Below are 56,924 nucleotides of genomic sequence, written 5' to 3'. Positions count from 1 at the left end.
GTGCTGATCGCCGCCCGCGAGCGCGAACTGTTCGAGGTGCGGACCGTCGCCGAGGCGGCCCAGCGGGCACTGCTGCGCCCACCGCCCGAACGGATCGGGCCGCTGCGGATCGCCGTCCGGTACGTGGCCGCGGCCGCCGAGGCGAGGATCGGCGGGGACCTGTACGACGTGGTGGACACGCCGTTCGGGATCCGGATCCTGCTCGGGGACGTCCAGGGCCACGGCCTGCCCGCCGTCGAGACCGCGGCGGACGTCCTCGGCGCCTTCCGCACCGCCGCGCGCACCGAACCGGACCTCGCCAGGCTCGCCGAGCACCTGGACGCCGCGCTGGCCGGGCGCCCCGCCGACGGGCGGTTCGTGACCGCCGTGCTGCTCGGCGTGGACCGGGGGGACAACGCGGCCCTGCTGGTCAACTGCGGCCACCCGCACCCGCTGCTGCGCCGTGCCGACCGGGTCACCGAGCTCGTCCCCTCCCGGCACACCCCGCCGCTGGGCCTGCTCGGCCTGCTCGGCGACGGCCGCTACACCGCCGAGCCGGTCGACCCGTGGCCCGGCGACCTGCTGCTGCTGTACACCGACGGGGTCTCCGAGGCCCGCGACGCGGCGGGCGAGTTCTACCCCCTCCCCGACCGCTTCGCCGCACTCCCGGCCGGGACGCCGGAGGACCTGATGGACGCCCTGCTGCCCGACCTCGCCTCCTGGGTCGCCCCGGGCGGCCTCGCCGACGACGCGGCCGCGCTCGCCGTCCGCTGGGACCGGTGAGCGGCGCGCACGGTGACCGGCACACGGTCACCGGCGACCGGCGAGCAGCGACCGGCCCGCAGCCGACCGCCCGCCGTTCCGGGGCGGTTGTCAGTGGGGCGTGCGAGGGTGGTCCCGCGGTCGGTACCGACCGGGCGCACGGGCTTTCGTCGAGGGGACGGTGCGATGGGCGGCAGGGCGAGCGGGGCCTTCGAGGTGACGGCGTTCGAGCCGGAGGAGACGGACGCGCAGCCGGGCGCGACGCTCGGCCGGGTCCGGATCACCAAGGAGTTCACGGGCGGGCTGACCGGGGCGGGCGTGGTGCGGATGCTGTCGGTCCTGGACGGCGCGGGCGGCCCGGCCGCCTATGTGGCGGTGGAGCGGTTCACGGGCGCGCTGGACGGGCGGCAGGGGTCGTTCGTGCTGCAGCACTCGGCGCCGGGGAGCCACGGCGAGCGGTTGGCGATCCGGGTGGTCGCGGGCACCGGCACGGGCGAGCTGGCGGGAATCACCGGGGTGTTCGAGCTGGAGGTGGACGAGGAGGGCCGGCACACGTACGTCCTGGAGTACGAACTGGGCTGAGGCGCGGCGCCTGTGCGGCTCCTCCGACTCCTGTCACGATGATGCGATCAATACACGATCGACGTCGGAGGGTGACGGATGGCCGGGGTGCCCACAGGGATCACGGACGGGGCGCGGGGGATCGACGGCGTCGTCCGGCGGCTGCGTGCGATCGCGGCCGAACTCCCGCCCACCGACGGGGTGGCGGTGTTCAACCGGATGTACCTGACGGTCACCGAGGGCGTCGGGGCCGGGCTGGACGGGTTCGCCGACCCGACCGCTGTCGCCGAGCTGGACGTGCTCTTCGCCGGGCGCTACCTGCTGGCGGTGGACGCGGTCGCGGCGGGGCGGCGGCCACCGGCCTGCTGGCGGCCGCTGTTCGAGCTGCGCGCCGACCCCGAGGTGCACCCGCTGCAGTTCGCACTGGCCGGGATGAACGCCCACATCCAGCACGACCTGCCGCTCGCCGTCGTCGACACCTGCCGTCGGCTCGGCCGGGAGCCGGAGCAGCTGGAGGACGACTACCACCGGATCAACGGTCTGCTGGCGGGGGTCGAGACGGCCGTGCGCGAGCAGCTGATGCCCGGACCGGACGTACTGGAGCGGCTGGAGCCGATGACGCACCGGATCGGGGCGTGGTCGGTCGACACCGCGCGGGAGGCCGCCTGGGGCTCGGTGCGGCTGCTCTGGGGGCTGCGCGGGCGCCCGTCGGCGGCGCGGGCCTGCGCGACGGCGCTGGACGGGGCGGTCGGGCTGCTCGGCCGTGCACTGCTCCTGCCGCTGGGCCTGCGCGACCCGGCGGCCGACGTACCGGCACCGGACGCACTGGAATCCGACGTACCGGCGCTCGACGCGCAGGCGCCCGGCACGCCGGTGGCCGGCCTGCTCCCCGTGGCGAGGAGCGGACCGGCCACCGGCGGACGGGCGCCGGGCGGTGATCAGGCCCAGCTGGAGTGCAGCGGCTTGCCCTCGGCGTAGCCGGCCGCGCTCTGGATGCCGACCACGGCCTTCTCGTGGAACTCCTCCAGGCTGGCCGCGCCCGCGTAGGTGCAGGAGCTGCGCACGCCCGCGACGATGGAGTCGATGAGGTCCTCGACGCCCGGGCGGGCCGGGTCGAGGAACATCCGGGAGTGCGAGATGCCCTCCTCGAACAGCGCCTTGCGGGCACGGTCGTACGAGGAGTCCTGGGCGGTGCGGTTGCTCACGGCCCGCTTGGAGGCCATGCCGAAGGACTCCTTGTACTGGCGGCCGTCGGCGGTGGTCTGGAGGTCGCCGGGCGACTCGTAGGTGCCGGCGAACCAGGAGCCGACCATCACGTTGGAGGCGCCGGCGGCCAGCGCCATGGCGACGTCGCGCGGGTGGCGCACCCCGCCGTCGGCCCAGACGTGCTTGCCCAGGCGGCGGGCCTCGGCGGCGCACTCCAGCACGGCGGAGAACTGCGGGCGGCCGACACCGGTCATCATCCGGGTGGTGCACATGGCGCCCGGTCCGACGCCGACCTTCAGGATGTCCGCGCCGGCCTCGACCAGGTCGCGCACACCGGCCGCCGAGACGACGTTGCCCGCGACGACCGGGACCTGCGGGTCCAGCCCGCGCACGGCGCGCAGCGCGCTGATCATCGACTCCTGGTGGCCGTGCGCGGTGTCCACGACGAGCGTGTCGGCACCGGCCTCCAGCAGGGCCTTGGCCTTGCCGGCGACGTCGCCGTTGATGCCGACGGTGGCGGCGATCCGCAGCTTGCCGGCGGCGTCGACGGCCGGGGTGTAGAGGGTGGCGCGCAGCGCGTTCTTGCGGGTGAGCAGGCCGACCAGGCGGCCGTCGCGGTCGACGACGGGGGCGAGCTTGCGGTGCGCCTCGCTGAGGCGGTCGAAGGCGTCGCGCGGGTCGATGTCCTCGTCGAGCAGCAGCAGGTCGCGGGACATCACCTCGGCGAGCGAGGTGAAGCGGTCGACGCCCTGGCAGTCGGAGTCGGTGACGACGCCGACCGGGCGGCCGTCCTCGACCACGACCAGCGCGCCGTGGGCGCGCTTGGGCAGCAGCGAGAGCGCCTCGGCGACGGTGGCGCCGGGGTCGAGGGTGATGGCGGTGTCGTGCACCAGGTGGCGCTGCTTGACCCAGCCGACGACCTCGGCGATGACCTCGGTCGGGATGTCCTGCGGGATGGCGACCAGGCCGCCGCGGCGGGCGACGGTCTCGGCCATCCGGCGGCCCGCGATGGCGGTCATGTTGGCGACGACCAGCGGGACGGTGGTGCCGGTGCCGTCGTTGGAGGAGAGGTCGACAGCCTGGCGGGAGCCCACGGCGGATCGGCTGGGGACCATGAAGACGTCGTCGTACGTGAGGTCGTACGAGGGCATGAGGTCGTTCAGGAAGCGCATGAAACGGGGCTCTCTGGCTGGGAGAAATTACACCTCGGGTGCGGGTGCGGCACGGCCGCAGGGCGCACTCGGGCGCCCCTGCACCCAACGTTCGATTCTCCGGTACCGGTAGGACAAACGCCAGCTGGCCGCTGTTTGCTGGGTCTGCGTACAAGCCATGATCAAAGCTCCGCGCGTAGATATGGAGGATCCTCCAAATCCCGGACTTTCGCCCCGGCCGGGGCCGCTCCCGTAGCATTCACGCGGTAGACGCGGCGAACGCCGTGATCGGCGAGGCGAGCGGGAACGGCAGAGGCATGGCGGCGGGACTGACGGCAGCAGCGGGCGTGGACAGCGGGCAGCGGCGGGGCGAGGCGGACACCGAGGAGATCGACTACGGCCCCGGCCTCGATCCCGAGCGGCTCCGGCTCTGCCTGGAGGTGCTGGCCGAGCTGGACGAGCTGCACGTCGACCACCCGGACGCGATCACCGTCCGCCAGGCCGTCGGCGGCATATTCCGCACCCTCAAGCAGCGCCGCCGCCAGGAGACCCGGGCCCGCAAGACCGCCAACGACCGCGACGTCACCGCGCGCACCGCGACCGGGGCCCCGAGCCGGATCGACGACGAGACGGCCGGCGCCTTCGGCCTGACCACCGTCACCACCACGGAGATCGCCGGGATCCTGGAGCGCCCCCGCTCCTGCTACATCTGCAAGCAGCGCTACGTCGAGGTCGACGCGTTCTACCACAACCTCTGCCAGGGCTGCGCGGCCAAGAACCGGGCCCGGCGCGACGCCCGCGCCGACCTGACCGGCAAGCGCGCGCTGCTGACCGGCGGCCGCGCCAAGATCGGTATGTACATCGCGCTGATGCTGCTGCGCGACGGCGCGCACACCACCATCACCACCCGCTTCCCCAATGACGCGATCCGCCGCTTCACCGCGATGCCGGACAGCGCCGAGTGGCTGCACCGGCTGAAGATCGTCGGCATCGACCTGCGCGACCCGGCCCAGGTGATGGCGCTGGCCGACGAGGTCGCGGCGGACGGCCCGCTGGACATCCTGATCAACAACGCCGCGCAGACCGTGCGCCGCCCGCCCGAGTCCTACCGGGAGCTGGTCGCCGCCGAGTCGGCGCCGCTGCCGGCCGGCGAGCTGCCGCAGTCGACCACCATCGGCCGGTTCAACAGCGGCAGCGTCGACCTGCCCGCGCTGCCGCACCAGGCCTCGGACGGCGCCGAGCGGATCTCCGCCGAGGACGTCACCTCGCTCGCGCTGGTCACCGGTTCGGCGACGCCGGACCGGATCCGGGCCGGGACGGCGATCGACGCCGGCGGCCTGGTCCCGGACCTCGCGGACACCAACAGCTGGGTGCAGACCGTCAGCGAGGTCGGCCCGGTGGAGCTGCTGGAGGTGCAGCTCTGCAACTCCACCGCGCCGTTCATCCTGATCAGCCGGCTCCGCCCGGCGATGGCCGCCTCGGCGTCCCGCCGCAAGTACGTGGTCAACGTGTCCGCCATGGAGGGCGTCTTCACCCGCGGCTACAAGGGCGCCGGACACCCGCACACCAACATGGCCAAGGCCGCGCTCAACATGCTCACCCGCACCAGCGCGATGGAGATGTTCCAGACCGACGGCATCCTGATGACCGCCGTCGACACCGGCTGGATCACCGACGAGCGCCCGCACCCGGACAAGATGCGCCTCGCCGACGAGGGCTTCCACGCCCCGCTCGACCTGGTCGACGGCGCGGCCCGGGTCTACGACCCGATCGTGCGCGGCGAGCAGGGCGAGGACCTCTACGGGTGCTTCCTCAAGGACTTCGACCGCGCCGCCTGGTAGCCGCCCGGCGGGACGGCGCGGCACCGCGCCGTCCCGCCACCCCCCGGCGCCGTCCCGCCGTCCCCTGCCGCACCGTCACCCCGTCACCCCCCGTTCGGAGGAACCGACGTGACCCACGCACCGCTGCTCGGCGCCGGAGTGATCGTGCCCACCGGGGACGGCCGGGTGCTGATCGGCCGTCGCACCACGGCCGGCGAGCCGCCGACCTGGAGCCTGCCCGGCGGCAAGGTCGATCCCGGCGAGTCCTTCGAGCGGACGGCCGCGCGCGAGCTAGCCGAGGAGACCGGGATCGTGCTGCCCGCCGATGAGCTGCGGGTGCTCGCGGTGCTGCTCGACCACGAGCTCGGCCGACCCCGGCTCACCGCCGCGGTGCTCGCCCCGCCGAGCCTGGCGCCCGCGGTGGTCATGGAGCCGCACTCCTGCGGCGGCTGGGAGCGGCTGCCGCTGGACGCGCTGCCGGAGCCGATGTTCTACCCGTCCGGGCTGGTGCTGGGCACCTGGCGGGCGGAGCTGGGCTTCGCGCCCCGGCCGGGGACGCACGCGTACCCGGTCCTGCGCTGACGACCCGCCGGTCCGCACACGCGTGAACCCCGCTCCCCCTGGGCGGTTTCCAGGGGGCGGGGTCCGCACGTCCGGCCGAGCCCGGGGTCAGCCGTTGCGGGCCGCCTCCGGACCGGTGATCCGCTTCAGCAGCGGCAGCGTCGAGGCGATGATCCCGAGCGAGGCGACCAGCCCGAACAGCACCAGCCCGAAGTACACCCAACCGGGCGACACCAGGTCGTAGTCCATCTGCGACTTGAGGAACATCGCGGCCGCGCCGAAGCCCGTCCCGATCGCGACGGCCGACACCAGGAGCAGCGGCAGGGCGCTCTCCAGGCCGATCACCGCCCGCAGCATCCGCAGCGGCGCCCCGGTGAGCCGGAGCATCGCGAACGGCCGCCGCCGGTCGGACAGGCCCGCGACCACGCTCACCGCCAGGCTGCAGCCGGCGATCGGCAGGGTGGTGAGCAGCACCACGTCGGCGAGCTGGCGCCAGCCGGCGAGCGTCTTCTGCTGGGCGGAGCCGAAGTCCTGCACCATCCGGGCGTGCTGCTCCGGGAAGGTCCGGGTCAGCAGGGTGCGGACCCGCTCCTTGGCGGCGGTGCTCCCGTCGGTGGTCACGTAGAGCGAAAGCACCGGCAGCCGGTCGGCCTCCGCCGCACTGATCGGCGCGGTCGGCCATTCCCGCGCGGCCTGGGAGGTGAGGCTCAGGAAGCCGAACGGCTCGACCGCGGCGACCTCGGCGCCGGGGGCGCAGTGGCCGACCACCGGGGTCCGGGCGAGGTCGGCGCAGGACACCAGGGACGCCTCGGGCCAGTCGGGCGGCGCGGTGGGGTCGTGCGCCAGACCGTCCGGGTTGGCGTGGGCGACGGCGACCCCCCGGTAGCCGGGGACGGCCCGCAGCTCGGCGAGGAACGGGGCCGGGAGGGCGTCGGCCATCACGGGGTCGCCGGGCAGGGCGCCGTGTTCCACCGCCACCCGGGTCTCCGGGTCGCCGCCGAGCGTGCCGCGATTGGTGTCGATGGTGCCGATGACGGCGACGGTCGCGGTGGTGACGAACAGGGCCAGGATCAGACCGGCCACCGAGCGGAACCCGGCCCTCGGGTCGTCGGCGAGCCGCCGGACGGCGATCAGGGTGGCGGGCCGGCTGGTCCGGGCCGCGACCAGGCGGGCGACGGACATGGTGAGCCAGGGACCGGCGACCACCAGGCCGACCATGACCACCAGGAAGCCGGTCAGATAGGCGGCGGTCTGCCCGTCGGTGGTCTGCGGGCGGCGGCCGACGAACCAGGCGAGTTCGGCCAGCCCGGCGAGCAGCGGGGCCACCCGCCACCCGGACGGCGGCTTCGGGGTGGTCCGGCGGCTGACGCCGAGCGGGGAGACGGTGACCCGGCGCAGGGCGAGCCGGGCGGCGACGGCCGCCGCCACCGGGACGCCGACCAGCACGGCCAGCGCCTGCGGCAGGGTGAGGGCGAGGTCGTCCACGAAGAAGCGGTCGCCGGTGAACGGCACGGTCGCGACCAGCGGGCGCAGCAGCAGGTGGACCCCGAAGCCGAGGACGGTGCCGGCCACGGCGGCCACGGTGGACTCGGCGGCCGCGATCAGGGTGATCTGCCGGGGTGTCGCGCCGACCAGGCGCATCGCGGCGTAGCGCTGCTCCCGGGTGGCGGCGGACAGGCGGGTGGCCGTGCCGATGAAGATCACCACGGGGAAGAGCAGCGCGCCGGCGACCACCGAGAGGATGAGGGTCATGGCGTCGCCGCGGACGCCGCTGCCCGGGCAGTCGCCGTCGCAGGCCGGAGGCAGGGCGGTGGCGATGGAGGTGACCTGGCGGGCGCCGGGGCGGGCGGCGAGGGCCGCCGGGTCCTGGCCGCTCACCAGGACCAGGGAGTCCGGGGAGGCGAGGGCGGCCTTGCCGATCTCTCCGGCGAGGTGGCCGGGGAAGCGGTCGGCGAGCTGGTCCGCGGGGCGTTCGCGGAGCAGCTTCGCCAGGGCGGGCGAGGCGTAGTACTCGCCTGCGGCGGGAAGCTTCGACAGGCCCGGGGGGACCGGCGAGGCCGGTCCGGTGGCGGCGACCTCGACCAGGAGGAGTTCGTGGCCGTCGTAGTACTCGGGGGTGCGGTCGCGCCACCAGAGCGGGTCGGCGGCCGCGGTCCCGGTGCCGCTCCCGGTGCCGCTCCCGGTGCCGCTCTCGGTGCGGCTCTTGGCGCCGCTGTTGGCCCAGAGCACCCGGTCGTTGGCGGCGCCGACGGCGTTGACGGCGGCGAGCGTGGAGAGCAGCAGGCCGACGCCGATGGCGGTCGCGGCGGTGATGGTGAGCAGTCGGGCGACGGCCTGGCGGCCGCCGCTGACGGCGAGGCGCAGCGCGAAGGGGATCACGGGGCGACCCGCTCCGCGGCGGCGGCCGGCGTGTACGGGTTGGTGAGCACCCGGGCCCGGCCGTCCCGCACCAGGGCCTCGCGGTCGGCGTAGGCGGCGACCCGCGGTTCGTGGGTGACCAGGACGACGGTGGTGCCCTGTTCGCGGGCGGCGCCGACCATCAGTTCCATGACCTGTTCGCCGGTGAGCGAGTCCAGGGCGCCGGTCGGCTCGTCGGCGAACAGCACCCGGGGGCGGGTGACCAGGCCGCGGGCGAGCGCGATCCGCTGGGCCTGGCCGCCGGAGAGTTCGCCGGAGCGGCGGCCGCCGAGGCCGTCGAGGCCGAGCCGGGCGAACCAGGGGCGGGCCTCGGCGAGGGCGGCGCTCCGGCGGACGCCGCCGAGCAGCAGCGGCAGGGCGATGTTCTCCTCGGCCGTCAGTTCCGGGACGAGCTGGCCGAACTGGAACACGAAGCCGAAGGCGTCGCGCCGCAGGGCGCTGCGCCGGTTCTCGTCGAGGCGGTCGATCCGCTGTCCGTCGAAGTGGACCTCGCCCGCGTCGGGAACGAGGATGCCGGCCAGGCAGTGCAGCAGGGTGGACTTGCCGGAGCCGCTGGCTCCCATCACGGCGAGCACCTCCCCGGCGTCGGCGGCCAGGCTGGCGCCGCGCAGGGCCGGGGTCTCGCCGAAGGCGAGTTCGATGTCGCGGGCTTCTATCAGGGGGCTCATGCGCGTACCTCCGCGGCGAGGGCGTCCAGGCGGGCAGTGGTGAGGTCGATCCAGCGGAGGTCCGCTTCCAGGTGGAAGAGGCCGTGGTCGGCGAGCAGGGCGTCGACCAGCGGGCCGGTGCGGCGCAGTTCGGTGAGTTCGCGCATCCGGCGCAGGTGGGCGGCGCGCTGGGTGTCGAGGTACGCCTCGGCGTCGCGGCCGAGCAGCAGGGCGAGCACGACCTTGGTGAACAGCACCGACTGGAGGGTGGGTTCGGGGGCGACGGGCTCGGCGAGCCAGTGCTCGAACTCGGTCACCCCGGCCTCGGTGATGACGTAGCGCTTGCGTTCGGGCCCGTCGCCGGGCTCGGCCTCGCCGGCGACGACCTTGCCGTCCCGGGCCAGGCGGCCGAGCGTGGAGTAGACCTGACCGTACGGCAGGGGCTTGCCGCGCCCGAAGAGGGCGTCGTAGTCGCGTTTGAGGTCGTAGCCGTGGCTCGGCTCGCGCTCCAGTAGCCCGAGAAGGGTGAGGGGAACACTCATGGGAGGAACATACACCAGAGATATACACCGAGTGTATAGCTCGCGAGAATACGGCTCTGAGCTGCAAGAACGTCGTGTCGCGCGACTGAAGACCGGTCAGAGAACGCCGCGAGCGGGGGACGGCCCCAAACCCCGTCCCCCGCCCTGCACGGCGGCCCGGCGAGCCCCCACAGCGGGCCGGACCACCGCGCCCCCGGCACGGGGACGCGGCCGGTGCCAGCCTGCCGCCCCCACCCCCGTCCCGCCGAGGGCCGAACGTCCCGGTCCCGGAGCCCGGCCGGGGCCGGGAGTCCCGCCGGAGCGCCGGAGGGGGCCGGGAGTCCCGCACCCCGGCCGCCCGCGGAGGCCGGGAGTCCCGCACCGGACCGCCCGACCGACTCTTGTGCCCGGGGCAGGTGCCGGGGGAAATTGGAGTCCGACGGGGCCCACGCACGCCAACCGCCGTGAGGAGCACGCATCGTGTCCAGGACACCCCGCCCGGCCCGCACCGTGCCGCCGCCCCGGCGGGCCGGCCGCGCGCTGCGCCGCGCCGTCGGCCGCCGACGCACCGTCGGGGCCCGCGAACCCCTCGCCCGCCCGGTCGACCGCGCCCGCGGCCGCGCCTGGCTCGCCGCCGGCCTCGCCCTGCTCCTCGGCCTGGCCGGGATCACCGCCGCCGCCGTCCTCGGCCACCGCGCCGCCGGACGCACCGCGGAGGCCGAACGCGGCCGGCTGCACCGCACCGAGGCACTCGTCCTCGGCCGGCTCCGCGCCGAGGACCCCGGCGCCGGCCGGTGGAGCGGCGGCTACGAGAAGCGGGTCGACACCTCGCTCTCCTGGACCGCCCCCGACGGCCTGGCCCGCACCGGCACCGTCGAGGTCCCGCGCAGCGCCGCCACCGGATCCACCGTCACCCTCTGGGTCGACGACGACGGGCGGCCCGCCACTCCCCCGGCCACCGCGATCGGCCTGGCCGTCGGGGTGGCCTGTACCGGCCTGGCCGGCGCCGCCACCCTGGCCGCCCTGATCGGCTGCCTGCTCACCCTGCGGCTGCGCGCCCTCGACCGGCGGGCCGACCGCGACTGGGAACGCTCCTGGGCCCACTGGGAACCCCGCTGGTCCGGCCGCGCCAGCCAGCCCCAGGACGACTGAACGGCACCGCGCGCCCTCGAACACCCGGACACCCGATGGAGACCCCCTTGTCCTCGTTCAGCACCGAACGGCTGACCGCCCGCCTCTGGGCCCACGCCGACGCCGACCGGGCGTACGACACCTACTCCCGCTGGGAGGTCGCCCGCTGGCTGGGCGCGACCCCGCGGGTCCTGGAGTCGCCCTCCGAGGTGCCCGCCGTGATCGACCGCTGGCGGCAGCGCTCGGCCGACCCCCGCTACGGGATCTGGGCCCTGGAGCGCAGGGACACCGGCGTGGTGGTCGGTTCGGTGATCCTGATCCCGCTGCCGGACGAGGACGGCAGCGGCGACGGCGAGATCGAGGTCGGCTGGCACCTGCACCCCGACTCCTGGGGCCACGGCTTCGCCACCGAGGCCGCCGGCGCCGCCCTCGCCAAGGGCTTCGCCGACGGCCTCACCGAGATCCACGCCGTGGTCCGCCCCGGCAACGACCGCTCCGCCGCCGTCTGCCGCCGCCTCGGCATGACCGCACAGGGCCGCACCACCCGCTGGTACGGCGCCGAGTTCGACGCCTTCCTCGCCACCCGGCCCTGAGGCCGGCGGCGCGGGAAGGGCGGCGCGGGAAGGGCCGCGCAGGAAGGGCTGCGCAGGAACGGCGGCCCTCCCGGGCCCGCGCCGGGCCCCTTACGATGGGGCAGCCGACCGGGCACGCACCGGAAGGGGACCGGCACGGGGGCGGCCGGCACGACGGGGGGCGGGGAATGACGGGTCCGGAGCACTCCTCCGAGGTGACGAACACGATCCACGGCTCGACGTTCCACGGGCCGGTGATCCAGGCCGGGCAGGCCACCGTGACCCTGCTACCGCCCGGGCCGCCCGGGCGCCGGTTCCTGCTGGAACAGGCCGACCCTCCCGTCCACACCGTCCTCCCCCGTGCCGCGCGCGCCAACGAGATTCCGGCGGAGGCCGCCGGCTGCTCGGGCAGCCGGACCTGGGCACACCGGCAGGGCGGCATGGACTACGGCACCTCAAGGCTGGCCGTCACCGCAGTCGGCGGCGTGGGACGTTCCGTCGTCATCGACAGCGTCCGGGCCGAGATCGTCGGAGCACCGCGCGACCCCGAGCCCGGCACCGTGCTCGCCTGCCGGGGCCAGGGCGAGGGCGACTGGACCGAACTCGGCATCGACCTCGACTCACCCGATCCCGCCGCTCTGATCGCCGGCTCCGACGGGGTCTCCTACGCTCCGTACTTCCGCAACAAGTACCTCTACCTGGAGTCCCTGAAGCCCGAGCTCATCGGCCTCACCGTGCTCGCGACCGACCACAGCTACGACTACGTGCTGGTCGTCGAGGGTTCGGTCGACGGGAAGCGGCACAGCTGGCGGCTCCAGGACGACGGCCGACCGTTCCGGATCTCCGGCGTCCGCAAAGAACGCGCGAACACCCTGCACAGCATGGTGCTCGGCTGGGCCACCTCCTACGACACCGACTTCGGCGCGGGTGAGCGGTGCAATCCCTGCCACGAGGCGGGCGAGGTCCTTCCCGGGACCGAGGTCAAGGGTGCTCCGAAACCCGCGACAGGCTGGCCCCGGACTCCCCCACCGCCTCCGCCGGCCGGTACGGCACCGGTCCTCGTGGTGGACCGCAGGGACCCCGAGTCGGTCGCGACCGCCTGGGCCGTGACCCGGAGCTCGTTCGATCAGGCGCTCGGCGACCCCGGCCCGGACGGCGGGATCGCTAGGGCCGTGCCGTACCTCGTCCCCGCGCTGGCGGCTTCCCCGGCCTCCGCCCGCCCGGGGCGGGCGGAGGCAGCCACCGGGGCCGAGGACGTACAGAGCCATCGCGCGCGGTCGGTCGTAGCATCGGCCTTCGTCTATCCCGACCGTCCTGACCCCCACCCGACCGGTCAGCTGGACGAGCCCGTGGTCAGGCTCACCGCTTCGGTATGGGGCGCCTACTACGCCGAGGACGGCTGGACCGCGCCGCTTGCCGCAGGTGCGAGCGGAAGCATCGTCTGGAATCTCGTCCTCAGCAGGCAGTCGGACGGGAGTTACCTGATCTCGGCAATCACCTGATCCCCGGTCGGCCGGACCGCCGTCAGCGCGCGCCGTCCGGGTCGGTCCAGGGGGCGGCCGGGTGGCCGGAGGCGCGGTGGGTGAGGGCGGCGACGGCGAGCAGCAGGGCCAGGGCGGCGGTGAGGGCGGCCGGGACGGTGGCGTGCAGGACGAGCACCGCGCCGAGCAGGGCGCCCGCGAACATCCAGGCGGCCGAGGCGAGACGACGCGGGCCCGCCCGCTCGGCGGCCAGCGCGGTGAGGGTCATCGTCAGCACGGTGGTGGTCAGGTCCGGCACCTTGAGCGCGCGCACCACCGCGTTCTGCAGGCCCATCGCGCCGCCCAGCACGCCGATCAGGGTGTAGCGGACCGGTTCGGCGGTGTGGCCGAGGAACGCGGTGAGGACGGCGCAGCCGGCGAACAGCGCCGCCTGGAGCGCCACGGCGAGCACCAGCAGCCGGCCCCGGTGGCCGGGGCGGCGGCGGGCGAGGTGCCCGCCCGCGAGCGAGCCGGCCAGGAAGGCGGCGAGGGCGGCGAGCGAGGCGCGCGCGGAGAGGCCGGGCGCGCCGGCCAGGGCGAAGCCCAGGAAGATCACATTGCCGGTCATGTTGGCGACGAAGACGTGCCCGAGGGCGAGGTAGCTCACGGCGTCGACCAGTCCGGTGACCACGGTGAGCACCAGCAGCATCGCCACCAGCGGCCCGTGCCGGGGGTCGCGCATCCTCGCCCTCCTGCCGCTGCGCCGGTCCTCGCCTCACGGCAGCCTAAGCCCCGGCGGGCCCGCCCCCGCGGGGCCGGGCCCCCGGGGGGGCGGCCGACCGCGCGCGCCCGGCGGGGGGGGGGCCCCCCCAGGGGGCGGGACACGACCCCCGGGCCCCGGGGGGGGGGGTCCCCCCCCCCCCCCCCCGGCGCGCGGGCCCGGCCCGCCCCCCCGCGCCCCCCCCCCCCGGGGCCCCCCGCCCCGGGCGGCCGGCCCCCCCGGAGGGGCCGTCAGACGGCGAGCGCCGGGCGGTGGTGGTCCAGCCAGAGGGCGAGGTCCACGACCCGCTCCAGCCTGAGCCGGTGGCCCCACTCCAGCTGGTCGGCCGGCGTGTCCAGGCTGGCCTTGATCACCGTCTCGTCGGCGATGTCGCGCACGTGCGGCGCGTCCAGCGCCTCGCGGGCGAGCCGCTGCAGTCCGCCGTTGTAGTCGGCGTGGTGGGTCGCCGGGTAGTGGTTCTTGGGCCGCCACAGCACCGAGTCCGGGGCGATGCCCTGGCCGGCCGCGCGCAGCAGGCTCTTCTCCCGGCCGTCGTAGCTCTTCATCGCCCAGGGGGTGTTGAAGGCGTACTCGACCAGCCGGTGGTCGCAGTACGGGACCCGCACCTCCAGGCCCTGGGCCATCGAGAGGCGGTCCTTGCGGTGCAGCAGCTGGCGCAGCCAGCGGGTCATGGACAGGTGCTGCATCTCGCGCTGGCGGTGCTCCTCGGGGCTCTCGCCGTCCGCGTGCGGGACGGCGGCCAGCGCGCTGCGGTAGGTGTCGTCGCGGAACTCGGCGATCCGCAGGTGGGCGGCGAGGTCCGGGTTGATCGGCATGGCCGCCTCGTCGCCGGTGACGAGCAGCCAGGGGAAGGTCTGCGCGGCGAGCGCCTTGGGGTTGTGGAACCACGGGTAGCCGCCGAACACCTCGTCGGCCGCCTCGCCGGAGAGCGCGACCGTGGAGTGCTTGCGGATCTCGCCGAACAGCAGGTAGAGCGAGGTGTCCATGTCGCCGACGCCGATCGGCGAGTCCCGGGAGACGACGACGGCGCGGCGGTGCTCCAGGTCCAGCAGGGTGCGCGGGTCGAGCACCACGGTGGAGTGGTCGCTGCCGATGAACGCGCCGGCCTCGGCGGCGTACGGGGTGTCGTGGCCGGTGCGCAGCACGTCGCCGGTGAACTGCTCGGCCTGGTCGCTGTAGTCGACGGCGTAGGAGCGCAGCTTGGCGTCCGGGCCCTCCTGGAGCCGCAGTTCGTCGGCGACCAGGGCGGTGACGACGGTGGAGTCGAGGCCGCCGGAGAGCAGGCTGCAGAGCGGGACGTCGGCCTCCAGCTGGGCGCGGGCGGCGCGGTTGACGAGCTCGCCGATCCGCTCCTTGGTGGCGTCCAGGCCGTCGGTGTGGGGGCGGGCGGTGAGCTCCCAGTAGCGGGTCTCGCGGATGCCGCTGCGGTCGAGGACGAGCAGGGCGCCGGGGTGGACCTCGCGGACGCCGGCCCAGACCGTGGGGCCGGTGTTGAAGAGCAGGCTGTAGGCCTCGCGCAGGCCGTCGGCGTCCACCGTGGGGGTGATCTCCGGGTGGGCGAAGAGCGCCTTGGGCTCGGAGCCGAAGGCGAGGCCGCCGTCGATCTCGGCCCAGAACAGCGGCTTGACGCCGAGCCGGTCGCGGACCAGCAGCAGGCGCTGCTCGCGCTCGTCCCAGACGGCGAAGGCGTACATGCCCTCCAGCCGCTCGACGAGGGCGTCGCCCCACTCCTGGTAGGCGCGCAGCACCACCTCGGTGTCGCTCCGGGTCTCGAAGCGGTGGCCCTTGGCGCGGAGTTCGGCGCGCAGCTGGTGGTGGTTGTAGACCTCGCCGCTGTAGGTGAGGACGACGCCGGGCTCGTCCCGGCGGTCGGGCATCGGCTGGGCGCCGCCGTCGATGTCGATGACGGCGAGGCGGCGGTGGCCGAGGGCGGCGTGGCGGCCGAGCCAGACGCCGCCGGCGTCGGGGCCGCGCAGGGTCATGGTGGCGGTCATCGCCTCGATGACGGGGGCGCTTTGGCGGACGTCCTGGTGGAAGGACACCCAGCCGGTGATTCCGCACATGCGCGAGCACTCCTTGAACGAGCTTGAACGAGCTAGGGCGAGCTAGGGCGAGCAGACGATCGGATCCGGACCACCAGTCGGGTGAACGCCGCCGGTGGTTCCACGGATTCGGACACATTTCCGGCCATGTCCTGGCGACACCGGCATTTTGAACACGTTCAGGTCGACCGCTAGGGTGCGCACGACCAATCGTTTCGAGGGGGGATCTCGATGAGGATCGTCATACCCGGTGGGACCGGCCAGATCGGGCGCGTCCTGGACCGCGCGCTCACCGCCGACGGCCACGAGGTGGTGCTGCTCACCCGCCGGCCCCGGCGCGACCAGGAGATCTTCTGGGACGGCCGCTCGCTGGGCCGCTGGACCGCCGCGGTCGACGGCGCCGACGCCGTGATCAACCTCGCCGGGCGCAGCGTCGACTGCCGCTACACCGAGCAGAACCTGCGCGACATGATGGACTCCCGGGTGCACTCCACCCGGGCCGTCGGCCGCGCGATCGCGGGCGCCCGGCGCCCGCCCCGGGTGTGGCTGCAGATGAGCACCGCCACCATCTACTCCCACACCTACGGCGCCCCGCACGACGAGGACACCGGCGTCATCGGCGGCGAGGAGCCCGGCGTCCCCGCGTACTGGGAGCGGAGCGTGCGGATCGCCCGCGCCTGGGAGCGCGAGCAGACCGACGCGGCCACCCCGGACACCCGGCGGGTCGCGCTGCGCTGCGCCATGGTGATGAGCCCGGAGGCGGGCGGCGCCTTCCACCAGCTGGTGCGGCTGGCCAGGACCGGCCTGGGCGGTCCGGTCGACGGCGGCGGGCAGTACCTGTCGTGGATCCACGACCGGGACCTGGTCCGCTCGGTGCGCTTCCTGCTCGACCGGGAGGACATCGCCGGACCGGTCAACCTCGCCGCGCCGACGCCGCTGCCGCAGCGGGTGTTCATGCAGGCGATCCGGCGGGCCAAGGGCATCCCGGTGGGGCTCCCGGCCACCCGGTGGATGGCCGAACTGGGCGCGTTCGCACTCCGCTCGGACACCGAACTGCTGCTGAAGAGCCGGGCGGTGGCGCCGGGGCGGCTGCTCGCGGCCGGGTTCGGCTTCGAGCACCCGCACTGGCCCGCGGCCGCCACCGACCTGCTCCGGCGGATGCGCAGCTGAGCGCGGGCCCGGCGCCCGGCCTCCGCGGCCGGACCCGGCCGTACGATGGGCGGGCACCGGGCACAGGGACAGGAGACCCGGGGGCGGGACGGCTGAGGAGCGGACGGGTGCTGCGCGGACTGGGTGATCTGGAGGCCGAGATCATGGACCGGCTCTGGTCCTGGGGCCGCCCGGCCACCGTGCGCGAGGTCGTCGACGATCTGCGGCGGCAGCGCCCGGTCGCGTACACCACCGTCAACACCGTCGCCGACATCCTGCACACCAAGGAGTGGCTGCGGCGGACCAAGGTCGGCCGGGCCTGGGTCTACGAACCGACCTGCACCCGGGAGTCGTACACCGCGCAGCTGATGCACCAGGCCCTGGAGGGCAGTCCGGACCGCGCCGGGGCCCTGCTGCACTTCGTCGACCGGATCAGCGGCGACGAGGCGACGGCCCTGCTCGCCGCACTGGAGCAGGTCAAGGCGCGGGACGACGAGCGGTGACCCTGGCCCTGCTGGCACTGCACCTGCTCCTGGTCGGCGTCCTGCTCCCGCGCCGGCTGGCCGGCTCGGCGCGGCTGCGGGCCCGGCTCCAGGCGCGACCCGCCCTCGGTGCGGCGCTCTGGCTCGCGCTGATGGCCTCCTTCGGCACCGGACTGCTGCTGGCGGCGCACCACCTGGTGGCGCCGCTCGGACACGAACCGGCCGGCCTCGTCGGACTGTTCCCGCACCTGGAACCGGCCGTCGCACCGCACGTCCACGACCGGTGGGTCCCGGTCGCGGCCGGCGGCGCGGTGGCGGCGGTCACCGCCGTGCTCGCCGCCCGGGCCGCCGGAGCCCGGCGACGGCACCGCCGGACGCTCGACCTGGTGGCCACCCGGGAACCGGGACTCCGGCTGCTCGACCTGGTGGCCATCCGGGAACCGGGGCTCCGGCTGCTCGTCCTGGAGGACCCGCGGCCCGCCGTCTACTGCCTGCCCGGCCGCCGGGCCCGGGTCGTGGCGACCCGGGGCGCCGTCGACCTGCTGGACGAGCGCGGGCTCGCCGCGGCCGTCGCCCACGAGTACGGGCACCTGCGCGGACGCCACCACCTGGTCCTGCTGGCCGCCGACACCTTCGCGCTCCTCCTCGGCCGCCTCCCGCTCGCCCGGCTCGGGCGGGCCGAGGTGGCGCTGCTGCTGGAGATGGCGGCCGACGACGCCGCGCTCGCCCGGGTGACCCGCGCCGAACTCGCGGGCGCGCTCTGCGCCCTGGCCACCACCGGGCCCGGACCGGCCCCGGCCGCCCTCGCCGCCGCGTCCACCGGCGTGCTCGCCCGGGTCCAGCGCCTCGCCCGGCCCCCCGCGGCCCCGGCGCCCGCCTACCGCCTGGCCGCCCTCGCCGCCCCGCTCCTCCCCTACCTGCTGGCCTGCGCCCCGCACCCGTGACCCGGGGGCAGTCCGGAGCGACCGACTAGGGTGACGGCATGGACCTCACCGGTTTCCCCTTCACCGCCACCGACTGGACCCGGGTCGCCGAGGAGCGCAAGCCCGGCGAGCGCGGCGAAGTCACCAGCCGTGTCCAGCGGTTCGGGGACGTCCGGGTCCGGCGGGTCGACTACAGCCCGGGCTACGTCGCGGACCACTGGTGCCGCAAGGGGCACGTCCTGTTCGTCCTGGAGGGCGAGCTCGTCACCACGCTCGACGACGGCCGGGTCGTGGTGACCGGCCGGGGCGGCAGCTACCAGGTGGCCGACGACGCGGAGGCGCACCGCTCGAGCGCGCCGAACGGTGCCAGCCTGCTGATCGTCGACTGAGCACGACCGCGCGCCCGCGGGGTCCGGGGCCCGTCAGGGGCGGACCGCGCCGACGTAGGGCATGGCGTCGATCGGGAGGATCTCGACGTTCTTCCCCGTGCGCGGGGCGTGGATCATCTTCCCGTCGCCGATGTAGAGGCCGACGTGGTGCAGGTCGCCGTAGAAGAAGACCAGGTCGCCCGGCTGGAGGTCGGCGCGGGCGACGCGGGCGCCGGCGTTCCACTGGGCCTGGGAGACGCGCGGGAGCTTGACGTCGGCCGCGCGGTAGGCGGCGCCGGTGAGGCCGGAGCAGTCGAAGCCGGACGGGCCGGTGGCGCCCCAGACGTACGGCTTGCCGAGCTGCGCGTAGGCGAAGCGGATCGCGGCGGCCGCGCGGCCGGAGGCGGGCACGGCGGGGTCGGGCCGCTCGGCGGCGGAGCGGGAGGCCCGGGTGGCGGCCGCCTCCTGGGCGTTGATCCTGGCCCGGTCGGCGGCGCTGAGCCTGTTGAGCAGCGCCTGGGCCTTGGCCAGCTTGTCCTGGACCGCCTTCTTCTCGCCCGCGAGCGCGGCGGCCGCCTGGTCGAGCTGACCGAGGGTGGCGGTGGCCTCGGCCCGGTCCTGGTCGAGCCGGCGCTGCTCGGCCAGGGCCTGGCGCAGCAGGGCCGCCTGCGAGTCGACGACCTGGTTCTGGGCGGCGGCCCGGGCGAGATAGACGCCGGGGTCGGAGTCGAGCATCAACTGGACGGACGGGTCGATGCCGCCGTTGCGGTACTGGTCGGCCGCGACGCCGCCGAGCTGGGTGCGCAGCTCGTTCATCGCGTCCTGGCCCCGGGCCACTTTCTCCTGGATCCGGCTCGCCTCGCCCTGGAGCTTCTGCTGCTTCTCCTGGAAGCCGTTGTAGCGCTCGATCGACTGCTCGGCCTCCTCGTTGAGCCGGTCGACCTCCTCCTTCACGCTGGCGAGGCCCGGCGCGGGCTCGGCCTGGGCGGGACCGGCGGTGAGGACGACGCCGCCGGCCATCGCGGTCGTGAGGACCGCCAGGCGGGCCCGGCTCGGGGGGCTGGGCTTGCGGCGCTTTCCCATGGTGGCGGTCTCCTGGCGACGAGTAGGGACGAGCAGGGGTGACGGTCGAGCCGGAGGGCGTGAACACGGGCGCGTGAACGGGCAGGCCGGCGTACGGCGAGGGGTACGGCGCCCTCCGCGGCGCCCTCCGTCCGCGCTCTACTAAGTAACTTAATAGATGACCACCGAGGTTCCGCAAGCCACCCGCCTCCGAAACCGCGCCCCGGACCGCGAGCACCCCCTTCCGGACCCCTGCTCAACCCCTGTCCCACCCATGCTCGACCCCTGCCCGACCCCTGCCCGACCCCCTGTTCGCGCCCCCTGTGGCACCGGTAGTGCAATAGAGTGCACAGCGAGGGCAAGGTCACACCCTTCGCCTCTCCTGCGCCCCCGCGAACGGGCGCTAACCTGCGGGGCATGACGGTCCCGCCCGAAGGGCTTCCCCTGGCCGCCGAGTTCCCGGCCGCCCACCGCGAGCAGTGGCAGACCCTCGTCGAGGGTGTGCTCCGCAAGGCGGGGGCGCAGCCCGAGGACGGCGCCGCGGCCGAGCACGCGCTCGGTACCGCGCTCCAGGACGGGCTGCGCGCCCGCCCGCTGTACACCGCCGAGGACGCCCCGGCCGACCCCGGCCTCCCCGGCTTCCCGCCGTTCGTGCGCGGCGCCCGGCCGCAGGGCGCCTCGGTCTCGGGCTGGGACGTCCGCCAGCGGCACAGCGACCCCGATCCGCGGCGCACCAACCAGGCCGCGCTGGCCGACCTGGAGCACGGCGGCGGTTCGCTCTGGCTGGAGCTCGGCGGGGCCGGGCTCCCGGTCACCGCGCTGGGCGAGGCGCTCACCGGCGTCTACCTCGACCTGGCCGCCGTGGTCCTCGACGCCGGCGCCGAGTTCCCCGCAGCCGCCGAGCAGCTGTTCGCGCTGTACCGGGAGCGCGAGGTCTCCCCCGGCTCCGCCGTCGCCACCCTGGGCGCCGACCCGCTCGGCCTGCAGGCCCGCACCGGCGACGCCGCGCGCACCGACGCCCTGCTCGCCGAGGCCGCCGCGCTCGCCGCCCGCTGCGCCGAGGGCTTCCCCGGCGTGCGCGCGCTGGCCGTCGACGCCCTGCCGTACCACGGGGCCGGCGCCTCGCCCGCCCAGGAGCTGGGCGCCTCGGTGGCCACCGGCGTCGCCTATCTGCGCACCCTCACCGCCGCCGGGCTCTCCGTGGACGCCGCGCTCGGCCAGCTGGAGTTCCGCTACGCGGCGGACGCCGACCAGTTCCTGACGATCGCCAAGCTCCGCGCCGCGCGCCGGCTCTGGGCCCGGGTGGCCGAGGCCTCCGGCGCCACCCCGGCCGCCTCGGCACAGCGCCAGCACGCCGTCACCTCCGACGTCATGATGACCGCCCGCGACCCGTGGGTGAACATGCTGCGCACCACCATCGCCTGCCTGGCCGCCGGTGTCGGCGGGGCCGACGCGGTGACCGTGCTGCCGTTCGACTCGGCGGTCGGCCTGCCGGACGCCTTCGCCCGCCGGATCGCCCGCAACACCCAGGCGATCCTGCTCGAGGAGTCGCACCTGGCCCGGGTCGTCGACCCGGCCGGCGGCTCCTGGTACGTCGAGCGGCTGACCGACGAACTCGCCCACGCCGCCTGGGCCTGGTTCCAGGAGATCGAGCGGGCCGGCGGCCAGCGCGCGGCGCTGGAGTCCGGCCTGGTCGAGGAGCGGATCGCCGCCACCTGGGCCGAGCGCTCGGTCCGGCTCGCCAAGCGGCGCGAACCGGTCACCGGTGTCAGCGAGTTCCCCAACCTCGGCGAGCAGGCACTGGTCCGCGAACCGGCCCCGGCCGGCCCCGGCGGCGGGCTGCCGACGGTGCGGCGCGCCGAGGCGTACGAGGCGCTGCGCGACCGCTCGGACGCGCACCTCGCGGCCACCGGCGGGCGGCCGGCGCTGTTCCTGGCGTCGATCGGCAGCGCGTCCGCGCACACCGCGCGCACCACCTTCGCCGCCAACCTGTTCCAGGCCGGCGGCATCGCCACCAGCGCGCACGAGGGCACCGACCCGGCGGCCTTCGCCGAGGCGTTCGCCGCGAGCGGCGCCGCGGTGGCCTGCCTCTGCTCCAGCGACGCCCTGTACGGCGAGCACGCCGGGGCGGTGGCCGGCGCGCTCAGGGCCGCCGGCGCGCGCCGCGTCCTGCTGGCCGGCCGGCCGGGCGAGAACCCGCCCGCGGACGTGGACGGCTTCGTCTTCGCCGGCGGCGACGCCGTCGCCGTCCTGACCTCCCTGCTCGACGAGATCGGAGTGGCCCGATGATCCCCGACTTCACCGCGATCGGGCTGGACCCGGACGCCGACGGCGCCCCCGCGGACCAGGACACCGGGACCACCCGCCCGGACGCCGGAGCCGACCGCCCGGACGCCGGGACCGGCCGCCCGGAGGCCACCGAGGCCCAGTGGCGCGCCGCCTGGCGGCAGGCCACCGGCAAGGACGTCGACGAGCAGCTCTGGGACACCCCCGAGGGCATCGGCGTCAAGCCGCTGTACACCGCCGAGGACCTCGCCGGCCTGGACTTCCTGGGCACCTACCCGGGCATCGCCCCGTACCTGCGCGGCCCGTACCCGACGATGTACGTCAACCAGCCGTGGACGGTCCGGCAGTACGCGGGCTTCTCCACCGCCGAGGAGTCCAACGCCTTCTACCGCCGCAACCTGGCGGCCGGCCAGAAGGGCCTGTCGGTCGCCTTCGACCTGCCGACCCACCGCGGCTACGACAGCGACCACCCGCGGGTCACCGGCGACGTCGGCATGGCGGGCGTCGCGATCGACTCGATCTACGACATGCGCCAGCTGTTCGACGGCATCCCGCTGGACCGGATGTCCGTCTCGATGACCATGAACGGCGCGGTGCTGCCCGTCCTGGCGCTGTACATCGTCGCGGCCGAGGAGCAGGGGGTGCCGCCGGAGAAGCTGGCCGGGACCATCCAGAACGACATCCTCAAGGAGTTCATGGTCCGCAACACGTACATCTACCCGCCGCAGCCCTCGATGCGGATCATCTCCGACATCTTCGCGTACACCTCGCAGAAGATGCCCCGGTACAACTCGATCTCCATCTCGGGCTACCACATCCAGGAGGCCGGGGCCACCGCCGACCTGGAGCTGGCCTACACCCTGGCCGACGGCGTCGAGTACCTGCGGGCCGGACTGGACGTCGGCCTGGACGTGGACGCGTTCGCGCCCCGGCTGTCGTTCTTCTGGGCGATCGGCATGAACTTCTTCATGGAGGTCGCCAAGCTGCGCGCGGCCCGGCTGCTCTGGGCCAAGCTGGTCAAGCAGTTCGACCCGAAGAACGCCAAGTCGCTGTCGCTGCGCACCCACTCGCAGACCTCCGGCTGGTCGCTCACCGCCCAGGACGTCTTCAACAACGTCGCCCGCACCTGCGTGGAGGCGATGGCCGCCACCCAGGGCCACACCCAGTCGCTGCACACCAACGCGCTGGACGAGGCGCTCGCGCTGCCGACCGACTTCTCCGCCCGGATCGCCCGCAACACCCAGCTGCTGCTGCAGCAGGAGTCCGGCACCTGCCGGGTCATCGACCCGTGGGGCGGCTCGGCCTACGTCGAGAAGCTCACCCACGACCTGGCGAACCGCGCCTGGCAGCACATCCAGGAGGTCGAGGCGGCCGGCGGCATGGCCAAGGCCATCGACGCCGGCATCCCCAAGCTGCGGGTCGAGGAGGCGGCCGCCCGCACCCAGGCGCGGATCGACTCCGGCCGCCAGCCGGTGATCGGCGTCAACAAGTACCGGGTCGAGAGCGACGAGCAGATCGACGTGCTCAAGGTCGACAACTCCGCGGTGCGCGCCGCCCAGCTCGAGAAGCTGCGCCGGCTGCGCGCGGAGCGCGACGAGGCCGCCACCCGCGCCGCCCTGGACGCGCTCACCCGGGCCGCCGAGGCCGGTCCCTCGCGCGGCGGCTCGCTCGACGGCAACCTGCTGCACCTGGCCGTGAACGCCGCCCGTGCCAAGGCCACCGTCGGCGAGATCTCCGACGCCCTGGAGAAGGTGTACGGCCGCCACTCGGGCCAGATCCGTACCATCTCCGGTGTGTACCGAGACGAAGCGGGCCCCTCCGCCCCCCTGCAGCGCACCCGGGACCTGGTCGAGCGGTTCGAGCGGGCCGAGGGCCGCCGGCCGCGCATCCTGGTCGCCAAGATGGGCCAGGACGGCCACGACCGCGGCCAGAAGGTGATCGCCACCGCCTTCGCCGACCTCGGTTTCACCGTCGACGTCGGCCCGCTGTTCCAGACCCCGGCCGAGGTCGCCCGGCAGGCCGTCGAGGCGGACGTGCACATCGTCGGCGTCTCCTCGCTCGCCGCCGGCCACCTCACCCTGGTGCCCGCGCTGCGCGCCGAACTCGCCGCCGCCGGACGCAAGGACATCACCATCGTGGTCGGCGGGGTGATCCCCCCGCAGGACTTCGACGCCCTCTACGAGGCGGGCGCCGCGGCGGTCTTCCCGCCCGGCACGGTGATCCCGGAGGCCGCCTACGACCTCCTGAAGTCGCTCGCGGCCGACCTCGGCCACGAGCTCTGAGGCGGCGGGTCGGATGCCGCCCCGGACGATCGACCTCGACAGCTACGCGACCGGTGTACGGGAGGGCTCGCGCGCGTACATCGCGCGGGCCATCACCCTCGTCGAGTCCACCCGGCCCGACCACCGCGCGCTGGCGCAGCAGCTGCTGACGATGCTGCTGCCGCACGCCGGCGGGGCGGTCCGGGTGGGCATCACCGGGGTGCCCGGCGTCGGCAAGTCGACCTTCATCGACGCCTTCGGCACCATGCTCACCGGGCAGGGCCACAAGGTCGCGGTGCTGGCCGTCGACCCGACCTCCAGCCGCACCGGCGGCTCGATCCTGGGTGACAAGACCCGGATGGAGCGCCTGGCGGTGGACCCGGCCGCCTTCGTCCGGCCGTCGCCGACCTCGGGCACGCTCGGCGGGGTGGCCAAGGCCACCCGGGAGTCGATGCTCGTGATGGAGGCCGCCGGCTACGACGTGGTGCTGATCGAGACGGTCGGCGTCGGCCAGTCGGAGACCACGGTGGCGGGCATGGTCGACTCCTTCCTGCTGCTGTCGCTGGCCCGCACCGGCGACCAGCTGCAGGGCATCAAGAAGGGCGTACTGGAGCTGGCCGACGTCATCGCGGTCAACAAGGCGGACGGCCCGCACGAACTCGACGCCAAGGCGGCCGCCCGCGAACTCGCGGGCGCCCTGCGGCTGTTGCAGGCCCCCGACGCGCCGTGGACGCCGCCGGTGCTGACCTGTTCGGGGCAGGACGGCAGCGGCCTGGACGTGCTCTGGGAACGGCTGCAGCAGCACCGCAAGGTGCTCGACGCGACCGGCGCACTGGCGGCCAAGCGGCGCGACCAGCAGGTGGAGTGGACCTGGGCGATGGTGCACGACCAGCTCCTCACCCGGCTGCACTCCCACCCCGAGGTGACCCGTCTGGTCCCCGAACTGGAACGCCGGGTCCGGGAGGGCACCCTCACGGCCACCCTGGCGGCGGACAGCATCCTGGACGCCTTCGGCCTGCCACCGGTGCCCTGAAGCTGCGCGCTACGCCGCGAGAACACCGAGCGCCGTGCCCCACCCGTGTGTGGGGCACGGCGCTTCGTGCTGCTCGGGGAACTCGAACCACACCACCTTGCCGGGGCTTTCGGGGTGCCACCCCCAGCCTTGAGCCAACGCCGCCACCAGCACCAGCCTCCGCCCGCCCGTCTCGTCGGCCCCGCGCTCCCGCCCCGGGAGCGCGGGGCACCGGTCGGCCACCTCCACGCAGAGCAACCCCGGCCGCCGCAGTACCGTGACAAGGCAGCGGTCCCCGGTGTGCAGCATCGCGTTGGCGATCACTTCACTGGCACACAGCTCCAGATCCTGGAGCGCCTCGACCGAGAGCGGCACACCCCACTCCCGCACGATCGCCGCCACCAACCACCGCGCCCCCGGCACCGCCTCCGGCCCCGGCGGCATCCCCCATTCCAGCGGAACCGGGAACCGGGCACTGCTGAGCGGGCTGACCACCATGAACGCCTCCACGTCGACGGGGCAGAAGAGCTGCCGAGGACCGAACGAACGATCACCAACAGTCAACAAGCCGTGACAGCTGTGGGACGATCGACGATGCGGCACCCGCATACGCGTATGCGGGTGCCGCATCGAAGCCGCGTCACCGGCCCCACGTGGGCCCGTAGCTTTGGGTGGGCTGGTGAACTGGAACGCGGCGGTGGTCCGGGAGGCGTCCCGGACCGGAAACTACGGCAAGGTCGTCGCACTGGCACGGATCCAAAAGCGGCTGACCCAGCTGCAGTTGGGTGCGGCGTGCGGGTTGTCGCAGTCGGCCGTCTCACGGCTGGAGAAGCGCGGCAGCGGTCCCTATGCCATGGATGTCCTGCTGCGGATATCACGCCACCTGGACATCCCACCGGCCGTGCTCGGCCTGGCCGGAGCGCCGAACCGGACAACGAAGGGAGGCGACAGCGTGCAGAGGCGTCAGTTCCTGGGCGCGGCGGCGGCGATCGCCGTCGCCGCGCCCGTTGTCGCCGCCCTCGGTCCCTCCTCGGACGAGAGCGAATCGCAGGCGGCCGCGCTCCGGCTCGCCACGACCTCGTACCGAACGCTGGACGGATCGACACCCTCCCGCGAACTCGGCGAGGCCGTTCACTCACACCTGCGGCTGATTCGAGGAATCATCAGCACGGCACCGACCGAGGACCGGCGGATCGCACTCGCCGGGGTCGCGAGCGAGGCAGCGAGCCCGGCGGCTTGGCTCGCCTGGGACATGGGCGACCACGGGTCGGCACGTTCCTTCTACGGGGCCGCGATCCAGGCGGCCCGGTCGAGCCACAACCCACTGCTCACCGCCTACCAGGTGGGAAGCCTCGCCCAGTTCGAAGCGCACACCGGCAACGCCGTCCAGTAGGAAGGGGCACGATGCGGATCGGAATCACGGGGCACCGGGGGCTGGATGCCGAACTGGAGGAACAGGTCCGGCGGCTGCTCGCGGAGGCCGTGGCCGGGGAGGACACGGCCGAGCTCACGGTCGTGTCCTGTATCGCGGACGGGCCGGACGCATGGATCGCCGAGCTCGCGCTCGACCGGGGTGCCCGGCTCGAAGTGGTCGTCCCCGCCCAGCGGTACCGCGAGAGCCTGCCGGAGTGGCACCACCCGGTCTACGACCGCCTCCTCCGGGACGCCTCCGAGGAGCACCACACCGGCCGGGTGGAGTCCGACGAGGCCGCCCACATGGCCGGGAGCGAGCTGCTGGTCGGGCAGGTCGACCGGCTGATCGCCGTCTGGGACGGCCTGCCCGCCCGGGGCTACGGCGGGACGGCGGACGTCGTCGCGTACGCGCGGCGACTGGGTGTTCACGTCCAGGTGCTCTGGCCCGCCGGTGCCCGGCGCTGACGGAAGGGCCCCCGGCCGGTTCGCACCGGTCGGGGGCCCTTCGTTACCTGCCCTGCCCTGGGTCAGGTGTGTGCGGGCGCTTCACCCCTGTGAGGGGTCAGGCGCTCTTGGCCGCCGAGAAGCGGGTCGAGACGTCCTGCCAGTTGACGACGTCCCAGAGCTTGGTGACGTAGTCGGGGCGGACGTTGCGGTACTGCAGGTAGTAGGCGTGCTCCCAGGCGTCGAAGGCCAGCAGCGGGGTGGTGCCCTGGCCGACGTTGCCGTGGTGGTCGTAGACCTGCTCGACGATCAGGCGCTTGCCGAGCGGCTCCCAGGAGAGGATGCCCCAGCCGGAGCCCTGGACGCCGGTGGTGGCGGTGGTCAGCTGCTTCTTGAACGCCTCGAAGCTGCCGAAGTGCTCGGTGATCGCGTCGGCCAGCTCGCCGTCGGGGCGGTCGCCGCCCTCCGGGGAGAGGTTCTCCCAGAACAGCGAGTGCAGCACGTGGCCGGACAGGTGGAAGGCGAAGGTCTTCTGGAGGCCGACCAGACCGCCGAACTGCTCCTTGTCCCGCGCCTCGGCGAGCTGCTCAAGGGTGTCGTTGGCGCCCTTGACGTACGCGGCGTGGTGCTTGGAGTGGTGCAGCTCCAGGATCTCCGCGGACATCGCGCGCTCCAGCGCGGAGTAGTCGTACGGCAGGTCGGGAAGCGAGTAGGTGCTCATCAGGAGACGGGCCCTTTCGGCGAGTTCAACGGTGACGATCGTGCCGGGTCAACACTATTGCGTATCGGTTGCAGAAACTAAGCATCGGCTCCTGCGTATTCCTCCCACCCCGGAGAACTTCGCCACCATCCTTGTTGCACAATAGTTGCAGGTAAGAACTACGAGCAATAAGGGTGAGCAGCGTGGCCGGATCACCGGTGGTCCTGGGGATCGAGTCGTCCTGCGACGAGACCGGCGCGGGGCTGGTGCGCGACGGCGTGCTGCTCGGCCAGGCGGTGGCGTCCTCGATGGACGAGCACGCCCGCTACGGCGGCGTGGTCCCCGAGATCGCCGCCCGCGCGCACCTGCACGCGATGGCGCCGGTGGTCGACGAGGCGCTGCGGCGGGCCGGGCTCACCCTGGCCGACGTCGGCGCGGTGGCGGTGACGACCGGTCCGGGCCTGGCCGGGGCGCTGCAGATCGGGGTGGCGGCCGCCAAGGCGTACTCCTTCTCGCTCGGCGTCCCGCTGTACGGGGTGCACCACCTGGCCGGGCACGTGGCCGCCGCGACGCTCGACGGCGGGCCGCTGCCGGACCCGTGCGTCGTGCTGATCGTCTCCGGCGGGCACACCTCGCTGCTGCTGGTGCGCGATCTGGCGCGCGATCCGATCGTCCATCTCGGGGACACCCTGGACGACGCGGCCGGCGAGTGCTTCGACAAGGTCGCCCGGATCCTGCGCCTGCCCTACCCGGGCGGGCCCGCCATCGACCGGGCCGCCCGCGACGGCGACCCCAGGGCCGTCCGGCTCCCGCGCCCCCTGAGCGGGCCGAACGACCCGCCGTACGCCTTCTCCTTCTCCGGCCTCAAGACCGCCGCCGCGCGCTGGGTGGAGGGGCAGCGGGCCGCCGGCACCGAGCCGAACGTCCCGGACGCGGCCGCCGCGCTCCAGGAGGCGATCGCCGACGTGTTGACCCGCAAGGCCGTCAGGGCCTGCCGGGACCACGGGATCGACACGCTGGTGGTGGTCGGCGGGGTGGCCGCCAACTCACGGGTGCGGGAGCTTGCCGAGCGGCGCTGCGCCTCGGCCGGCATCACCCTGCGGGTGCCGCCGCTGCGGCTGTGCACCGACAACGGGGCGATGGTGGCGGCGATCGGCGACCTGCTGGTGCGGTCCGGGGCGGAGCCGGCCCCGGCGGACCTCTCGGTCGACCCCTCGGCGCCGCTGGAGGCCGCGGCGCTCACCCCGCGGGCCGTCGCGGCTCGTCCGGTAGCACCCGCCTCCTGAGCCCCAACCGGGACAAAGGCCCCAGCTCGGGGCTCCCTGACAACGTTTCGGTTGCGGCGAACGATAATTCGGCCCCGGATCTTCCCGACGACCGGAGGTGTGTGCCATTTTACATGTCACACATCGAGAGGCCGCGCCCCCCATGCCGCGGCCCCTAACGGCCCCGGAGGCCCCCACAGATGCGTCCCTCCCGGATATCCACGGCCAACGCGCGCAAGCTCCCTGCGCTCGGCGCGGCCTTCTTCATCGCCCTCGGACTGTTCGCCCCGCAGGCCCAGGCCGCCCCGACCGGCGTCACCACCCCGGCCGGCGCCAGCACCACCACCACCGCCACGCCGCGGTCGATCCCGGTCCCCAAGTCGCCCGATGCCAAGAGCACCAGCGCCTACAAGATCTCCGCCCAGGACAACGACGAGGTGCACGCCCCGCCGGCCGCCCCGGTCACCGCGCCGGTCAAGGCCGCCAAGGGCTTCTCGGCCGCCGCGGCGGACCCCTGCCCCGACCTGTCCGGCGTGATCAACGCCACCGGCAGCTCGCTGGTCCAGCAGCTCAAGGCCCTGCCGCGGGTCGACTGCACGTACGGCCTCTTCAACCTCGACTCCGCCGCCGCGGGCACCGCCTTCCGCGAGGCCAACATGGTGACCGTCGCCAACGCGCTGCGCGACGCCTCCCCGGCCTACCCCGGTGACAACAGCACGGCCGTCGGCCAGCTGGTGCTCTTCCTGCGGGCCGGCTACTACCTGCACGAGACCAACCCGAACGCCGTCGGCAGCTACGGCCCGACGCTGGCCGCCGCCCTCAAGGGCGCGCTGGACGCGTTCTTCGCGAACAACCACAGCAAGGACGCCACCACCGCCAACGGCGAGCTGCTGGTCGAGGTCGTCAAGGTGATCGGCCAGACCGACACCCTCGGCCGCTACGCCGGCTTCTTCAAGTGGCTGCTGAACAACTACACCGGCACCTGGCCGGAGCGGATGGCGGCGACCGTCAGCGAGTTCGAGTGGGTCCTCAAGGACGGCTTCGCGGCCAAGGACGACAGCAAGGGCTGGAAGGCCGCGCTCAAGGCCGACCCCAGCATCCTCACCTCCTGGTCCGGCTTCATCACCCGTAACGACTCCCTGCTGAACCGCTTCGACATCGTCAGCAACATGGGCCGCTACCTCGGCTACGCGCTGCAGGTCCCGGAGCTGAAGACCCAGCTGCGGCCGATCATGAAGGACCTGATCAACCGCTACCCGAACACCGGCCCGACCGCCCCGATCACCATGAACCTGGCGTGGTCCACCCGTGAGTTCGACAAGGGCCACTGCGCCGACTTCGGCATCTGCGACCTGAGCACCCGCCTCATGCCGGTCATCCTGCCGATCCAGAAGGTCTGCAACGACGGTCTGAAGATCAAGGCCCAGGACATGTCCCCCGGGCAGCTTGCGACCACCTGCACCAGCCTGATCAACCAGGATGCCTACTTCCACAAGATCATCGGTGACAAGGGCGCCATCCCCGGCGACGTGAACACCAACCTCGAGGTCGTCGCCTTCGACGACTACGACCAGTACTCGCTGTACGCCTGGGCCTTCTACGACATCGACGTCGACAACGGCGGCATGTACGAGGAGGGCAACCCGGCCGTGCCCGGCAACCAGGCCCGCTTCATCGCCCACGAGGCCTCCTGGATCCGTCCGGAGTTCCAGATCTGGAACCTCAACCACGAGTACACCCACTACCTCGACGGCCGGTACAACATGTACGGCGACTTCGAGGCCGGCATGGTGACCCCGACCATCTGGTGGGTCGAGGGCATCGCCGAGAACATCTCCTACGGTTACCGCAACGTGCGCAACGCCGACGCGATCGCCGAGGCCGCCAAGAAGACCTACAAGCTCAGCGAGCTGTTCGACACCGTCTACGACCAGACCGCCGACGCCGACGAGAACTCCAACCGGGTCTACCGCTGGGGCTGGCTGGCCAGCCGCTACATGCTGCAGCAGCACCGCGCCGACATGGACGCCGTGCTCGCCAAGTACCGCACCGGTGACTGGAACGGCGCCCGCACCATCCTGAAGACCACCATCGGCACCCGCTACGACGCCGACTTCAGCAACTGGCTCGGCGCCTGCGCCACCAACGACTGCGGCCCGCTGCCGGAGGCCCCGACCGGCCCGGTCACCCCGACCGTCCCGCTGTGCACCATCGCGGACACCCGCCAGTTCGACAACAACTGCCGCCGCGACAACCTGGCCGCCGCCACCGGCAACTACAGCTACCACTTCATCAACCTGCCGGCCGGCGTCAAGACGCTGACCATCACCAGCAGCGGCGGCACCGGCAACGCCGACCTCCTCTACGGCGGCTCCAACTGGGCCACCACCGGCAACACCCTCGCCAAGTCCGCCAACCCGGGCAACGCCGAGACCCTCACCGTCACCAACCCCCCAGCCGGCTGGGTCTACTTCAGCCTCGCCGCCCAGCAGGACTTCGCGGGCGCGACCCTGTCCGTGCAGTACCAGTAGGCAGTACCGGCAGGAGCCCGCACCACCGGGTGAACCGCTGAACACGCGAAGGCCCCGCCGGTACCACCGGCGGGGCCTTCGTCATGCTTCTCGGCGGGTCAGAGCAGGGCGTCCGGGGGGAGGCGGTGGACGCCGGGGAGGTGGGAGTCGAGCTCGCCCGGTTCGAAGCGGCACATGCCGACGGCGTGCCAGAACTCGCCCGCGACGTCGCCCTCGCACTTGTAGGCGCCGGAGGGCAGCAGGGCGGCCCAGCCGTCGGGGGTGCCGAGCAGGGTCGCGAGCGCGGTGGGGCGGCCCTCCTCGGGGACGTGCCAGAGCCGGATCGTGCCGTCCTCGCCGCCGCTGGCCAGCAGGGAGCCGTCCGGGCTGAACGTGACGGCGAGGATCCGGCCGGTGTGGCCGCGCAGGCCCGCCACCTCGGTGCCGGAGAGCGGGTCCCAGAGCCGGACCACCCGGTCGTCGCCGGCGGTGGCGAGCAGCGGGCGGTGCGGGTGGGCGGCCGCGGTCCACAGCCGGCCGACGTGGCCGGTCAGCCGGTGCCGGACCGCGCGGTCCACCCAGATCACCGCGGTGCCGTCCCAGGAGGCGCTGGCCAGCCAGGTGCTGTCGGCCGCCGGCGAGACGGCGTACACCCGGTCGGTGTGGCCGTCGAGTTCGGCCACCACCCGGCCGGCGTCGACGTCGGAGATCCGCACCCGGCTGTCGTCGCAGCCGGTCAGCAGCTGCCGCCCGTCCGGGCTGAACGCGATCGAGCGGACCCGGCCGCGGTGCTCGCGGAGCGTGGTGAGGTGGGCGCCGGTGCGCCGGTACCAGATCCGGACGGTGTCGTCGTCGTTGGCGGTGGCCACCAGGACGCCGTCGGCGCTGAACGCCTCCGCCCAGACGTGCTCGGTCTCGACGTCCATCTCGCGCAGGTACTCGCCGGTGCGGGCGTTCCACAGGCACAGGTCGCCGTCGTTGGTGGCGGTGGCCAGCACCGCGTCCTCCGGGCTGAACACGGCCGAGACCAGCCGGCTGCTGCGGCCCGAGAGTTCGCGCAGCCGGCGGCCGGTGGACGGCTCCCAGAGCCGGACCCGGCCGTCGTTGCCGCCGGCCGCCAGCAGGGTGCCGTCACCGCTGAAGGTGAGCGAGCCGATCCGCCGGCCGTGGCCGCGCAGCAGCTGGCGGCTGCGCCCCGAGGACGGGTCCCAGAGCCGGACCCGGCCGTCGTTGGCGCCGGTGACCAGCAGCGGGTCGCTCTCCGCGCCGCCCCGGCCGGAACCGGGCCGGAACCGGCAGGCCCAGACCGAGCCCCGGTGCTCGGGCGGCTGCCGGCGCAGCGGCGTCACCTCCCGGGCCCCACCGGTGCCGTCGGCGGGACCGACCCGCCAGACCCGGACGCCGCCGTCGCTGTCGCTGGCCGCGAACCGGGTGCCGGCCTCGTCGAAGGTGACCTGGTAGATCTTGCCGGTGGAGTCCTCCGGGCGGCCGACCGCGGTGCCGTCGAGCGGGTTCCAGAGCCGGATCTGCCCCTCGGTGTCGCCGCTGGCGAGCAGGTCGCCGTCGGGGTGGAAGGCGAGGGTGTAGATCCGTCCGGCGTGGCCGGGCATGCTGTGGCGCAGCCGGCGGGAGGCGACCTCCCAGATCCGGACGGTGCCGCCGGTGCCGTCGTCGGGGCCGCCGTCGGCGGTGGCGACCAGGGTGCCGTCCGGGCTGAACGCGGAGCGGTAGAGGGTGCCGCGGTGACCCGGGAGTTCGGCGAGCCGGCGGCCGTTCGCGGTGGACCACAGCCGGCCGCCGCCACGCTGGTCGCCGGTGACGATCAGGGTGCCGTCGGGGCTGAACACGGCCGTGTAGACGGGCGCGGCGTGGCCGGGCAGGCGGTGCCGGGGCTCGCCGGTGGCGGTGTCCCAGAGGGTGACCACCCCGTTCAGGTCTCCGGTGGCGACCAGCCGTCCGTCCCGGGCGAGCGAGAGCGGCCAGACGCCGCCGGGGTGCACGTCCAGGCGGTGGCGGCACTCGCCGGAGACCGGGTCCCAGAGCCGGACGGTGCCGTCGGCACTGCCGGTGGCGAGGACGTCGTCGGCGAACTTGACCGAGTAGACCCGCCCGATGTGGTCCTTGAGCGTGCGCAGGGCGATGCCGGTCACGGCGTCGCAGATCAGCACGCTGCCGTCCTCGGAGCCGACGGCGAGCAGGTGGCCGTCGCGGCTGAAGGCGACCGGCTCGGGCAGCCGGGTGGAGCGCACGTCGAAGCCGTAGGGGACGCCGACCTCGGAGGGGCTGAAGCCGGCCTCGACCGGGAGTCCGGGGGCGATCGCGGCGGCGCGCAGTTCGGGGGCGGCGAGCACCTCCTCGTCGGTGACGGCGGAGATCAGCGCGGACCGCTGCCAGTGGCTGCCGCGCAGCCGGGCGCCGCGCAGGTCGGTGCGGACCAGCCGGGCGCCGCGCAGATCGGCGAAGCGCAGGTCCGCGCCGGTGAGGTCGGCGGAGTCGAGGCGGGCGCCGGCCAGCCGGGCGCCGCGCAGGTCCGCGCCGGAGAGGTTGGCGCCGAGCAGCCGGGCGCCGCGCAGGTCCGCGCCGAACAGGTCGACGCCGGACAGGTCGCGGTGCGACAGGTCCTCGCCGGCCAGGGTGGCGCCGCGCAGGTCGGTGTGGGCGGGGACGCGCAGCCGGTCGAGCACCTTGACGGCGTTGAGCCGGGCCGCCTCGGTGGCGGTCTCGGGGGTGTCCAGGACGGAGCGGGCCCACCGCTGGCAGGCCTGGTGGTCGGCCAGGTCGCAGAGGAACTCGACCGCGAGCCGGCTGAGCGGGCCGCGGGCGAGCAGGGTGGTGTCCTCGCGGGCCAGCGCCTCGGCGGCGGCGCGGGCGACCAGCCACTCCCCCACCGAGCCGTGGATGAAGTGGAACATGCCCTCGTCGGAGCGGACCAGCAGGCTGCCGGAGCCGACGGCGTGGGCGACCTGGGGGGTGGGCATCCGGTTCTCGGCGAGGCCGCTGAGCACGCCGGCGATGTCGACGATCTCGTCCAGCGGGATGGAGCTGCGGCCGCTCTCCCACAGCCGCAGCGCGAGCAGGGTGACGGCCTGCCAGAGCTGCTCGAGCGCGAGTCCGGGCGCGGCGCCGGGGCCGCCGTGGCCGCGGCGTTCCTCGAACCGCAGCCAGGAGGTGAACACCTCCTCGTACAGGCCGGCGGCGCTGAGCGCCCGTCCGGCGCCGGCGACGGCGCGCAGCCGGTCGTGGTCGAGGTCGGCGACGAAGCTCAGCAGGCGGGGGTTGCGGCAGAGCGCGAGCAGGTCGGGGACGCCCTCCAGCAGCCGCATCCGGCGGGCGGCGGTCTCCTCGTCGCCGTAGCGGTTGCCGAGGTAGCCGCGGATCTGGTGCGGGGTGAAGTCCTGGACGGCGATCAGCCGGCGCTGCGGGAGCAGGCCGACCCGTTCGCCGAGGGCGGTGAGCACCTGCTCGTGGGAGCTGAAGTGCTGGGTGCGGCTGGTGACGACGATCTTGGCGTTGTCGACGGCCGCGTCCAGCAGCACCTGGAGGTGGTCGGCGGCGCGTTCGTAGCTGACCCGGTTGACCAGTTCGTCGAAGCCGTCGAACAGCAGCACCACCCGCCCCTGCCGGAGCATGTAGCGGAAGGCCCGCAGGTCGAGGGTGTCGATGCCGTGCTCGGTGAGGTGGGCGGCGACCAGGCCGTCCAGCGAGTGCGCCTTGTCGAGGGCGCTGAGTTCGATGAACAGGGGTGCCAGGTGCGGGAGTTCGGCGGGCAGGCGGCGGGCCAGCTCGCGCAGGGCGAAGGTCTTGCCGCGGCCGAAGTCGCCGAGCAGCAGCACGAAGCGGCCGTGGTCGGAGTCCAGCAGCCGGAGCAGTTCGTCGACCAGTCCCTCGCGCTCGTCGGCGCCGGGGCGTTCGGCGTCGCGGTAGCGCTGGGGGAGGTAGAGGTCGGGGTGGTACTGGCTGTCGGTGGAGAGGCGTTCGGTCTGGGCGCCGACGTAGCCGCGCAGGTCGAGCAGTCCCTGGAACTCCAGGAAGCTGCGCAGGCGCACGCCGCGGCGGCGGGCCCGGTCGCGCAGCTCGCGGGAGGGCGGCGGGCCGTCGTGCACGAGTTCGGCGTCGAGGCCGGCGCCGTCGGCGTGCACGGCGTCGACGAACTCCTCGACCTCCTGCTCGGTGGGGGTGCCGACGCAGGCGGCCACCCGCTGCTGGCGGACCAGCCCGGACTCGGCCCAGGTGACGAAGAGCTGGGTGGTGGTGCCGGCCACCGGGCGGATCTGGGCGCCGGGGTGGCGGGTGCGGCAGACCTCGGCGACCCGGGCCAGCAGGGCCTCCTGGGGGGAGGCGAGGGCGCGGGTCTCGTGGTCGGTGTCGGCGGGTGCGCCGGGCTCCTCCAGCTGCGGGGGCCCGGAGCGGGGGGTCGGCGCGGGGGCCGGGAAGGCGCGCTCGGCCCGGCGCCAGGGGACGGTGAGGCGGAGCGGGGCGGACGCGGTGCCGGTGGCGGAGGCGGTGCCGGGCACGGGAGCGGTGCCGGGGACGGGTGCGGAGGCCGGCCAGCGGGTCAGGCCGTCGCGGGTGAGCCGGAGCAGCTGGTGGGCGCCGGGGGCGAGGGCGCCGAACACGGGCAGTTCGCCGGCGGAGGTGGCGAGCAGGTGCGGCGGGAGCGGACGCGCGGCGGGCCCGCGGGCGGGACCGTCGGCGTCGGTGGCGGGGCCGTGCAGCAGCAGGTGCAGTCGGGGAGCGGTGAGCCGGGTGAAGCGGTCGGCGTCGCGCAGCGGTTCGACGCCCTCGGCGGGCGGCCCCCCGACGGCGGGGCCGCCGGTCCGGGCACCGGCCGGGGCCGCGACCGGGTGCCTGACCGCGCCGATCCGCAGCCAGCCGTCGTTCTCGTACGGGCGCAGCGCCTGGGCGAACCAGGCCGCCTGCTCGGGTCCGAGCCAGCCGTAGCGGTCCTCCGGCCGGTGGGTCCAGGCCATCGAGGAGTTGAGCCCGGCGACGACGGTGCCGAGTTCGGGCACCGGGAAGAGCGTCCACGGCTGGGCGCTGTCGAAGACCACGTCCAGGCCCTGGTAGAACTCCTGGAACAGCCGGGAGTAGTGCCGCCACTTGGGCCAGTACGGCGCGGCGGGCCGCAGTTCGTCGGCCTCGCAGGTGGCGAAGTAGGCGCGGGAGGCGGCCTGGCTGACGTCCCGGCCGCCGGGCAGGACGGCCACCCGGTGCGGTTCGAGCCCGAGCAGGGAGCGGATCCCGGTGAGGAAGGTCAGCGCCTGCTCGCACTCGCGGGGGCTGCCGGTGGCGGTGAGGTCGCCGGTGACGACGACGAGTTCGGGCGCGGGGGCGCCGGCGTCGGCGAGTTCGACGAGGTCGCCCCAGAGGGCCGACTGGAGGTCCACCGGGTCGGCGCCCCGGCCGAAGGCGGGGCCGGCCAGGTGGAGGACGGAGACCGCCTCGCGTCCGGCGGCGCGGCCGGCGGCCTGCGGGTACTCGGGCCGGGCGGAGGGGCGGCGGCGGCCGGCCCGGCCGGCGTCGCCGCCCGGCCGGGGAGCGGGGACGAGGTCCTCGGCGGTGCCGGCACCCGTGCCCGTCGCCGGGCCGTTCCCGTCGCCCGGGTAGCCGGGGGACAGCTCGGGGCGGGCCCGGCCGTCCATCGCCTGGGCGACCCGGGTGAGCAGCAGCCCGCGGGCGCGGTCCGGCTCGGTGACGCCGACCAGGTCGATGTAGGTGAGGGTGGCGAGCAGGCCGTCGACCGGGATGTCCTCGATCCGGACGGTCACCAGCCGCCGTTCCGGCTCGTCCGGGTCGGCGCGCAGCGCGGCCTGCCACTCCATCCGGCCGTAGCGGGAGCGCTCGTAGTTGCGCGAGAGCAGCGCGATCACCGCGGCGGACTCGGTGATGCCCCGGTCCATGAAGTCGACGAAGTTGGTCCCGGGCACGAAGTCCCAGGCCTGGAGGAAGGCCCGGTAGCCCGCCTCCTCCAAGGTCCAGGCGATCCAGGCCGCCCAGCGCTCGTCGGCCGGGGAGTAGCTGATGAAGAAGTCGATCGGCCCGGGGCCACCCGGGATCGCGTCAAGAGCCCCCATGGGAGGAGCTTATGACCGATCAGGAGGGACTCAACCCTGTTTCACCGCAACGGATCCGGGTGGTTTTTCCGGCGCACCGCACGAACACCCGGTCGACCGGTGGCCGGATGTTCGCACGGCGGCCTCGACCCGAAACCCCTCGTGTGCGACCCTGACGTCCGTGTTCGCGTACCGGCCCGCCGTCAAACGGCTTCATCCCCTGGACCTGCTGGCGGCGGGGCTGCTCGCCTGCGGCCTGCTCTTCCTCGCCACCGGGCTCCTCCCGACGGACGCCGCCGGGTCGGCCTTCCAGCGGATCGTGCCGCTGCTTGCCTTCCTCGGCTCGGTGATCGTGCTCGCGGAGCTGACCAGTGCCGCCGAGGTGTTCGACGTGGTCGCGGCCTGGGTGGCACGGGCCGGGCGGGGCAGCTATCCCGCGCTGTTCCTGCTCTGTGTCGGCTTCGCGGCGCTGACCACCACGGTGCTCAACCTCGACACCACGGCCGTGCTGCTGACGCCCGTCATGCTCGCGCTCGCCACCCGGGTCGGCATCGCCCCGCTGCCGCTGGCCATGACCACGGTCTGGCTGGCCAACACGGCGAGCCTGCTGCTGCCGGTCTCCAACCTCACCAACCTGCTGGCCGCCGACCGGGTCGCGCTCTCCCCGGCCGGCCTGGCCCGGGCCATGTGGGCGCCGCAACTGGCCGCGCTGCTGGCCACCATGGCCTGCCTGTGGGCGTTCTACTGGCGGCGCGGACGGCGCGGCGCGGACGACTACCGGCCACCGGCGGCCCACCGGCCCGGGGACCGGGTGCTGTTCCGGATCTGCGCGCTGGCCTGCGCGGGCTTCCTGGTGGCCAGCCTGGCGGCGGTCGTCCCGCTCTGGGTGGCCTCGGGCGCGGCGGCGGCCGTCGTGGTGGCGGCCTTCGCCCTGCGACGGCCGGAGGCGCTGCGGGCCTCGTTGATCCCGTGGCGGCTGCTGGTGATGGTGCCCGGCATGTTCCTGGTGGTGCAGACCGTGGACGCGCACGGGCTGCACCGGCTGCTCGCCGACGCGATCGGTACCGACGGCGGCACCCTCGGCCTGTTCCGGGCCTCGGCGGTCGGCGCGGGCCTGTCCAACCTGCTGAACAACCTCCCGGTCTACCTGGCCGGGGAGGCCGCGGTGCCGGCGGGCAACCACACCCAGCTGCTGGCGCTGCTGATCGGCACCAACGTCGGCCCGCTGGTGGCCCCCTGGGCCTCGCTGGCCACCCTGCTCTGGTACGAGCGCTGCCGGTCGGCCGGCCTGCGGGTGCCGCTGCGGGGGGTGGCCGGGGCGAGCGCGGTGCTGGCGGTCGGCGGCGTCGCGCTGGCGACGGCGGCGCTGGCGCTGACGGCGTGAGAACCCGACCGAGCGCCGTTCGTCAGCCGGCTCCGGCAACCGGACCTCCGGCAACCAGACCGAGCAGGTACGGCAGCAGCTCCGGACGGCCCGCGACATAACTGCGGGCCGTCTCCGGCTGCCCGGTGCGGGGGCTGAACGGCCCGCCGTCCAGCCCCCGCACCGCCACCCCGGCCTCGGTGGCCAGCAGACAGCCGGCCGGCAGGTCGATCTCCTCCGCCCGGTAGCCGACGAAGCCGTCGATCAGTCCGTCGGCCAGCAGGGCCCAGGTGAGCAGCGGCGCCCAGAGCTGGAGCACCCGGCGGGAGCCGTCCTCCAGCGCGGCCTTGAGCGTCCGCGCCACCGGGTCACCGCCCACCCCGTGCCCCTGCGTCCAGCCGAGCACCGGGCGTCCGGCGGCGGGCGGCCGGGCCGGTACGCGCAGACGCCCGCCGGGACCGTGGGCCCCCGCGCCGCGCACGGCCCGCCAGGTGCGGCCCACCACCGGGTCGTGCACCACCCCGAGCACCGGCTCGTCGTCCACGCACAACGCGATGCCGACCACGTACGCGGGCAGGCCGACGACCACGTTGTTGCTGCCGTCCAGCGGGTCGACCAGCCAGGTCCGGCGGGAACCGGGCGGGCCGGCGCGCTCACCGCCCTCCTCGGCCCGGATCCGGTCGGCGGGGAAGCTCCCGGCCAGCCGGCCGACGACCAGCTCCTCGGCGAGCAGGTCGAGTTCGGTGACCACATCGCCGTCCGTGCCCTTGGTGTCCACCCGGAAGGCGCCCCGCGGGGCGCCCGGGGCGCCCGGGAAGCGCGACCTCAGCAGCGCGCCCGCCGCCTCGGCGGCCTCCACCGCCACCCGGCACTCCTCGGCGAACCCGCCCGCCCCGTCACCCGGGGCCGCCGTCGTCCCGTCCACCGATCCTCCTCGCCGCCTCCCCGGCGATCCGGGCCGTCCGGTCCACGTCGCACAAACGCCGCACCACCCGTCGGGCTCCCCCGTCCACCGGCCCCAGCACCACGTCCAACGGGCCCGGCACGGTACGGCCCAGCACCACCGTGGCGGCGGGCTCGTCGTCCGGCAGCGCCGTGACGTGGAACTCACCCGCCCCCAGGGTGTACGTCTCGCCCCGCGCGCTGACCTCCTCGCCCAGCGGCTCCCAGCGGACCAGCCGCGGTGTCGGCCGGACCTCGTCCACCCCGGCGGCCGCGTCGCTGTACACCTCGAAGGCCCGGTGGCTCGGCCGGTCGGACTCGTCGTGCACGCCGACCCGTTGGTTGCCGATCCGCCCGTACAGCACGCTGCTCTTCAGCTCCCAGCTGTGGCAGTGGATCTCGCGCCGCCCGGCGGCCCTGACCGGGTCGAAGACGTGCACGCACACCCCGAGCACACCCTCGCGCAGCACCGGCAGGCAGTAGAACCCCAGCGGATGGTCCACCGCCCGCAGCACCCGTCTGCCGTCCGCCACCTCCGCCAGCAGCCCGCCCACCAGACCGTCCAGCCCCGGTCCGGCGGCGGTGCGCCCGGCGGCCCGGTCGAGCGTCGTGAAGAGTTCGTTCATCACTCCCCCAAGTGCTCCCCCTCGACATGCTAGGCGTGACCACGAGTTGAGGGCCATAACGCGGACACGCCCGACCGCGTGCAACGGGAGCACGGTCGGCGCGCGAACGGCCCGGGCCCCGGGAAAACGCCCGCGGGCCCGCGACGCGGAGTGCGTCGCGGGCCCGGGGGCGTATCGGCGTTACGGTCAGGCGGTGTTCGGGGTCAGCGTCCAGCGCTGGTTGGCGTTGCCGTAGCACTGCCAGATGCCCACCGCGGTGCCGTTGGCGTCGTTCCAGCCCGGCAGTTCCAGGCAGCTGTCGGAGGCAGGGTTGTAGATCGAGCCGTCCTCGCGGAAGGTCCAGATCTGGCCGCCGGCGGTCCGGCAGTCCGTGATCACGACCGGTGCGCCCCAGTCGGTCCGGTCGTCCTCGACGCCGACGCAGCGGCCGCCGGTGCGCAGGGTGCCGTCGGAGGCGAACCAGAAGTCCTGGCTGGCGCCGTTCCAGCAGTCGTACAGCCGGAGCGCGCTGTTGTTCGACGCACCGTAGTTGTCGAGGCAGCGGCCCTGGGCGTGGATGGAACCGATGTTGTAACCGGCGGGCTGGGCCGAGAGCGCCCGCGGCTCACCGAAGCGCGGCTGGTCGCCCTCCGGGGCGAGGCCCGGGTAGCGCACCTTGCGGCCGTCGGCGAAGGCGACAACGAGGTCGGCGTGACCGTCCGCGTCGAAGTCACCGGGCGAGTCCACCAGCGGGGCGGCACCGGCGGCGAGCCCGAGCGGCAGCACGGTGTGGGTGGCGGGGGCCGTCCACCGGTCGCTCGCCGTGTCCTGGCAGTCGCCGATCACCAGGTGGGTGCCGGGTCCGGCAGTACCGGGCGCGTCGAGGCACTTGGCGGCGTTCGGGTTCATCAGCGTGCCCGGGTGGGGACCGGCGACCCACTTCTGGGCCGGGGTGTTGTTGCAGTCCCACAGGTTGACCGGCGAACCGCTCTCGGTGAGCGCGTCCGTGACGTCCAGGCACTTGCCGAGGACGTGCACCGAACCGTCGGTGCCGAGGGTGAACGCCTGGCTGGACGCCGCACCCTGGTCCGAGCAGGCCGCCAGCACGGCGGCGGTGCCGTTGCCGGTGCGGCCGTGGTCGATGTCGGCGCACAGGCTCGTGCCGCCGTCGCCCGGGAGTGCGGAGACCAGGGGCTTGTGGGCGGGCAGCGGCAGCGGCGTGAAGCCGCTCAGGACCTTGCCGTTGGGGTCGAACGGCAGGACCAGGCTCGCGACGGCGCCGGTCACGGTGTCACGCACCCAGAGGGTGGGGACCCCGCCGATGTCGCCCGGGTACATCAGGGTGAAGCCGCTCCAGTCGTCGCCGGGGGCGCCGAGTTCGACACCGGCGTCGAAACACCGGCTGTCGTTGCTGCGCATGCTGTAGTAGTACCGCAGGTGACCCTGCTCAACGGTGATCAGGCCGGTCCCCCCGGTACCCCGCCGTACAGCGGTCATCCGGGTGATGTGGTCCCAGGTGCCGTCGATGCCCTTGGTGCGGCAGTAGGTCTGGCCGCCCACTGGACCGACGTCGCGGGTGAAGCGACCGAACACCGGGTTCGGCGTCGCGTTCCCGTCGTTGGCGTAGACGAGAAGCTGCTTGGTTTCCTTGTGATAGACGAAGAGCGAGTCGCCCTGCCCGACGACGGCCCCGCGGTGGGCCAGCAGGTAGTTGTTCCAGTTGTCGTGCATGGGGCTGCTCGCGGCCGGGGACACCGTCTCCGGCTCGGACGCGCCGCCGCTGCCACCCCGGAACAGCACCAGCGAACCGTCGGCCGCCGGAGCCAGGAAGTCGGGCACGCCGTCGACGTCGACGTCGCCGGCCACGTCCGGGCGGTCCCTCCACGGGGCGTAGTAGTTGTAACTGGAGATCCGCGGATCGGAGTTGCCGGCTCCGTCGACAGCGCTGACCACCAACTGGTGCGAGCCCCAGTCGTCGGCCCCCACACTGATCGGGACATCGGCGTACGCGGTACCGTCTGCGGCGAAGGAGGCGGGGACGGTGCCGGTGACGCCGGGCCAACCGACGTTGATGGTGTACCGGAACTCACGGACGCCACTGGCGAGGCAGCCGCCGGCGCAACCGCTCGGCACCGGGTCCTTGCTGGTGACTCGGACGGTGATGCCGGGGTCACCGGCGCGGCCGGTGGACGTGGCCCCGCTGCCCGTCGGCGGAAACACCGTCGAGGGCGCGATGGACGCGGGCGTCGGTGCGGAGAGGTCGACCTTGAAAGCGCAGTCCGCCGTCACCGGGCTGTTGACTCCGCCGCCGGTGGTCCAGGCGTTCCAGCCGTACTGGTGACCGTCCGCGAGCGCGCGGCCGACGGTGGCCTCGCCCCAGCCTCCGGTGCCGACGACGGTCTGGCTGGTCCGCGTGACGCCACCGGTGTCGCCGGACTCGCCGGCCGTGATGTCCCACACCCGGAAGCCGACGGTGACGGTGCCGACGCCGGGCTGCGCGGTGCCGCTCCAGGCGGACAGGGTGACGTCGGACGTGCCGTCGGCCAGGGGAACGGTCCGACCGATCCAGCCGGGCGCGCCGGCTCCGCAGCCGTCGTCGGCCTGGCCCACGGGCTGCGGCTTGACGGACAGCTTGCTGGGGGCGGAGGGGCCGGGCCCGTCCGCGGCCTGGGCCGGGGCCGGAGCCTGGGCCTGGGCCTGGGCGGCCGTCGGTGCGGCCGTCGGTGCGGCCTCCTGAGCCGTCGGAGCAACGGCCGGAGCCCCGGTCGGGGTACTGGTCGGGGTGCTGGTCGGCACACCGGTCGGCACACCCGTGGGCGCGCCGGTCGGAGTTCCGGCCGCAGTGTCGGTCGGCGCCGGGGTCGCGCCCGGGTCCGCGAACGCGGCGCCCGGGGCCGCCAGCACGAGGCCGATCGCGAGCAACGGCGCCAGGTGCCGAGCCGACCGGCCGCGCGGCGGCGCGGATGAGCGGGTTTCTCGCATGAGGTGTCAGTTCGCCTTCGCAGCAGGGACCCCTCGGTCCGCGGCCGATCGCCGACTGTCCGCCGGCACCGACGTGAACGAGGGGATTTGTCCGAGTGTGGTGCGCGTTCCGATCACGCGTCAGATGACGTGGGCGCGCTTCGACGATCGGTGCGCGGTCGAACGTTAGTGCGTGGCGATCCCGGCTGGCAATCCCGTTTTCGCGGACGCCGGACGTGTCCCGTTCTGTGCATCGGCGCAGGTCACGGGAGGGTCCGGAGACGCCGCCGCCCGCCCCCGGTCGACGGGGGTGGGCGGCGGCGAACGACGGGGCGGGCGGTGGTGGGTGGGGTCGTCAGCGGAGGTCGAAGACCAGGCGGGCGGGGGTCCTGCCGGAGAGGACCTCGTCGAAGCAGGTGTTGACGTCGGCGAGGTGGCGGGTCTCGCGGATGACGCGGGTGCGGCCGAGGGCGTGGAGGCGGAAGACCTCGGCGAGGTCCTGGCGGGTGCCGACGATGGAGCCGATCACCCGGGTGCCGTTCAGGACGGTGTCGAAGACCGGGAGTTCGAGCCGGCCCTCGGCGGGCAGGGCGACCAGGACGAGGGTGCCGCCGCGGCGCAGCGAGGCGTAGGCGGCCTGGAACGAGGCGTTGCTGACGGCGAGGGCGATCGCGGCGTGGGCGCCGCCGAGCTTCCGGACCTCGGCGGCGACGTCCTGGACCCGGGCGTCGAGGACGTGGTCGGCGCCGAGTTCGCGGGCCAGGGCGAGCTTGTCGTCGGTGACGTCGACGGCGATGGTCTCGGCGCCCGACAGTCGGGCGTACTGGAGGGCGAGGTGGCCGAGGCCGCCGATGCCGGAGACCAGGACGCGGGTGCCGGGGCCGGCCCCGGAGACCTTGAGGGCCTTGTAGGTGGTGACGCCGGCGCAGGAGAGCGGGGCCGCGTCCAGCGGGTCGATGCCGTCGGGGACGGGAACGACGTAGTCGCCGTGGGCGAGGGCCTGCTCGGCGTAGGCGCCGTCGACGGAGTAGCCGCTGTTGTGCTGGTGGACGCAGAGGGTCTCCCAGCCGGAGACGCAGTGGTCGCAGCGGCCGCAGGCGTCGGCGAGCCACGGGATCGCCACCCGCTCGCCGACCCGGACGTGCCGGACCTCGGCGCCCGCCGCCTCGACGATGCCGACGCCCTCGTGGCCTGGCACAAACGGCGGGGTGGGCCGGACCGGCCAGTCTCCGTGCGCGGCGTGGATGTCGGTGTGGCACAGGCCGGATGCCTCGAGCCGCACCCGCACCTGGTGCGGGCCCGGCTCCGGGACCGGACGGTCCTCGATCACGAGCGGCTGGGTGAAGTCGTGGACGACGGCGGCCTTCATGTTCGTGCTCCTGCCCTTCGTGCCGCCGGAGCCGCTTCCCGACCCCCCGGGCCCCGGTCACACCTCCATCCCACTCCTCGGGCCGGGCGGACCGCCAGGGCCGGACGGGTGGATCCGGGCGGGCCGATGGTCCCGCGCCCGCCGGGCCGGTGGGCTCCGGCCGGACCGTGGAATTCGGTCGAGCCGGGTCGGGCGGTCCGAGTAGCGTCACCCCCATGGTGAATGAGGAGCGGTACGCCGTGTACCGGGAGGAAGCGAAGGTACTGGCCGCGATCGGCGAGCACGTCCACGCCCAGGTCGGCCGGGTGACGGTACGACTGCCCCGGGCCGTGGCGCAGGCAGCGGTGGACGCCTGGGAGCGCGACGACCCGGACGACGGGCTGCGGGGCGAGACGATCGAGCAGTACGAGGCGCGGGGCCGGGCGGGCGACGTGGCGCTGATCGGCCTCGTCATCTCGGAGCACGGCCGCTGGGAGGACGAGGAGGTCGTCGTCGACCTGGAGGTCTCCTACGCGGGGTCGGCGCTGCTGGCGCACATCGAGGCCGCGGGGACCGACTACCGGCCGAAGGAGCGCCCGTCGAAAACCGCCTGACCCCGCCAGTGGTACCGGCGGCACTGGCGCCGTGACCGGTCCCGCGCTGCCGCATCCGCTCCGACCGCATCCACTGCGCCCGCATCCGCTTCGACCGCGTGCCCTGAGGCCCGGGGACCTCGTGGTGATCGCCTCGCTGTCCGGCTCTCTTCCCGCGGAGTACGAACCCGACGTCCAGCACACGGTGGCCGTGCTCGAACGGACGGGATTCCGTGTGCGCCGGGCTCCGCTCCTCCGGGCGGGACAGCAGCACTGGTGGAGCGCGGCGGCTCCGGCGGAGATCGCCGGGGAGCTCAACGGCCTGCTGCGCGACCCCGAGGTGCGCGCGATCGTCGCCAGTGACGGCGCGCAGACGGCGCTCGGCTACCTCGACCTGATCGACATCGAGGCGGTCAGGGCCGACCCGAAGCCGATCCTCGGCTACAGCGACATCTCACTGCTGCACCTGGTGCTCCACGCGCGCACGGGGCTGGTCGGGTTCCACGCCGACATGGCCGGCGCCGGCTTCGACGGCAGCCGGCAGTCCCTGCCGGCGACGCGCAGAGCGGAACTCGATTCGCTCTACGGCAAGTTGCTCACCAGCACCGAGGCGATCGGCACGCTGCCCACCGGCCCGTGCTGGGAGTGATGGCGTCCCGGCCGGGTCGAGGGCCCGCTGATCGGCGGGGTGATCAACCGCATCGTGCTGGCGCAGGCGACGCCGTTCGCGCTGTCGTTCGAGCGGTTCGACGGCGCGGTGCTCTTCCGGTAGGAGACGGGCGGCCTGGCCTCGTACGTGTGGAGCTACCTCCAGGTGATGCGGCACAGCGGCATTCTCGACCGGATCGCCGGCATGGTCGTGGGCGTTCCGCGCGAGATCGGGGGACTCGGACCCGGCGCCTCCCCGGCCCTGTCCGGGCTGGTCCTCGATGTCCTCGGCGACCGTGACATCCCGGTCCTGGGCCAGGTGGACTTCGGGCGTGCCGGGCCGAACCTGCCGATGCCGGTGGGCATCCGCGTCGGCCTGGACGCACGGCGGCGGACGCTGTCGTTGCTCGAACCGGCGGTCGCACCGCACCCGGTGACCGCGATCAGCCTGCCGAGTGGGCATCGGCCCGGTGCGTCGGCCGGGTGGTGACGTGGCGCAGCAGCACCGTCGGTGACGGCATGACGGCGGACCAGGTGTTCGCGCATCTCTCCGCGGCTTCGGCCGGGGCCCAGGCGGCCACCACCGGGAGTTCGCAGTGGTCGCCCGGCTGCAGCGGGGGAAGCGTCCAGGACATGCCGTGGTGGTTGCCGAAGTCCACTCCCCAGGTGGTGAACGAGCGGGCGTACACCTCGTCGGCCAGCGCCGTCCAGCGCCGGGGCGCCTCGCCCACGAGGGCCGCGCCGCAGATCGCCTCCTCGTCGTTGCCGCCGACGGTGAGCCGGGTGTGATCGTCCTCCACCGTGATCGCGGCCAGCGCCTGCCCGCCGTTCCAGTCCGCGACGGCACCCTCCGGGAGCCGCGCCGGCAGCTCCGCCGAGAACCGCACCCGGCCGATCGGCGCCAGGACGTCGATCCGCCAGACCGCCGCACGACAGTCGGTCAGCGGCTCCCAGTACTCGGGGTCGAGGTCGGGGTCGTACGGGGTCAGCAGCAGCTCGACGCGGGCCGCAGGACGGACCCAGCGGGCCACCGTGCAACCGCTCGGCAGCTCGAAGAGCTCCTCGGGCAAAGGGGGGAGGACGGTGTTCCCGAGGGTCGTGCCGAAGGTCAGCGGGCCGAAGGGGGTGCCGACGGCCGGCCGGTCGGCGGGACGCAGGCGGGTGCGCGGAACGCTCGGGAGCAGCATCGCTCCAGCGTAGAGGGCCCGTCGCACCGGGGTCGTCGGGTCGGGGCACCTGCCGCGCAGCGGCTCGACGACGGCTCCACGACGGCTCCACGACGGCTCGACGACGGGGCCGGACCCCGCGCGGCCCGGTGACCCGGTGGCCCATTGGCACCGGAGCCGGCCGAGTTCCGTCAGGATCCGCCGGACGGCGCCCGGCCGGGCCGGACGACACGGTCCGCCTCCCAGGAGATGAGCATCCGCAGGGCGTCCTCGGAAGGACTCCCCGGGTCTGCGGTGTAGGTGACCAGGGCCTGGTCGGGGTCGTCGGCGGAGCGGAGGGTGTCGTAGACCAGCTCCATCCGGCCGACCAGCGGGTGGTGGAACACCTTGTGGCCGGAGGTCTTGTCGCGGACCGGGTGCTCCGCCCACCAGTGGCGGAACTCCTGGCTGCGCACGGAGAGTTCGCCGATCAGTTCGGCGAGCCGGGGGTCGTCGGGGCGGCGGCCGGCCTCCAGGTGGAGGAAGGCGACGTTCTCGCGCGCGCAGGCCACCCAGTCGTCGTAGAGGGTGCGCGAGGCCGGGTCGAGGAAGGTGATCCGGGCGATGTTCCGTTCGGTGGGGGCGAGCGTCCCGTAGTCGCCGAAGAGGGCGACGGCGGCGCTGTTCCAGGCCAGGATGTCCATCCGGCGGCCCATGACCACGGCCGGGACGTCGGGCATCGCGTCGAGCAGCCGGGCCATCGACGGCCGGACCTGCTGCGGGGCGGCGGGACCCCTGCCGCGACCGGGGCGGGCGCGGTCCTGGCGGGTGCGGGCGAGGCGGTGCAGGTGGCCGGCCTCCTCGGGGTCGAGGCGCAGCGCGCGGGCGACCGCGTCGAGCACGGCGTCGGACGGGTTGCCGACCCGACCCTGTTCGAGCCGGGTGTAGTAGTCGACGCTGACACCGGCGAGTTGGGCGAGTTCCTCGCGGCGCAGGCCCGCCACCCGGCGGCGGCCGCCGAAGTCGGGGAGGTCCACGTCCTCGGGCCGGAGCCGGGAGCGGCGGGTGCGCAGGAACTCGGCGAGGCCGCTCGGGGTGCCGGTGACAGCACCTGCGGCGGCGCCGGAGGTGGGGGCGGGGCGGCTCGTTCGGTTCGCGCTCATGCGGTCATTCTGTCCGTTCGGCGCCCGGTCTGCCTGGTCCTGGCAGGACCAGGCAGACCGGGCCGGGCCGGGGGACGGCCGGGGGGACGGCCGGGGGGACGGCCGGGGGCCTCGTGTCCAGGCGTCGGGACGCCGGGACGTCGGGACGTCGGGGCGTCGGGGCTTCCTGGCGTCACCAGGAGTTCGCGACCGCCACCACGCCGCCGTCCACCACGATGTCCTGGCCGGTGATGTACGCGGCCCGGGGCGAGAGCAGGAAGGCGACGGTCTCGGCGACGTCCGCCGCCTCGCCCAGACGCCCGATCGGCACCTGCGCCCGCACGGCTTCCTGCTGCTCCGGTTCGGTGATCACCTCGTGGAACATCTCGGTGACGATGTAGCCCGGGCTGACCGAGTTGATCCGGATGCCGCGCCCGGCGAAGTCGCTGCCGAGGGTGCGGGCCAGGTTGTGCACGGCGGCCTTGGTCGCCGCGTACACCGGGGCGTTGGGCAGGCCCCGGTGCAGGGTCCAGGAGGCGTTGAGGACGATCGCGGCGCCGCCGCCCGGGGCCTGCTCCAGCAGCGGAAGGGCGTGCTGGACGGTGAAGAACACGCCCTTGAAGTTGACGTCCACGGTGCGGTCGAAGCTCTCCTCGGTCACCTCGGCCGGGGCCTCGAAGACGCCGACCCCGGCATTGGCGAACACACCGTGGAGGTGGCCGTACCGCTCCCCCACCCGCTCGGTCAGCCGGGCCAGGTCGGACGGGCGGGCGGAGTCGGCGCGCACCGCGAACACCCGCTCACCGGCGGCGAGTCCGGCCTCGGCGCGGGCGAGGCGGGCGTCGTCGCGGCCGGTGATCACCACGTTGGCACCGCGGTCCAGCAGCACCCGCGCGGTGGCGAGTCCCATGCCGCTCGTGCCTCCGGTGACGAGCACGGTCCGGCCGTCGAAGTCCTGGTCCTGGGTGGTGCGGTCGCTCTCGCCGGCGATGGCGGCGGGTGTGTTCCGGTGGGTATTGGTCATGGGACCAGCCTCGCCGCCGGAAGGAGGGGCGGACCAGGCCCGTTCCGACCCTGGGTCCGGCGGGACCACCCTGGCGGGAGGGCGGAGCCGCCCGGGCGTGCGTCCGCCCCCGCCGGGGGTCGGCGGGGGCGTGGCCAGGTCGCGCGGCCGCGGCGGGGGGGTGTCGGGGGGCTCGGCGCGGGGCGCGGGTCAGGACTCCCGGCGGGCGCCTGCCGAGGACACGGCCCGGTAGACGTGCGGCTCGGCCCAACCCTCCGCCAGGAAAGCCTCGGTGACCGCCTTGGCCACCGCGTCCGCGTCGGCCGTCCGGGCCAGGGCGATCACCGAGCCGCCGAAGCCGCCGCCGGTCATCCGCGCGCCGAGCGCCCCGGCCGCGACGGCGACGGAGACCGCGAGGTCCGTCTCCGGGCAGGACGTCCGGTAGTCGTCGCGCAGGGAGGCGTGCCCGGCGGTGAGGATCGGTCCGAGGGCCGCCGGACCGTGCTGCTCCAGCTCCCGCATCGTCTGCTCGACCCGGCCGTTCTCGGTCACCACGTGCCGGACCAGCGGGACAAGTTCGGCCGGCAGTCGGTCCAGGGCGGCGGGGAGGTCGGCGGCGGCGAGGTCGCGCAGCGCCGGCAGCCCCAGGAGCGCGGCGGCGCGTTCGCAACCGGCACGAAGAGCGGCGTAGGCGCCGTCGGCGAGGTCGTGCTGCACCCGGGTGTCGAGCACCAGGAGGGTGAGGCCCGAACCCGCGAGGTCGAGCGGGACGTACCGGGCGGAGAGGTCGCGCGTGTCCAGGTGGAGGGCGGTCCCGGCACGGCAGGCCATCGAGGCCATCTGGTCCATGATCCCGCACGGGACACCGACGAAGTCGTTCTCGGCCCGCTGCGCGATCAGGGCCAGCTCGGCTGCTTCCAGGCCGAGTTCGTACAGGTCGTTGTAGGTGGTCGCGACCGCGCACTCCAGTGCGGCGGAGGAGGAGAGGCCGGCGCCGCCGGGCACGTCGCTGTCGAGCAGGACGTCGGCGCCGCCGATCGCGTGGCCCGCCTCGCGCAGCGTCCAGACGACCGCGGCGGGGTACGCGGCCCACCCGGACACGCCGCCCGGGGCCAGACCGTCGACGGACAGTTCGACGACCTCGCCGGGGACCCGGGTCGAGGCGAGGCGCAGCACGCCGTCGGCGCGGCGGCGGGCGTAGGCGCGGACGGCCTGCGGGAGGGCGATCGGGAGGACGAACCCGTCGTTGTAGTCGGTGTGTTCGCCGATCAGGTTGACCCGGCCGGGGGCCGCCCAGACGCCCTCGGGGGCGTGGCCGTAGAGCTCCTCGAAGGCGGCGGACGGGGAGGTGGGGGGCGTGGGGGTCATCGCTGCGGTTCCTCGTCGGTCGTCTTGGTGGCCGGAGCGGCCGGGGTGGCCGGGGTGGTCGGGGCGGTCGGGGTGACCGGGGCGGCCTCAGCGACCGGGGTGGTGGAGCCGACCTCGCGAAGCCGCCGGGCCGCGGACTCCGGGGCGACGTCGTTCATGAACGCCTCCATGCCGGACTCGGTACCCGCCAGGTACTTGAGCTTGTCCGCCGTCCGCCGGACGGTGAACAGCTCCAGGTGGAGGGCGAGTTCGTCCTCGTGACCGTTCGGGGCCTGGTGCCAGGCCGCGATGTAGGGAGCGCGGACCTTCCGGTTCTCGTCGCTGAAGAGCCGGTCGAAGCGGCGCAGCAGGTCGAGGTAGATCCGGGGGAACTCGGCGCGCTCGTCCTCGTTCAGCCCGGTGAAGTCGGGCACCCGGCGGTTGGGGAAGAGGTGGACCTCGTAGGGCCAGCGGGCGGCGAACGGCACGAAGGCCGTCCAGTACTCCCCCGCCAGCACGACCCGACTGCCGTCGGGGTGCTCGGGGCGCTCGGCGGACGGTTGCCCGGCGGATGCTCTTTCGGCAGCGACGAGGTCGTCGAAGAGGTTGCGGCCGGTGGCGGCGCGGTACCGGGCGGCCTGGTCGATCATCTTGGCGGTGCGCGGGGGGACGAACGGCAACGCGTAGATCTGGCCGTGCGGGTGGGCGAGGGTGACGCCGATCTCGGTGCCCCGGTTCTCGAAGCAGTAGACCTGCCGGACACCGGGCAGGGCGGAGAGTTCGGCGGTGCGGTCGGTCCAGGCGTCCAGCACCAGGCGGGCGCGGTCCTCGTCGAGATCGGCGAAGGAGGCCTCGTGGTCGGCGGTGAAGCACACCACCTCGCACCGGCCGACACCCGGCCCGCGACTGTGCAGCGGGTCGTCGAGGGCCTGCGGCACGGGGTGGGTGCCGGGGTCGCCCGCGAGGGAGGGGAAGCGGTTCTCGAAAACGGCCACCTGGTAGTCGCCGGCCGGGATCTCGCTCAACCGGCCCTCGCGGCTGGGGCAGAGCGGGCACTCGTCGGCCGGCGGGTGGTAGGTGCGCGCCTGGCGGTGGGCGGCGACGGTCACCCAGGCGCCGGTCATCGGATCCTGCCGGACCTCGGAGGAGGGCGCGGCGGCGTCCAGCGGACGCAGGTCGGCAACGGCCCGGCCGGTGGGCGGCGTGCCCCGGTCGTAGTAGATCAGTTCGCGGCCGTCGGCCAGTTCGGTGACCGTCCTGGTCGTCGCACCGGCCTGCCCGCTCGAAGCGGCCTGAGCACTCCTACCGGCCTGAGCGCTTGCGTCGGCCTGAACACCTGCGTCGGGCTGCGCGTTCGGGCGGGACGATGCGGCGGCGCCGTTCGTCCCGTTCGCAGCTGCCGACCCGCTCGCGTCGGCCTGGCCGGCCGCGTCGGTCACCGTTGGGGCCATGACGTGCTCCCTCTCCTGGGGCTTCCCTTCAACCACATGAACAAACAATATCGAACATGAATCAACATGCGAGCCCTGGGTCCACCCCGATTCCGAAATCGGCCGCCGGTCGGGTATCAAGGCGCATCCTCCCTGGTCGGCACAGCGGACCGTACGAGGCGACCCGGCCGCCGGGCCTGCCGAGTCTTCCACCCGCCACGGATGCTCACAGGCCGACCCGAGAACTGGCGCGCACCACCCCGCCCCGCGCGGCCGCCCGGCCGGAACCTCCACCCGGAATCCCCGCTCGGAGCGACGATTTCGACGACCGGACGTCACCCGGACCATGGGGTGCGCACACAGGCCGGACGCGGGTCCGACTGCGGGTCCGGACATGGCCGGGCGCGGCCGGGCGCGGCCGGACGTCTAGCGCCCCCGGGAGCGAAGGCTTCCGGGGGCGCAGTGGGCGGTCCTTGTCAGTGGGCCGCAGGGTGACGGTGGTGGTGATGCCGGACCAGGGCCCGGCCGGACGGGGCGTGCAGGGGGAGCCGGTGGACGGGTCGACGTCCCTGGCGGCGGTGAGGGCGAACCGTCACGGTGATCGCCACCGGGCCGGCGACAGGACCGGCAGCAGGGCCGGCGACAGGGCTGGCGACGGTGGCCCCGGTGCGCCAGGCCCGGGTTGCGAGGCCCGCCGACACCAGGGCGAGGACGGCGAGCGCGACCGTGGCCGCGGGGAGCCCGGCGGTGGCACCGAGCCAGCCGGCCAGCGGGTACGCGAGCAGCCAGCAGACGTGAGTGAGCGAGAACTGCGCGGCGAAGGCCGCCGGAAGGTCGGCCGGTGGAACGGCGGACCGCAGCAGGCGTCCGCCCGGCGTCAGGATCAGTGAACCCGCCGCACCGAGTCCGGCCCACAGGGCGAGCAGCGCGGGCCAGCGCCACGCCCCGCCGCCCGCGGTGGTGACGGCCGCCAGGACGGCGAGCAGGCCCGCGACGGCGAAGGCGGCCGGCAGCATCACCGTTCGGTCGGCGACCCGGTCCAGCACCCGGGGCAGCAGCAGCGCGACCAGCATCGAGCCTCCGCCGTACGCGCCGAGAGCGAGCGGGACGTCGCCTGCCGAGCGGCCCAGTTCCTCGCGGACGTAGACGACCGTGTTGACGATCACCATGGCGCCACCGGCCGCCACCGCGAGGTCCAGGGCGAGCAGCGCCCGCAGCCGCGGCACGGAGAGGAAGAGCCGGATCCCGGCCAGGGAGCGTGCGGCGACCGAACGGGCGCCGACTCCCCGGGCGTCGTCGGCATCGACCGGGTCGCGGTTGCTCCGCGCCGCCAGGACCGCACCGGGCAGCACCACCGAGACGACGAGGACCGCCGAGGCGAGGAAGCCGACCACCGTCCCCCAGAACAGCCACCGGTACCCGACCAGCGCCAGCAACGCGGCTGCCAGCACCGGACTGACCAGGGTCTCCGTGTCGTAGGCGAGCCGGGACAGCGACAGCGCCCGGGTGTAGTCGCGCTCCTCGGGCAGCACGTCGGGGATCACCGATTGGAAGGCCGGGGTGAAGGTGGCCGAGGCCGCCTGGAGAACGAAGATCAGCAGGTAGACCTGCCACACCGAGCCGACGAACGGCAGCGCGAGCGCCACGCCCGCACGGGCCAGGTCGGCGGCGACCAGCAGCCGGCGGCGCGGGATCCGGTGCGCGAGCGCGGCCACGACCGGGGCGATACCGACGTAGGCGACCATCTTGATCGCCAACGCCGTACCGAGCACCGACCCGGCCTCGGCCCCGGCGAGATCGTAGGCGAGCAGACCCAGTGCCACGGTGGCCAGGCCCGTCCCGGCGAGGGCGACGACCTGGGCGACGAACAGGTGCCGGTAGGTGCGATTACGGAGGACGGACAGCATCGGGGACTCCGTTCGTGCGGAGCGCGCCGGGGCGGCGCGGGCCGGTGGGGTCCCTTCCAGGATAGGACAACATGTGCGTACGCGTGCACCCATTGGGCACGAAAGGCCTCCCAAGAGGCCTCAGGAGGCGGCGCAGCGGGGCTCAGTCGTGCGGCGGCAGTCCGCTGATCTGGTGGCCGGCCGCACTGAGCGCCTCCTGGACCAGCCGCCGCAGGTGCCCGTGACGCAGCGCGTACACGACCCGGCGCCCGTCCTTGCGCGTGGACACCAGCCCGGCCAGCCTCAGCTTTCCGAGGTGCTGGCTCACCGACGGACGCGCCGCACCGGCCGCCTCGGTCAGGGTCGTCACATCGGCCTCCCCCTCGCTCAACCGCTGCAGCAGCGCGAGCCGGGTCCGGTCGGCCAACAGGGCAAGGATCCCGGCAGCGACATCCAGCCGTTCGTCCCCCTCGGCCAACTGCGAGGCATGTGCACCTGATACCTGGAGGCTCCCGCTCATGTCCTCATCGTAGACATCCCACGGGGCCGGCACGTCAAGCCGAGGAGGGCGGTCCGCCGTTGACGATGCGGCCGAGTTCAGCGGTGGGTGCGGCGGACGCGGGCACGCAGGGCGTCCTGGGACTCGACGTACTTCACCATCAGGCGGGCGAACTCCAGCCGCTCACCGTCGGGCCAGTCGGCGGTGATCTGCTCGAAGGCCGAACGCTGGTACTGCCGGAAGCGCTCCATCAAGTCCTCGCCCTCCGGGCTGAGGAGCAGGACGGTCCGGCGGCCGTCCTGCTGGGAGGCGGCGCGGACCAGATATCCGGCGGAGATGCAGTCCGACACCATGCGACTGCCCACCGAGGGATCGACGCCCAGGTGCTCGGCGACGGCTCCGACGGTCACCTCGTGGCCGTCCTGACCAGTGACATCCTGGACGATCCGCAGGACCAGCGTCCGACTGAGGTCCTTCTGGGAGATCGGGTCCTCGACATCGAGCAGCGAGGAGCGCCGCAGCCGCCCGAAGGCCGGCCCCACGGCGTTCAGGAGGTCCTCACCCTCGCCCGACCCGGGCTTCGTCGTCATGCGGCCAGCCTATCCGCATGCGTGAACCGGCGAAGATATATGTTGACGCGAAAACATGTGCAAGACATCATGCATATGTAGCTGGACACCCATTCTGGCGGGGTGCGCTCACTCGGCCCCCGTCGGCCTCACCACTCGACGAAAACGAACGGACTCCTCCTCATGACCACCACCCTTGTCACCGGCGCCCGCGGCAAGGTCGGCCGGGGCGTCATCGCCCGCCTCCACGCCGCCGGGCACTCCGTCCGTGCCGCCAGCGCCCGCCCCGCCGAGCTGACCGTCCCCGCCGGCATCGAGCGCGCCGACCTCGCCCTCGACCGGCCCGAGGCCTTCGGCGCCGCACTGCGTGGCGTCCAGCAGGTCTTCCTCTATCCCCAGCCCGCCGGCATCCACGCGTTCGCCGAGGCCGCCGAGGCGGCCGGCGTCGAACACGTCGTCCTCCTCTCCTCGTCCTCCGTCCTCGCACCCGACGCCGAGAACGACCCGCTGGCGAGCCACAGCCTCCTGGTCGAGCGCGCCCTCGCGGACTCCGACCTCCATTGCACCTTCCTGCGCCCGGACGCCTTCGCCAGCAACTCCCTGGGCTGGGCGCACTTCATCGGCCAGGGCCTGCCGATCCAACTCGCCCACCCGGATGCTCACATCGCACCCATCCACCCCAAGGACCTCGCCGACATCGCCGCCGAGGCCCTGACCGGCGACTCCCTCACCGGCAGCTCCCTCGCCGGCTCCGCGCCCACCCTGACCGGCCCCGAGTCGCTCACCTTCCGCGATCAACTCGCCGTCCTCGCCGAGGTCCTCGGCCGCGAGATCCCGGTCGAGCGGATCAGCCGCTCCGAGGCCGAGGCGCAGATGGGACGTCACATGCCCGCTCCCGTCGTCACCTCCCTGCTCAATCTCTGGGAAGCCGCGACCCACGGGCCCGCTCCCGTTCACGACACCACCCTGACCCTCCTCGGCCGCCCCGCGCGGACCTTCCGCCAGTGGGCCGGCGAGAACACCGCCGCGTTCGTCCGGCCCTGAACCGGCACCGCCCTCGATGTCGCGACCGACTCAGGAGGACGACGTGGAACCCATCGGCTACTGGCTCAACCGCACCGACCTGGCCCTCACCACCACCATGAACACCGTGCTCGCCGAGTCCGGCCTCACCCGACTGACCTGGCAGGTGCTCAATGTCGTCGAGACCCACCCGCGGACGACCGACACCACCGTCCTCACCACTCTGACCGCCAACGCCTCACCCGCCGAGCTGACCGACGCCATCACCACCGTCCTCGCCGACGGCTGGGCCGTCCGACCGGCAACGGAGCACCTCGCCCTGACCGAGGACGGCCGCGCCCGCCTCGCCCGGGTCGGTAAGCACGTCGCCGCCTTCCGTGCGGCCTCCGTCGCCGGCATCTCGCCCGAGGAGTACCGGACCGCGGTCGGCGTCCTGAAGCGGATGACGCTCAACCTGGAGTCCGACCAGGGGCACTGAGCCGTGACCCGGACTGATCCGCTGCCGCCCGGCGGACCTCGTCCCTCGGCTCACTCCCCTCCCGTCCGTTCACCCCTCCTCTCCGCTCGCCCCTCCGTCCCCCCGAAGGTCCTCGATCCGACGGATCTTGCCGACCGAACGCTCCAAGGTGTACGGGTCCACCACCTCGACGTCCACGCTCACCCCAACGCCGTCCTTCACCCCCCGCACGATCGCCCCGACGGCCTCCTCGCGCTCGCCGGACCCGGTTTCCGGCCGCGCCTCGACCCGCACCGTCATGTGGTCCAGCCGACCCCGGCGAGTCAGCCGCAACTGGAAGTGGGGTGCGACGGCGGGCACCCGCAGCAGGATCTCCTCGATCTGGGTAGGGAAGACGTTGACCCCGCGCAGGATGATCATGTC

At 74.2% G+C, this 56,924-nt stretch carries 48 protein-coding genes (2 of these 48 cut by a window edge); 25 read left to right on the top strand and 23 right to left on the bottom strand.

Going from position 1 to position 56,924, the window contains the following annotated elements:
• The 3 genes from ACIPYS_RS24200 to ACIPYS_RS24190 all read left to right on the top strand — a co-directional run.
• Positions 1-762, top strand: partial view of a PP2C family protein-serine/threonine phosphatase gene (locus tag ACIPYS_RS24200; protein ID WP_400749393.1) — the 3' portion only. It extends 354 nt beyond the left edge of the window; 762 of the gene's 1,116 nt are visible here — the last part of the coding sequence; the start codon falls outside the window, past its left edge; it ends in the stop codon at positions 760-762.
• Positions 763-927: 165 nt separating this feature from the next.
• Positions 928-1,323: a DUF3224 domain-containing protein gene (locus ACIPYS_RS24195; protein ID WP_400749390.1), complete on the top strand. Its 396-nt coding sequence runs from the start codon at positions 928-930 to the stop codon at positions 1,321-1,323.
• A gap of 87 nt (positions 1,324-1,410) precedes the next feature.
• A complete protein-coding gene (locus tag ACIPYS_RS24190) occupies positions 1,411-2,280 on the top strand; it encodes a DUF5995 family protein (RefSeq protein WP_400749387.1) in 870 nt (289 codons plus the stop codon).
• On the opposite strand, the gene ACIPYS_RS24185 is transcribed toward ACIPYS_RS24190, so the two are convergent.
• A complete protein-coding gene (locus ACIPYS_RS24185; protein WP_093863108.1) occupies positions 2,241-3,680 on the bottom strand; it encodes a GuaB1 family IMP dehydrogenase-related protein in 1,440 nt (479 codons plus the stop codon). The genes ACIPYS_RS24190 and ACIPYS_RS24185 overlap by 40 nt on opposite strands.
• A gap of 296 nt (positions 3,681-3,976) precedes the next feature.
• Here ACIPYS_RS24185 and ACIPYS_RS24180 point away from each other — a divergent pair, with 296 nt between their 5' ends.
• Together ACIPYS_RS24180 and ACIPYS_RS24175 are read left to right on the top strand one after the other, a co-directional pair.
• Positions 3,977-5,500 carry an SDR family NAD(P)-dependent oxidoreductase gene (locus ACIPYS_RS24180; protein WP_093863107.1) on the top strand — a complete coding sequence of 508 codons (1,524 nt, stop codon included), beginning with the start codon at positions 3,977-3,979 and terminating at the stop codon, positions 5,498-5,500.
• Between the two features lie 108 nt (positions 5,501-5,608).
• The gene (locus ACIPYS_RS24175; RefSeq protein WP_400749383.1) at positions 5,609-6,061 is read left to right on the top strand and encodes an NUDIX hydrolase; all 453 of its coding nucleotides are present in this window, start codon (positions 5,609-5,611) and stop codon (positions 6,059-6,061) included.
• A gap of 87 nt (positions 6,062-6,148) precedes the next feature.
• On the opposite strand, the gene ACIPYS_RS24170 is transcribed toward ACIPYS_RS24175, so the two are convergent.
• From ACIPYS_RS24170 to ACIPYS_RS24160, 3 genes are read right to left on the bottom strand one after another with little or no spacing between them, the layout of a single operon-like run.
• Positions 6,149-8,419: an FtsX-like permease family protein gene (locus tag ACIPYS_RS24170; protein ID WP_400749380.1), complete on the bottom strand. Its 2,271-nt coding sequence runs from the start codon at positions 8,417-8,419 to the stop codon at positions 6,149-6,151.
• Positions 8,416-9,126 (bottom strand): ABC transporter ATP-binding protein, encoded by a 711-nt coding sequence (locus ACIPYS_RS24165; RefSeq protein ID WP_093863104.1) that lies wholly within the window; start codon positions 9,124-9,126, stop codon positions 8,416-8,418. The genes ACIPYS_RS24170 and ACIPYS_RS24165 overlap by 4 nt, the downstream gene beginning before the upstream one ends.
• Positions 9,123-9,647 (bottom strand): PadR family transcriptional regulator, encoded by a 525-nt coding sequence (locus tag ACIPYS_RS24160; protein ID WP_400749376.1) that lies wholly within the window; start codon positions 9,645-9,647, stop codon positions 9,123-9,125. Before ACIPYS_RS24160 ends, ACIPYS_RS24165 begins: the two co-directional genes overlap by 4 nt.
• Before the next feature lie 459 nt (positions 9,648-10,106).
• Between ACIPYS_RS24160 and ACIPYS_RS24155 the strand changes: the two genes are divergently transcribed.
• The 3 genes from ACIPYS_RS24155 (at position 10,107) to ACIPYS_RS24145 (ending at position 12,831) form a co-directional block, all read left to right on the top strand.
• Positions 10,107-10,778, top strand: a complete 672-nt coding sequence (locus ACIPYS_RS24155) for a hypothetical protein (protein ID WP_400749373.1) — start codon at positions 10,107-10,109, stop codon at positions 10,776-10,778.
• 47 nt (positions 10,779-10,825) lie between these two features.
• Entirely contained in the window at positions 10,826-11,350 is a 525-nt protein-coding gene (locus ACIPYS_RS24150) for a GNAT family N-acetyltransferase (RefSeq protein WP_400749370.1), read from the top strand.
• A gap of 194 nt (positions 11,351-11,544) precedes the next feature.
• Complete coding sequence (locus tag ACIPYS_RS24145; RefSeq protein ID WP_400749367.1) at positions 11,545-12,831, top strand: hypothetical protein; 1,287 nt, start codon at positions 11,545-11,547, stop codon at positions 12,829-12,831.
• A gap of 22 nt (positions 12,832-12,853) precedes the next feature.
• Here ACIPYS_RS24145 and ACIPYS_RS24140 read toward each other — a convergent pair whose 3' ends face one another.
• A complete protein-coding gene (locus tag ACIPYS_RS24140) occupies positions 12,854-13,531 on the bottom strand; it encodes a YoaK family protein (RefSeq protein WP_400749364.1) in 678 nt (225 codons plus the stop codon).
• A gap of 269 nt (positions 13,532-13,800) precedes the next feature.
• Positions 13,801-15,633, bottom strand: coding sequence for an asparagine synthase (glutamine-hydrolyzing) (asnB, locus tag ACIPYS_RS24135; RefSeq protein ID WP_093863098.1), 1,833 nt, complete (start codon positions 15,631-15,633; stop codon positions 13,801-13,803).
• A 210-nt stretch (positions 15,634-15,843) separates the two neighbouring features.
• Between asnB and ACIPYS_RS24130 the strand changes: the two genes are divergently transcribed.
• The 4 genes from ACIPYS_RS24130 to ACIPYS_RS24115 all read left to right on the top strand — a co-directional run bounded on the left by ACIPYS_RS24130 (position 15,844) and on the right by ACIPYS_RS24115 (position 18,555).
• Positions 15,844-16,782, top strand: coding sequence for a TIGR01777 family oxidoreductase (locus ACIPYS_RS24130; protein WP_400749361.1), 939 nt, complete (start codon positions 15,844-15,846; stop codon positions 16,780-16,782).
• Positions 16,783-16,892: 110 nt separating this feature from the next.
• Positions 16,893-17,264 carry a BlaI/MecI/CopY family transcriptional regulator gene (locus tag ACIPYS_RS24125; protein WP_400749506.1) on the top strand — a complete coding sequence of 124 codons (372 nt, stop codon included), beginning with the start codon at positions 16,893-16,895 and terminating at the stop codon, positions 17,262-17,264.
• Positions 17,261-18,187: a M56 family metallopeptidase gene (locus tag ACIPYS_RS24120; protein ID WP_400749358.1), complete on the top strand. Its 927-nt coding sequence runs from the start codon at positions 17,261-17,263 to the stop codon at positions 18,185-18,187. The genes ACIPYS_RS24125 and ACIPYS_RS24120 overlap by 4 nt, the downstream gene beginning before the upstream one ends.
• A 38-nt stretch (positions 18,188-18,225) precedes the next feature.
• The gene (locus ACIPYS_RS24115) at positions 18,226-18,555 is read left to right on the top strand and encodes a DHCW motif cupin fold protein (protein ID WP_093863095.1); all 330 of its coding nucleotides are present in this window, start codon (positions 18,226-18,228) and stop codon (positions 18,553-18,555) included.
• A gap of 33 nt (positions 18,556-18,588) precedes the next feature.
• Here ACIPYS_RS24115 and ACIPYS_RS24110 read toward each other — a convergent pair whose 3' ends face one another.
• Positions 18,589-19,617 (bottom strand): NlpC/P60 family protein, encoded by a 1,029-nt coding sequence (locus ACIPYS_RS24110; protein WP_400749353.1) that lies wholly within the window; start codon positions 19,615-19,617, stop codon positions 18,589-18,591.
• Between the two features lie 396 nt (positions 19,618-20,013).
• Between ACIPYS_RS24110 and ACIPYS_RS24105 the strand changes: the two genes are divergently transcribed.
• From ACIPYS_RS24105 to meaB, 3 genes are read left to right on the top strand one after another with little or no spacing between them, the layout of a single operon-like run.
• Complete coding sequence (locus ACIPYS_RS24105; protein ID WP_093863093.1) at positions 20,014-21,885, top strand: methylmalonyl-CoA mutase subunit beta; 1,872 nt, start codon at positions 20,014-20,016, stop codon at positions 21,883-21,885.
• A complete protein-coding gene (gene scpA / locus ACIPYS_RS24100) occupies positions 21,882-24,164 on the top strand; it encodes a methylmalonyl-CoA mutase (protein ID WP_400749350.1) in 2,283 nt (760 codons plus the stop codon). Before ACIPYS_RS24105 ends, scpA begins: the two co-directional genes overlap by 4 nt.
• A gap of 13 nt (positions 24,165-24,177) precedes the next feature.
• A complete protein-coding gene (gene meaB / locus ACIPYS_RS24095) occupies positions 24,178-25,176 on the top strand; it encodes a methylmalonyl Co-A mutase-associated GTPase MeaB (RefSeq protein WP_093863091.1) in 999 nt (332 codons plus the stop codon).
• Positions 25,177-25,185: 9 nt separating this feature from the next.
• Here meaB and ACIPYS_RS24090 read toward each other — a convergent pair whose 3' ends face one another.
• Positions 25,186-25,653 (bottom strand): ATP-binding protein, encoded by a 468-nt coding sequence (locus ACIPYS_RS24090; RefSeq protein ID WP_400749346.1) that lies wholly within the window; start codon positions 25,651-25,653, stop codon positions 25,186-25,188.
• Positions 25,654-25,834: 181 nt separating this feature from the next.
• Here ACIPYS_RS24090 and ACIPYS_RS24085 point away from each other — a divergent pair, with 181 nt between their 5' ends.
• A complete protein-coding gene (locus ACIPYS_RS24085) occupies positions 25,835-26,548 on the top strand; it encodes a helix-turn-helix domain-containing protein (protein ID WP_400749343.1) in 714 nt (237 codons plus the stop codon).
• An 11-nt stretch (positions 26,549-26,559) separates the two neighbouring features.
• Entirely contained in the window at positions 26,560-27,033 is a 474-nt protein-coding gene (locus ACIPYS_RS24080; RefSeq protein WP_400749341.1) for a hypothetical protein, read from the top strand.
• Positions 27,034-27,130: 97 nt separating this feature from the next.
• Here the strand turns inward: ACIPYS_RS24080 and ACIPYS_RS24075 are convergent, their stop codons facing one another.
• The gene (locus ACIPYS_RS24075) at positions 27,131-27,733 is read right to left on the bottom strand and encodes a superoxide dismutase (RefSeq protein ID WP_093863088.1); all 603 of its coding nucleotides are present in this window, start codon (positions 27,731-27,733) and stop codon (positions 27,131-27,133) included.
• A 182-nt stretch (positions 27,734-27,915) separates the two neighbouring features.
• Between ACIPYS_RS24075 and tsaD the strand changes: the two genes are divergently transcribed.
• On the top strand, positions 27,916-28,998 hold the full coding sequence (gene tsaD / locus ACIPYS_RS24070) for a tRNA (adenosine(37)-N6)-threonylcarbamoyltransferase complex transferase subunit TsaD (protein WP_400749336.1): 1,083 nt from the start codon (positions 27,916-27,918) through the stop codon (positions 28,996-28,998).
• A gap of 179 nt (positions 28,999-29,177) precedes the next feature.
• Positions 29,178-31,508 carry a collagenase gene (locus tag ACIPYS_RS24065; protein WP_400749334.1) on the top strand — a complete coding sequence of 777 codons (2,331 nt, stop codon included), beginning with the start codon at positions 29,178-29,180 and terminating at the stop codon, positions 31,506-31,508.
• 98 nt (positions 31,509-31,606) lie between these two features.
• On the opposite strand, the gene ACIPYS_RS24060 is transcribed toward ACIPYS_RS24065, so the two are convergent.
• Positions 31,607-37,561, bottom strand: coding sequence for a TIR domain-containing protein (locus tag ACIPYS_RS24060; protein ID WP_400749331.1), 5,955 nt, complete (start codon positions 37,559-37,561; stop codon positions 31,607-31,609).
• A gap of 160 nt (positions 37,562-37,721) precedes the next feature.
• Between ACIPYS_RS24060 and ACIPYS_RS24055 the strand changes: the two genes are divergently transcribed.
• A complete protein-coding gene (locus ACIPYS_RS24055) occupies positions 37,722-38,924 on the top strand; it encodes an SLC13 family permease (protein ID WP_231977937.1) in 1,203 nt (400 codons plus the stop codon).
• A 22-nt stretch (positions 38,925-38,946) separates the two neighbouring features.
• On the opposite strand, the gene ACIPYS_RS24050 is transcribed toward ACIPYS_RS24055, so the two are convergent.
• The 4 genes from ACIPYS_RS24050 to ACIPYS_RS24035 form a co-directional block, all read right to left on the bottom strand.
• Entirely contained in the window at positions 38,947-39,828 is an 882-nt protein-coding gene (locus tag ACIPYS_RS24050) for an inositol monophosphatase family protein (RefSeq protein ID WP_400749328.1), read from the bottom strand.
• Positions 39,800-40,471 (bottom strand): hypothetical protein, encoded by a 672-nt coding sequence (locus ACIPYS_RS24045; protein WP_093863085.1) that lies wholly within the window; start codon positions 40,469-40,471, stop codon positions 39,800-39,802. Before ACIPYS_RS24045 ends, ACIPYS_RS24050 begins: the two co-directional genes overlap by 29 nt.
• A gap of 186 nt (positions 40,472-40,657) precedes the next feature.
• Positions 40,658-43,372 (bottom strand): ricin-type beta-trefoil lectin domain protein, encoded by a 2,715-nt coding sequence (locus ACIPYS_RS24040; protein WP_400749325.1) that lies wholly within the window; start codon positions 43,370-43,372, stop codon positions 40,658-40,660.
• Between the two features lie 394 nt (positions 43,373-43,766).
• A complete protein-coding gene (locus ACIPYS_RS24035) occupies positions 43,767-44,780 on the bottom strand; it encodes a zinc-dependent alcohol dehydrogenase (RefSeq protein ID WP_400749322.1) in 1,014 nt (337 codons plus the stop codon).
• A 215-nt stretch (positions 44,781-44,995) separates the two neighbouring features.
• Here ACIPYS_RS24035 and ACIPYS_RS24030 point away from each other — a divergent pair, with 215 nt between their 5' ends.
• The 3 genes from ACIPYS_RS24030 (at position 44,996) to ACIPYS_RS24020 (ending at position 46,490) form a co-directional block, all read left to right on the top strand.
• Positions 44,996-45,373, top strand: a complete 378-nt coding sequence (locus ACIPYS_RS24030) for a hypothetical protein (RefSeq protein ID WP_400749319.1) — start codon at positions 44,996-44,998, stop codon at positions 45,371-45,373.
• A gap of 124 nt (positions 45,374-45,497) precedes the next feature.
• Positions 45,498-46,001 (top strand): LD-carboxypeptidase, encoded by a 504-nt coding sequence (locus tag ACIPYS_RS24025; RefSeq protein ID WP_400749316.1) that lies wholly within the window; start codon positions 45,498-45,500, stop codon positions 45,999-46,001.
• Between the two features lie 147 nt (positions 46,002-46,148).
• Positions 46,149-46,490, top strand: a complete 342-nt coding sequence (locus ACIPYS_RS24020) for a hypothetical protein (RefSeq protein ID WP_400749313.1) — start codon at positions 46,149-46,151, stop codon at positions 46,488-46,490.
• Here the strand turns inward: ACIPYS_RS24020 and ACIPYS_RS24015 are convergent.
• The 8 genes from ACIPYS_RS24015 to ACIPYS_RS23980 all read right to left on the bottom strand — a co-directional run bounded on the left by ACIPYS_RS24015 (position 46,444) and on the right by ACIPYS_RS23980 (position 55,042).
• Positions 46,444-47,187, bottom strand: coding sequence for a hypothetical protein (locus tag ACIPYS_RS24015; protein WP_400749311.1), 744 nt, complete (start codon positions 47,185-47,187; stop codon positions 46,444-46,446). The genes ACIPYS_RS24020 and ACIPYS_RS24015 overlap by 47 nt on opposite strands.
• A gap of 170 nt (positions 47,188-47,357) precedes the next feature.
• On the bottom strand, positions 47,358-48,308 hold the full coding sequence (locus tag ACIPYS_RS24010) for a helix-turn-helix domain-containing protein (protein ID WP_400749308.1): 951 nt from the start codon (positions 48,306-48,308) through the stop codon (positions 47,358-47,360).
• A gap of 172 nt (positions 48,309-48,480) precedes the next feature.
• Complete coding sequence (locus ACIPYS_RS24005) at positions 48,481-49,311, bottom strand: SDR family NAD(P)-dependent oxidoreductase (RefSeq protein WP_400749305.1); 831 nt, start codon at positions 49,309-49,311, stop codon at positions 48,481-48,483.
• 189 nt (positions 49,312-49,500) lie between these two features.
• A complete protein-coding gene (galK, locus tag ACIPYS_RS24000) occupies positions 49,501-50,658 on the bottom strand; it encodes a galactokinase (RefSeq protein ID WP_400749303.1) in 1,158 nt (385 codons plus the stop codon).
• Positions 50,655-52,088 (bottom strand): galactose-1-phosphate uridylyltransferase, encoded by a 1,434-nt coding sequence (galT, locus tag ACIPYS_RS23995; RefSeq protein WP_400749300.1) that lies wholly within the window; start codon positions 52,086-52,088, stop codon positions 50,655-50,657. The genes galK and galT overlap by 4 nt, the downstream gene beginning before the upstream one ends.
• A 455-nt stretch (positions 52,089-52,543) precedes the next feature.
• Positions 52,544-53,974: an MFS transporter gene (locus ACIPYS_RS23990; protein ID WP_400749297.1), complete on the bottom strand. Its 1,431-nt coding sequence runs from the start codon at positions 53,972-53,974 to the stop codon at positions 52,544-52,546.
• Positions 53,975-54,116: 142 nt separating this feature from the next.
• Entirely contained in the window at positions 54,117-54,473 is a 357-nt protein-coding gene (locus ACIPYS_RS23985) for an ArsR/SmtB family transcription factor (protein ID WP_400749294.1), read from the bottom strand.
• Between the two features lie 77 nt (positions 54,474-54,550).
• The gene (locus ACIPYS_RS23980; protein ID WP_400749291.1) at positions 54,551-55,042 is read right to left on the bottom strand and encodes a MarR family winged helix-turn-helix transcriptional regulator; all 492 of its coding nucleotides are present in this window, start codon (positions 55,040-55,042) and stop codon (positions 54,551-54,553) included.
• Positions 55,043-55,204: 162 nt separating this feature from the next.
• Between ACIPYS_RS23980 and ACIPYS_RS23975 the strand changes: the two genes are divergently transcribed.
• Positions 55,205-56,065 carry an NAD(P)H-binding protein gene (locus tag ACIPYS_RS23975; protein WP_400749288.1) on the top strand — a complete coding sequence of 287 codons (861 nt, stop codon included), beginning with the start codon at positions 55,205-55,207 and terminating at the stop codon, positions 56,063-56,065.
• Positions 56,066-56,108: 43 nt separating this feature from the next.
• The gene (locus tag ACIPYS_RS23970) at positions 56,109-56,522 is read left to right on the top strand and encodes a MarR family transcriptional regulator (RefSeq protein ID WP_400749285.1); all 414 of its coding nucleotides are present in this window, start codon (positions 56,109-56,111) and stop codon (positions 56,520-56,522) included.
• Positions 56,523-56,591: 69 nt separating this feature from the next.
• On the opposite strand, the gene paaK is transcribed toward ACIPYS_RS23970, so the two are convergent.
• Positions 56,592-56,924 carry the end of a phenylacetate--CoA ligase PaaK gene (paaK, locus tag ACIPYS_RS23965; RefSeq protein WP_400749282.1) on the bottom strand. 1,065 nt of this gene lie beyond the right edge of the window, so the window shows 333 of its 1,398 coding nt (coding positions 1,066-1,398); its start codon lies off the right edge, out of view — the gene reads right to left on this strand; its stop codon occupies positions 56,592-56,594.

Origin of the sequence: Kitasatospora sp. NPDC089913, from assembly GCF_044748625.1 — a bacterium.
Lineage (GTDB): Bacteria > Actinomycetota > Actinomycetes > Streptomycetales > Streptomycetaceae > Kitasatospora.
Note: the sequence above shows the minus strand (reverse complement) of the source record. Positions and strands in the feature narration are given on the sequence as shown.

Excerpts from the sequence above, each read along its gene's own strand:
- ACIPYS_RS24195 (WP_400749390.1), top strand. The coding sequence starts at position 928 with ATGGGCGGCAGGGCGAGCGGGGCCTTCGAGGTGACGGCGTTCGAGCCG.
- ACIPYS_RS24185 (WP_093863108.1), bottom strand. The coding sequence starts at position 3,680 with ATGCGCTTCCTGAACGACCTCATGCCCTCGTACGACCTCACGTACGAC.
- ACIPYS_RS24180 (WP_093863107.1), top strand. The coding sequence starts at position 3,977 with ATGGCGGCGGGACTGACGGCAGCAGCGGGCGTGGACAGCGGGCAGCGG.
- ACIPYS_RS24165 (WP_093863104.1), bottom strand. The coding sequence starts at position 9,126 with ATGAGCCCCCTGATAGAAGCCCGCGACATCGAACTCGCCTTCGGCGAG.
- ACIPYS_RS24160 (WP_400749376.1), bottom strand. The coding sequence starts at position 9,647 with ATGAGTGTTCCCCTCACCCTTCTCGGGCTACTGGAGCGCGAGCCGAGC.
- ACIPYS_RS24140 (WP_400749364.1), bottom strand. The coding sequence starts at position 13,531 with ATGCGCGACCCCCGGCACGGGCCGCTGGTGGCGATGCTGCTGGTGCTC.
- asnB (WP_093863098.1), bottom strand. The coding sequence starts at position 15,633 with ATGTGCGGAATCACCGGCTGGGTGTCCTTCCACCAGGACGTCCGCCAA.
- ACIPYS_RS24130 (WP_400749361.1), top strand. The coding sequence starts at position 15,844 with ATGAGGATCGTCATACCCGGTGGGACCGGCCAGATCGGGCGCGTCCTG.
- ACIPYS_RS24115 (WP_093863095.1), top strand. The coding sequence starts at position 18,226 with ATGGACCTCACCGGTTTCCCCTTCACCGCCACCGACTGGACCCGGGTC.
- ACIPYS_RS24110 (WP_400749353.1), bottom strand. The coding sequence starts at position 19,617 with ATGGGAAAGCGCCGCAAGCCCAGCCCCCCGAGCCGGGCCCGCCTGGCG.
- ACIPYS_RS24105 (WP_093863093.1), top strand. The coding sequence starts at position 20,014 with ATGACGGTCCCGCCCGAAGGGCTTCCCCTGGCCGCCGAGTTCCCGGCC.
- scpA (WP_400749350.1), top strand. The coding sequence starts at position 21,882 with ATGATCCCCGACTTCACCGCGATCGGGCTGGACCCGGACGCCGACGGC.
- meaB (WP_093863091.1), top strand. The coding sequence starts at position 24,178 with ATGCCGCCCCGGACGATCGACCTCGACAGCTACGCGACCGGTGTACGG.
- ACIPYS_RS24090 (WP_400749346.1), bottom strand. The coding sequence starts at position 25,653 with ATGGTGGTCAGCCCGCTCAGCAGTGCCCGGTTCCCGGTTCCGCTGGAA.
- ACIPYS_RS24080 (WP_400749341.1), top strand. The coding sequence starts at position 26,560 with ATGCGGATCGGAATCACGGGGCACCGGGGGCTGGATGCCGAACTGGAG.
- ACIPYS_RS24075 (WP_093863088.1), bottom strand. The coding sequence starts at position 27,733 with ATGAGCACCTACTCGCTTCCCGACCTGCCGTACGACTACTCCGCGCTG.
- ACIPYS_RS24065 (WP_400749334.1), top strand. The coding sequence starts at position 29,178 with ATGCGTCCCTCCCGGATATCCACGGCCAACGCGCGCAAGCTCCCTGCG.
- ACIPYS_RS24060 (WP_400749331.1), bottom strand. The coding sequence starts at position 37,561 with ATGGGGGCTCTTGACGCGATCCCGGGTGGCCCCGGGCCGATCGACTTC.
- ACIPYS_RS24045 (WP_093863085.1), bottom strand. The coding sequence starts at position 40,471 with ATGAACGAACTCTTCACGACGCTCGACCGGGCCGCCGGGCGCACCGCC.
- ACIPYS_RS24035 (WP_400749322.1), bottom strand. The coding sequence starts at position 44,780 with ATGAAGGCCGCCGTCGTCCACGACTTCACCCAGCCGCTCGTGATCGAG.
- ACIPYS_RS24030 (WP_400749319.1), top strand. The coding sequence starts at position 44,996 with ATGGTGAATGAGGAGCGGTACGCCGTGTACCGGGAGGAAGCGAAGGTA.
- ACIPYS_RS24015 (WP_400749311.1), bottom strand. The coding sequence starts at position 47,187 with ATGCTGCTCCCGAGCGTTCCGCGCACCCGCCTGCGTCCCGCCGACCGG.
- ACIPYS_RS24010 (WP_400749308.1), bottom strand. The coding sequence starts at position 48,308 with ATGAGCGCGAACCGAACGAGCCGCCCCGCCCCCACCTCCGGCGCCGCC.
- ACIPYS_RS24005 (WP_400749305.1), bottom strand. The coding sequence starts at position 49,311 with ATGACCAATACCCACCGGAACACACCCGCCGCCATCGCCGGCGAGAGC.
- galK (WP_400749303.1), bottom strand. The coding sequence starts at position 50,658 with ATGACCCCCACGCCCCCCACCTCCCCGTCCGCCGCCTTCGAGGAGCTC.
- galT (WP_400749300.1), bottom strand. The coding sequence starts at position 52,088 with ATGGCCCCAACGGTGACCGACGCGGCCGGCCAGGCCGACGCGAGCGGG.
- ACIPYS_RS23990 (WP_400749297.1), bottom strand. The coding sequence starts at position 53,974 with ATGCTGTCCGTCCTCCGTAATCGCACCTACCGGCACCTGTTCGTCGCC.
- ACIPYS_RS23985 (WP_400749294.1), bottom strand. The coding sequence starts at position 54,473 with ATGAGCGGGAGCCTCCAGGTATCAGGTGCACATGCCTCGCAGTTGGCC.
- ACIPYS_RS23980 (WP_400749291.1), bottom strand. The coding sequence starts at position 55,042 with ATGACGACGAAGCCCGGGTCGGGCGAGGGTGAGGACCTCCTGAACGCC.
- ACIPYS_RS23975 (WP_400749288.1), top strand. The coding sequence starts at position 55,205 with ATGACCACCACCCTTGTCACCGGCGCCCGCGGCAAGGTCGGCCGGGGC.